This window comes from Pseudomonas sp. HTZ2 (genome assembly GCF_033173945.1).
GTDB classification, from domain to species: domain Bacteria; phylum Pseudomonadota; class Gammaproteobacteria; order Pseudomonadales; family Pseudomonadaceae; genus Aquipseudomonas; species Aquipseudomonas guariconensis.
The window spans coordinates 3,693,069-3,750,739 of sequence record NZ_CP137332.1; the positions used below are offsets into that span (position 1 = coordinate 3,693,069).

Genomic DNA, 57,671 nt, shown 5'->3' on the forward strand with positions numbered 1-57,671 from the left:
GTGCATCTTAGAAACGTTCCAGTGACGCCTTTATTAAGGGACGAAGAACCTGACTGGAACAGGGCAGCCAGAGGAGGCGCAAGCAAATGTGGGCGCTGGGCTGACTGGTAGGTACATCAGAAGGCGGGCAAGGCACGCCAGGGCCAAGGTTCGAGGCCTCTGGGTGAAAAATCCCGATCAATCTGTTACGTGATTCGTGATGGAGCAGCGGGGCTGTCTGGGAATCATCGAAAGGGCCGGTCCTGGTTTCAGCAATGGCTACTCGTTGGGTCGAGCGAGGCACTGCAAGGACACTGTTGGCCAGAATTGACTTTCAGCTGGGTACTAACGGTGAGCACCCTACCCTAAACATCTGTACCTGGCAAGCGATTTCGTGTTTTACCAGGCGAGCCGAGCAGTATGGCGTTTAATTGACTGACTGTGAAGTGGGGCGCAGACCGGCCGTGGGGACGATGCCTACACCGGTGGCATCCAAATGGCTGTAAATCGCTCACTTGTGCACATGCTGACAACGACTTGTAACAACTTGGCAACAGCCTACGGGAGCCTCGCCAATGACTTGACTGTGCGCTTAAGTCAATGAAAAAAAACACTAATTTTTGCTGGTGAAAAAATCGACAGTTTGACCAAAAGCCCCATTTCATGGGGCTTTGCGGCCACGTCGGGGGGGTTGTCCACCGAGTTATCCACAGCTTCTGTGGATTGTCCCGAGCGCTTGCTCTAGGACGGGCGTGCCAGCTGTTTTTCGAATTGTCCGACAATCATGAGGCAGCCCAGAGGCGATACCATGGCTTCAAAAAACGTCAAGAAAAGATCGTAGAAATTTTTTTTACTTCGCCCCAAAAGCACCGGGTCATCCGAATAAAAAAAGAGTACAGTGGCGCGCCTCTCGAGTTGCCTTCGCTGTTGGTCATGAAGTTTCGCGGTAAACACCTCGCCAGTCCCCCTGTCTCTTCGTCAGAGCCTTATTCCAAGCGCTTTTCCTTGAAAGTCGCCCTGTGGCTGCTCGACAGTCCACGCCTGGGGGACAAGACGCACGTCAAGCACCTGGCCGGCCGCCTGTTAAAGCAACCCGCGCGCCAGGGCGTGGTAGTGGCCCAGAGCCGCCTGGGGCAGATGCTTTGCCGGGAGTGCGGCAATGCCCGCGACCGGCGCATCGGTCATGACCTGTTGCGCCAGGCTGCGCGCGCGGGCGATCGTCGTGCGCAACTCGAATATGGTCGCCTGTGTCAGGCCAGCGAGCCGGAGCAGGCCCGTTATTGGTTGGAGTTGGCGGCAGGGCAGGGGTCGCAAGAGGCGCGGCGGTTGCTCCGACAGCTGCTTCCGGTTTGAATGCCTATCGCAGGAGAGTCCTGCTACGCCCGCGATGGAGCAGGCTTTACCCTGGAGCGGTAAAGCCACCCAAAGCATCAACTGGTAAGCTCACGGCATTGTCGAACATCGATTGGAGTCGCTATGGCAGTGGATCTTGCCAGTATCCTGCTGGGCCTCGTCGCCGCAGCCGTCCCTTGCCTGGGTTGGGCATTGCAGTTGCAGCGACAACTGTCGGCCAGGCAATCGGAGCTGGCGTTGGTGCAAGAGCGCCTATCCAGCGCCCAACTTGCCCACGAAGGTCTGCAAGCGCAACTGGAGGCTTGCCGTGATGAGATCAGCGACCTGAGCGAGGCGAACGTGGTCAAGCAGACCACTTTGGCGGCCCAGGCCCGAGAACTCGAGTTATTGCAGATCGATCGCGACAACGCCCGTGATGCCGCCCACGCCTGGCAGCTCGAGCGGGCCAATCGTGAAGCCGAGCAGCGTCGCCTGGAGGCCCAGGCCGCACGCCTGGAGGCAGAGCTGCGGGAACAGCAGGAAAGCCACCAACAGCGTCTCGAAGACCTGCAGGAGGCGCGCGATACCTTGCGTGCCCAGTTCGCCGAGATGGCTACCAAGATCTTCGATGAGCGTGAACAACGTTTCACCCAGACCAGCCAGCAGCACCTGGGCCAGTTGCTCGACCCACTCAAGGAACGCATCCAGGCGTTTGAGAAGCGCGTTGAGGAAAGCTACCAGCAAGAGGCGCGCGAGCGCTTTTCCCTGGGCAAGGAGCTCGAGCGCCTACAGCAGCTCAACTTGCGCCTGTCGGATGAAGCCACGAACCTGACTCAAGCCTTGAAGGGCCAGAAGACCCAGGGCAACTGGGGGGAGCTGATTCTCGAGCGGGTGCTGGAGCATGCGGGGCTGGAGAAGGGGCGGGAGTACCAAACCCAGGTCAGCCTCAAGAGTGCCGACGGGGAGCGTTACCAGCCCGATGTGCTGATCATGCTGCCAGGCAACAAACAGGTCGTGGTCGATGCCAAGGTCAGCCTCACGGCCTACCAACAGTTTGTGGCTGACACCGATGCCGAACGCGCCCAGGCTGCCCTCAAGCAGCACGTTCAATCCCTGCGCAGTCATGTCAAAGGGCTATCGAGCAAGGATTACAATCGTTTGGACGGTTTGCACAGCCTGGATTTCGTCCTGCTGTTCGTGCCCATAGAAGCGGCGTTCTCGGCAGCCTTGCAGGCCGAGCCCAACCTGTTCCAGGAAGCCTTCGATCGGCAGATCGTGATTGTCAGCCCGACGACCTTGCTGGCGACTTTGCGGGTCATAGACAGCCTGTGGAAGCAGGAGCGCCAGAGCCAGAATGCGCGGGAAATCGCCGAGCGAGCCGGGTGGCTGTACGACAAGTTCGTCTTGTTCATCCAGGACCTGGACGAGCTGGGCAGTCGCTTGCAGCAGGTGGACAAGGCCTATGCCGCTGCGCGCAACAAACTGTGCGAAGGTCGCGGCAACCTGGTCAGCCGCAGCGAGCAACTCAAGCTGCTTGGCGCCCGGGCCAGCAAAAGTCTGCCGGGCGAATTGCTCGAGCGGGCGCTTGCCGAGGGTGTGCCGGCTGGCGAAGCGCTTACTGAACCAGGCTCAGATGGCGATTGAGCAAGGCGCGCAAGGCCGCCGGCTTGACTGGTTTGGCCAGGTAATCGAGGCCGGCGGCGTGCACCATGGCGATGGTTTCGTTGCGCCCGTCCGCGCTGATCACCACGCCAGGCACCGGCTCGCCCAGGCGGGTGCGTAGCCAGGCCATCAGCTCGGTACCGGTCTCGCCATCGTCCAAGTGGAAATCCACCAGCGCCAGGTGCGGGCGCATGCCTTGGGCCAGCAACGCTTCGCATTCCTCGCGGTTGCGCGCTGTCCAGACCTGGCAGCCCCAGCGGCTGAGCAGGCTGTTCATGCCCAGGAGAATGCTGTCTTCGTTGTCCACGCACAGCACCTGCAAGCCGGCCAGGGGCTGGCTGACCTGTTCCACGGGCGCGCGGGTCTCGGGCGCCGGGGCCCGGGCGATCGGCACGCTGACCCTGAAGACACTGCCCTTGCCTGGCCAGGAGCGCACTTGCAGTGGATGCCCCAGCACCCGGCACAGGCCATCGGCGATTGCCAGGCCCAGGCCCAGGCCTTTTTCAGCGCGGGTCTGGTGGCTGTCCAGGCGCTTGAATTCTTGAAAGATCACCTGCAACTTGTCGTCGGCAATACCTGGGCCTCGATCCCAGACCTCCAGCCACAGGCGCTCGCCCTGGCGGCGCACGCCGAGCAGCAGCGGACTCTTGCCGTATCGTAGGGCGTTGGTCAGGAAGTTCTGCAAGACCCGTCGCAGTAGTTTCATGTCGCTCTCGACCCGCAGCCGGCTGCCCCGCAGGCGGAACTCCAACCCCTTCTCCGCCGCCAGCACCTTGAATTCGGTACCCAGGGTATCGAACAGTTCGTTGAGGGCGAACGGCTTGGGATCGGGCGTGATCTTGCCGTTTTCCAGCCGTGAGATGTCCAGCAGGTCGCTGATCAGTTCCTCCGCCGAGCGCAGAGAGCTGTCCATGTGCTGCACCAGTTGCCGGGCCTCTTCGTTCATGCCTTCAGCCTGTTGCGACAGGGCGGCGGAGAACAGCCGCGCAGCATTGAGCGGCTGCATCAGGTCATGGCTGACCGCGGCCAGGAAGCGGGTCTTGGACTGACTGACCGCTTCGGCACGGCTCTTGGCTTCCGTTAACGCCTGGTTGAGCTGGGAGAGTTCTTGGGTCCGTTCGGCTACCCGTTGCTCCAGGCTTTCGTTGGCATCCTTGAGCGCCTGTTCGGCTTCGCGGAAGGGCGTGATGTCGGTGAAGCTCATAACAAAGCCCCCGCCTGGCATGGGGTTGCCGATCAACTCGATGACCCGGCCATTGGGGAACAACCGCTCGGAGGTGTGTGCTCGGCCCTGGCGCATCCAGTGCAGACGGCGTGCGACATGCACCTGCGCCTCGCCAGGGCCGCACAGGCCGCGTTCGGCGTTGTAGCGGATGATGTCGGCGATCGGCCGTCCCACGCTGATCAGCCCGTCGGGGTAGTTGAACAACTCCAGGTAGCGGCGGTTCCAGGCCACCAAGTGCAGGTTCTGGTCCACCACGCTGATGCCCTGGTTGATGTTCTCGATGGCGCCTTGCAGCAGGGCGCGGTTGAACTGCAGCACCTCGCTGGCTTCGTCGGCGATGCGCACCACGTCTTCAAGCTGCATCTCGCGGCCTTCGATGGCCGCCTTGACCACTGCGCGGGTCGAAGAGGTGCCAAGCACACCCGCCAACAGCCGCTCGGTGTGCTCGATCCAGTCGCCGTCGGCGTTCTGGTTGGGGTTGAAGCCCTTGCCCTGGCGATAGGCGAAACGAATGAAGCTCTGTCGCGCCCGCTCTTCGCCCACAAAGCGTGCAGCCAGCTTGAGCAGATCGTCGATCTGTACCGCCAGCAGCGACCGGTTGCTGGGCCTGGCGCTGCTCTGTTGACCGATGAAGCGGCCTGCCTGCCAGTGCTCCGAGACGCGTGTGCGCGACAGGATCGAGACCCAGGCGAACAGGATGAAATTACCCGCCAGGGACAGCACCACACCCTGGGTCAGTGGGGTGATCGGCAGGTTCAGCGGGTTGCCGTGCAGCCAGGCAAGGCCGGGGAACAGTTGCAGCGACCATCCCAGGCTGTGGGCGGCGATCGGCAGCACCAGGGTGTAGAACCATAGGAATATCCCGGCCGCGAGGCCTGCGAATACGCCGCGGCGGTTGGCCTGCTTCCAATACAGCGCCCCCAGCATGGCTGGCGTCAATTGGGTTACGGCGGCGAAGGCGATCTGGCCGATGGTCGCCAGGCTCGCGGTGGAACCCAGCAGACGGTAGCTGACATAGGCCAGCAGGAGAATGGCGACGATGGTCACTCGGCGCACCGAGAGCATCCAGTGGCGGAACGCCTCGAACGGCCGTTCGGCGTTCTTGCGACGCAGCAGCCACGGCAACAGCATGTCGTTGGATACCATGGTCGACAAGGCCACCGCCTCGACGATGACCATGCCGGTGGCGGCCGATGCACCGCCGATGAACGCCAGCAATGCCAGGCTCGGGTGGGCCTCGGCCAAGGGCAGGCTGATGACGAAGGAGTCGGAGATCACCGTGCCTGGCAGCAACATCTGCCCGGCCAGGGCGATCGGTACCACGAACAGCGCGGCCAGGGCCAGGTACAGGGGGAACACCCAGCGGGCCATGCGCATGTCCTGGGGCTCGATGTTTTCCACCACAGTGACATGGAACTGGCGGGGTAGGCAGATGATGGCCATCATCGCCACGGCAGTCTGCACCACCATCGAAGGCCAGTTGACGGTTTCCTGCCAGTAGGTTTCCAGATGCACCGACTGTCGCGCCTGAGTGAACAGATCATCGAAGCCGTCGTACAGATTGAACACGACGAACGCGCCAACGGCGAGGAAGGCCAGCAGCTTGACCAGAGATTCGAAGGCAATCGCCAGGACCATCCCCCGGTGGTGTTCGGTGACGTCAAGGCTGCGCGTGCCGAAGACGATGGCGAACAATGCCAGCACCAGCGAAATCACCAGTGCGGTGTCCTGCACTCGGGGGCCAGTGGCGTCGGCGTTGGCACCGATCAGCAGATTGACACCGAGCACGATGCCCTTGAGCTGCAAGGCGATGTAAGGCAGCACGCCGACCAGGCAGATCAGCGCCACCACCACCGCCAGCGACTGTGACTTGCCGTAACGTGCAGCGATGAAGTCGGCAATCGAGGTGATGTTCTCTTGCTTGCTGATCAGCACCATCTTCTGCACCACCCAGGGCGCGAAGACCAGCAGCAGCACAGGCCCCAGATAGATGGGCAGGAACGCCCAGAGCTGTTCGGCAGCCTGGCCGACCGCGCCGAAGAAGGTCCAGCTTGTGCAGTACACCGCCAGCGACAGGCTGTACACCCAGGCGCGCAGGCGTGGCGGCAATGGCGTGCTGCGACGGTCGCCATAGAAGGCGATGGCGAACATGATGGCCATATAGGCCAGGGCGACCACGGCGATCAGCCCACTGGACAACGACATGCAAACTCCGGAGCAAAAAAGGAAACGCGGTCCCGATCAATCAGTCTGGCACGCAGTCTGGGGTTCGTCAGCGCAGACGATGGTCGCAGTGGCAGGACGCCGCAGGCCTGGGCTTTGTCACGACCCTGTCGGCGCCGGCTTGGCGCAGCAGGGGGCGTATTAAGGCGTCATGGCCGCTCCATCGCACCCCTTGTCCCCAGGTAATAGAACCCTGCCGCCAGTATCACCGACAACACCAGCAGGTAGAAGATCGCCACCGGCACCATCAGCCCCAGGGCGAATCCGACGAGCACAGGTCCCAGGGCCGCGCCGAGGTTGGAGAGGTTCTGCGCGCCATAATAGACCCCGCGCAGGTGCTCCGGCGCGATCAGGTCGATGAACATGTATTCGGCCGGAATCACGATGATCTCGCCCAAGGTGAACACCAGCATCGCCAGGCACCAGGCCATGACCGAGCCTGCCAGGGAAAAGCCCAGCAGACCGAGAACGAACAGTGTCATGCCGGCCATCAGCCAAGGCATCAGGCGCTGGCGGTCGATGCGGCGGCCCACCAGGTACTGCAGTGCGATCACCGTGGTGGCGTTGGTGGTCACAAGGTACCCCACCAACCTCGCTGCCTCGCTGGCGCTGGCGGTGACCACCAGGTATTGGGAGAGGTAGGCGGTGAACTGCCCGAACACCACGGCACTGAGCACGCCGCCTAGGGTGAAACACACCAGCCGACGGTCCCGCGCCAGTTGCAGACCGACCTGGGCAAAGCCGGCGCCGGGCTGGCGTGGCTCGCTTATCTTCAGTTGTCGCTCGCCCAGGCGCTGGTACAAAAGGGCCATGCCCAAGCCGATCGCTGCGGACATTACAAAAGGCAGGTGATCATTCAGCTCGAGCAGGGCCACCCCGAGCAGAGGGCCTGCTGCATAGGCGATGTTGCTCAAGGTGTACTTTATGGCGAATACCTCGGCCCGCTCGGACACTGGCAGTAATGTGCAAAAGCCTGCCTTGGCGGCGATGTCGACCACCGCCAGGGCCAGGTTGATCAGCACCAGGCACAGGAAGAACAATGCTGCCCAGCGGCTGGCGATGGCGCCGACGAAGGCCAGGGCGAACGTCAGCATGGCGCCGATCAGCAGGGCATAGTTGCTCAGGGTGTCGACCAGATGTCCGCCATACAGGCTCAGCAATGACGCCAGGATCAGCGCGCCGCCGATCAGCAGCCCGATGTGGCTGACCGGCAACTGGAAGTTGTCCGCCAGGTAAACCACCAGGTAAGGCAGGGTGATCGCCCGGGCCAAGGTCAGTGCGAACGTGATCGCAAGCAGCAGGCGCACAGGGGGGGGGTAGCGATGGAGGGCGGCGAGCATCGGACATCCTTGTTGTCGAGTAGTGCCAGTGGCCAAGCATAAGGACAGGCACACGGTTTGTCGTGTGTCCGGTGGAGGAGGGCGTGGCGGTCGCAAATAGCCGCACGCATTCTTCCGGTTGCCAGCGAGCCCCATTCCCATGCAGATTTGTGGCTTCTCGCGCTGTGCGTGCCTCCAATGAAAAAGCCCAATCAGGTACACGGACGATGAGTCACCCCTCGCAATTCACCCTGCTCGGCAGGCGGCGTTTTCTGCCGTTCTTCATTACCCAGTCGTTGGGTGCCTTCAACGACAATCTGTTCAAACAGTCGCTGATCCTGGCGATCTTGTACAAGCTCAGCCTGGAGGGCGATCGCTCGATTTGGGTCAATCTCTGCGCGCTGCTGTTCATCCTGCCGTTCTTTCTGTTCTCGGCACTGGCCGGGCAGTTCGGCGAGAAGTTCGCCAAGGATGCGTTGATCCGCGCGATCAAGTTGGCAGAGATCGTCATCATGGCCATTGGCGCGACCGGATTTGTCACCGGACACCTGCACCTGATGTTGCTGGCGTTGTTCGCGATGGGCACCCATTCGGCGCTGTTCGGCCCGGTGAAGTACTCGATCCTGCCCCAGGCTTTGCGTGAAGAGGAACTGGTCGGCGGAAATGGCCTGGTGGAAATGGGCACCTTCCTGGCGATCCTGGCCGGAACCATCGGGGCTGGGGTGATGATGTCCTCTGGCAGTTATGCTGCGGTGGTCGCAGGGGGAGTGGTCGGCACCGCGGTGCTCGGCTACCTGGCCAGCCGCTGGATCCCTCGGGCGGCCGCCGCTGCCCCGCAGATGAAGCTGGACTGGAACATCTTCAAGCAATCCTGGGCCACCTTGCGCCTGGGGCTGGGGCAAACGCCAGCGGTGTCGCGCTCGATCGTCGGCAACTCCTGGTTCTGGTTCGTCGGTGCCATTTACCTGACCCAGATCCCGGCCTATGCGAAGGACTGGTTGCACGGCGATGAGACCGTGGTGACGCTGGTGCTGACGTTGTTCTCGGTGGGTATCGCCTTGGGGTCGCTGCTCTGTGAGCGTTTGAGCGGGCGCAAGGTGGAGATCGGCCTGGTGCCGTTCGGCTCCTTCGGCCTGACCCTGTTCGGCCTGCTGTGGTGGTGGCACTCGGGCGATGTGCCGGCAGGGGAGGTGCCCCATGACTGGCTGGCGCTGCTTGGCATGGGCCAGGCTTGGTGGATCCTGCTTTCGATCGTGGGCCTGGGGGTGTTCGGTGGCTTCTATATCGTGCCGCTGTACGCCTTGATCCAGGCGCGTACGCCCGAAGACCAGCGGGCCCGGGTGATCGCTGCCAACAACATCCTAAATGCGCTGTTCATGGTGGTCTCGGCGATCATCACCATCGTGCTGTTGAGCGTGGCAAAACTGAGTATCCCTCAGCTGTTTCTGGTGGTGTCGTTGCTCAACGTCGCGGTCAACGCCTATATCTTCCGCATCGTGCCCGAATTCACCATGCGTTTCCTGATCTGGCTGCTCAGCCACTCCATGTACCGCGTCGAACATCGGGACCTGCAGTGCATCCCCGATGAAGGCCCGGCGTTGCTGGTGTGCAACCATGTGTCTTTTGTCGATGCACTGCTCATCGGCGGCGCCATTCGCAGGCCGATACGCTTTGTCATGTACTACAAGATCTATAACCTCCCGGTGCTCAATTTCGTGTTCCGCACCGCCGGGGCCATCCCCATCGCCGGACGCAGCGAAGACGAGGCCACCTATGAGCGCGCCTTTGCGCGAATTGCCGAGTACCTGGCCGATGGCGAACTGGTCTGCATCTTCCCTGAAGGAAAGCTGAGCGCCGATGGCGAGATAGATGTATTCAAGGGAGGGGTGAGCCGCATCCTGCAGGAAACACCCGTGCCGGTGATTCCGCTGGCCTTGCAAGGGCTCTGGGGCAGCTTCTTCAGCCGCGATCCGAACAAGGGCTTTTTCAAGCGTCTTTGGTCGAGGGTGACGTTGGTGGCTGGCGCCGCTATCCCGGTGGAGGCGGCGCAGCCCAATGCACTACGCGAGAAGGTCAGTGCCCTGCGTGGCGATGTGCGTTGAGTGATGAGGGCGCAAGGTCAGCTAGTGCTGACCTTCAGGCCGATCAGGCCAGCGATGATCAGTGCAACACTGATTAGGCGCATGATCGCCATGGATTCGCCGAACAGGATGATGCCAGCGATGACGGTGCCGACGGCGCCGACGCCGGTCCATACGGCATACGCCGTGCCCAGCGGCAGCTCCTTCATGGCCAGACCCAGCAGGCCCAAGCTCACGGCCATGGCGGCAACAGTTAGTGCGGTGGGGAGTGGACGGGTGAAACCGTCGGTGTACTTCAGGCCTACGGCCCAGCCGACTTCGAACAGGCCAGCGAAGAACAGGATGATCCAGGACATGGTGGGTCTCCATCGTTGTTAAGGATGGGGCCGTCCCCCTGAATGATCACGCAGAGCGTCGTGAGGTCGTCCTCACAGTGCGCACTATACTGCCCATTTCCAGAAAACAGGGCAAGTCCGACGGACTCACGGTGTCGCAGCTTCAAGCTCCAAGCCTTAAGTGAAGCAGCACGGTGCTGGCCGCACCGCGCTGTCGCTTTTGACTTTCTTCTTGCAGCTTGTGACCGCTCTTAGACCCCCTGCGGGATCTCCTCGCCACCCAGGGCTTCGAACAGCGCCGGCAGGAACTCGGTGAAGGTCATCATCATCAGGGTGAAGCTGGCATCGAACTGTTGCTGAGCTTCTTCCCCGCCATCCTGCTCGGCTTGCTCTTGCAGCAACTCCTCGAATTTCAGGCGCTTGATCACGGTCTTGTCGTCGAGCACGAACGACAGCTTGTCCTGCCAGGCCAAGGCCAACTGGGTGACTACCTTGCCGGTGCCCAGATGGAGCTGGATCTCTTCGCTGGCCAGATCCTGACGCTTGCAACGAACGATGCCGCCGTCCTCGTGGGTATCGCGCAGCTCGCACTCGTCCAGGACGAAGAAGTCTGGTGCAGGTGCTTGAGACTTGACCCAGTCGGTCATGGTCGCGCTCGGGGCGATCTTCACGGTGACCGGACGCACCGGCAGCGAACCCATGACTTCACGCAGGGTCGACAGCAGGTCTTCAGCGCGCTTGGCGCTGGCCGAATTGACCAGGATCAGGCCTAGGCGCGGGGCGATGGCGGCGAAGATCATCGAACGGCGGATGAAGGCACGGGGCAGGAACGATTGGATGATGTCGTCCTTGATCTGGTCGCGCTCCTTCTTGTAGACCTTGCGCATCTGTTCGGTCTCGATCTCCTCGATCTTTTCCTTGACCGCATCGTTGACCACGCTGCTTGGCAGGATGCGCTCTTCCTTGCGCGCGGCGATCAGCAGGAAGTCACCGCTGACGTGCACCAGAGGAGCATCCTCGCCCTTGCCGAATGGGGCGACGAAACCGTAGGTGGTCAGCTCCTGGCTGGCACAAGGGCGGGCCGGCTTGCTGGCCAAGGCGGCTTCCAGCGCCTCGGGTTCGAACGGGATGTCCTGGGTCAGGCGGTAGGTCAGCAGGCTCTTGAACCACATGAGGGGGAATCTCTCCTTAATGCATAAGGCGGGCATTATTCTCCGAGGGGCGGTCACAGGCCAACCCTGTCAGAGGGCCACCAGACACTTATTCATAAGGAAAAGCCTGGTTGTGCTAGGTCTTTGAAAGATCTGAAAAATTTTTTTAAAAAAGTGCTTGCCAGGGTGGCAGGTCCTCCGTAGAATGCGCGCCACACCGAGACGTTGGGTGATTAGCTCAGCCGGGAGAGCATCTGCCTTACAAGCAGAGGGTCGGCGGTTCGATCCCGTCATCACCCACCACTTCTCGATGTTTAGCGCAGCGGTAGTTCAGTCGGTTAGAATACCGGCCTGTCACGCCGGGGGTCGCGGGTTCGAGTCCCGTCCGCTGCGCCATATTCCAGCTTCCAGGGCCCACTGAACACCCGGAAGCCACAAAAAAAGCGACCTTAGGGTCGCTTTTTTTGTTTCTGCTCTTCTCATCCAGGCTTCGCGAGCGTTGGCGCTCGGCATCGTGATTGGGGGCGCCCCTTACGCCCCTTCCCGGTCAAGCCATCGCGGTTGCCCAGGCCTTTTCTTCCTCGCGCAGCGTCAGCACTTCCACGCCAGTCTCTGTCACGGCCACGGTATGTTCCCACTGGGCCGACAGCGAATGATCGCGGGTAATCACGGTCCAGCCATCGCGCAATGTACGCGTACCACGCCCACCCTGGTTGATCATCGGTTCGATGGTAAAGACCATGCCAGGCTTGAGTTTCATGCCCATGCCCGGCTGGCCGAAGTGCAGCACTTCAGGGCCTTCGTGCATTTGCTGGCCGATACCATGGCCGCAGTACTCCCGGACCACGCTGTAGCCTGCCGCCTCGGCATGAACCTGGATGGCATGGCCGATATCGCCGAGGGTTGCGCCGGGGCGTACCTGGGCGATGCCTTTCCAGAGCGCCGCATAGGTGGTATCCACCAGGCGCCGGGCGTCATCGCTGATCTGGCCGAGACAGTACATTTTCGATGAGTCGGCAATATAGCCGCCCTGTTCCAGTGTGATGTCGACGTTGATGATCGACCCCACCCTAAGCACTTCATCGGCCTTTGGCATGCCATGGCACACCACATGGTCCACGGAGGTGTTCAGCGCATAGGGAAAGCCGTACTGCCCCTTGCTCGCCGGCCGCGCTTTGAGCGTCTGGACGATGAAGGCCTCGGCGCGGTCGTTGATCTGCAGGGTGGTCACGCCAGGGCGAATGAAGCTGTCCAGGTCAGCGAACACCTGGGCCAGCAGTTGACCTGCCCGGCGCATGAGGTCGAGTTGGGCCGGGGTCTTGAAGATCACTTGGGACATGGGCAAGGCTAGGATCACAATGGCAAAGAGTCGCCAGAATAGCCCTACGGACGATACATGCGCCACCGCTTGCTAGGGAGGGCGAACAGGTGCTTGAAGCGCGAGGCCCGAAGCTGCAAGCTGCCGGGCATGAACCTCGATACCCGCATCAAGTACCGCCATCTGTTGTGTTTTCTGGAGATTGCCCGCCAGGGTAGCCTGGCCAGGGCTGCCGATGTATTGGCGATCAGCCAGCCGGCGATATCCAAGACGTTGCGCGAGCTCGAAGAGCTGCTCGAAACCCGCCTGTTCGAGCGCACCCGGCAAGGCGTCGAACTGACCGCAGCTGGCACCTTGTTCATGCGTTACGCAGGGCCCAGCGTCCACGCTCTACGCGAAGGCGTGGGAAGTGTGCGCGGCGAGGCGCGGGCGCCGTCGCAGGTGCGCATCGGTGTGTTATCGACGGTCGAGAGCCTGCTCATGCCGGAGGTGCTTTGCCGGCTACACCAGCGGCATTCGGCATTGGTGATCGAAGTGGTGACTGGTGCCAGTGCTCAGCTGCTTGGGCAGTTGCGTCTGGGTGAGCTGGAGCTGGTCGTAGGGCGTATGACCGACAGCCCCCAGATTCAGGGGTTGTCCTTCGAACATTTATACAGCGAGTCGATGAGTTTGGTGGTACGGCCCGGCCATCCTTTGCTGGCGCGCCACCCCGTCGAACGCGCGCGGGTTGGCGACTACCCGCTGGTCCTGCCGCCCCAGGGCACGACCATCCGCCAGCACGCCGACAGCTTGTTCGTGCAGTGCGCGATCCAGATGCCAGCCCAGCGCCTGGAGACCTTGTCCTTGGCCTTGAGCCGTCGTTACCTGCTCGGCAGCGATGCGGTCTGGGTGGCGCCGCGTGACGCGGTCTTGATCGACCTGGGGCGTGGCGAGCTGGTCGAGCTCGATCTCGGTGTACGCGAGCCTGGTGGTTCGGTGGGTATCTGTCGTAATGCCGCGTTGCCCCAGGGTGTGCCTGGACAATGGGTATGCGAGGTGATGCGTGAAGTCGCAGGGCAGTACCGGGATGGCCTGTATCCGTGAGCGTGCAGGCCTTTGGCCATGCCGGAGGTGCACGGGCAGCTCGAATCTGACGTACGTAGGGACAATGACACCTTCAATTGATCGGAAATATCCGTGAACTTATCGGACATTCCCTGCTCTCATGCCGGTAGCCATTGGTCACGGCCGCCTGCTAAGCTCGCGGCTTTACCTGATTGCCCTTATGGCGCATGAACAAGGAACTAGCATGAAACAGCATCGTTTGGCGGCTGCGGTTGCCCTGGTTGGCCTGGTCCTGGCGGGCTGCGACGCTCAGACCAGCAGCGTCGAGCTGAAGACTCCGGCACAGAAAGCCTCCTACGGTATCGGCCTGAACATGGGCAAGAGTCTGGCTCAGGAAGGCATGGAAGACCTTGATTCCAAAGCAGTAGCTCTCGGTATCGAGGATGCGGTTGCCAAGAAAGAGCAACGCATCAAGGACGAAGAGTTGGTCGAGGCGTTCACCGCGCTGCAGAAGCGCGCCGAAGAACGCCTGGCCAAGGCCAGCGAGGAAGCGGCTAGCGCCGGCAAGAAATTCCTCGAAGAAAACGCCAAGAAGCCAGGCGTGGTCACCACTGCGTCGGGCCTGCAGTATGAAGTGGTCAAGAAAGCCGACGGCCCGCAGCCCAAGCCTACCGACGTGGTGACTGTCCACTATGAAGGCAAGCTGATCGATGGCAAGGTCTTCGACAGCTCCGTCGAGCGCGGCAGCCCGATCGACCTGCCTGTCAGCGGTGTGATCCCAGGCTGGGTAGAAGGCCTGCAACTGATGCACGTCGGCGAGAAGTACAAGTTGTACATCCCGGCTGACCTGGCTTACGGCGCCCAGAGCCCGAGCCCGCTGATCCCGGCCAACTCGGTCCTGGTGTTCGACCTGGAACTGATCGGTATCAAGGATCCGTCCAAGGCAGAAGGCGAGGCCGAGGCTCCGGAAGCTGAAGCACCTGCCAAGTAATCGCGCTGTTCACAACGCCCCGTCTCGACGGGGCGTTGTCGTTTCTGGGGTTTGACGAAGGCGAACCTCGGCGCGGCTGTACGGTCGTAGCAGGAGTAGGGCAGCCCCGTAGCAAAACGTTTGCGGTTATGAAACGACTGTGTAAAAAACGCCCGATCTGAGCGAGACCCTTGCCCAGTGGGCGCCTCGCGTCGGAAACTGCACCCTGTTCACAAGGTTATCCACAATAAATGTGGATAACCTTCCCTGCCGATATGGAGGCCTCATGAGCGCACCCTGGAATTTTGCCCGCTTCCTGCCCTTGGCGGAGCGTCTGCTCAGCCGTGGCCGTCTGCCAGCCTTGTTGTTCGCCGTCGCGCGCAAGGGGCCGAAGCTGGGCCAATTGCGTGAGGATGTGCGTCTGCTGCAGGCCCTGTGCCTGGCGTGGTGGCGTGGTGAGTACCGGGCCATCAGCCCCAAGGCGCTGGTCACGGTGGTGGCTGGCCTGCTGTATTTCGTAAGCCCGCTGGACGCCATTCCCGATTGGCTGGTGGGCGTTGGTTTTCTTGATGACATCGCCGTGCTCGGCTGGGTGCTCAAGACCGTGGCCGATGAGTTGAACCGCTTCAAGGCCTGGCGCGACAGCCAGGCGCCCGAGCGGCTGAGGGTGGTGGAACGGCTGCCGGATTCCCCTGAAAGCCTGCGCCTGGAGCGTCGCGCCCCCTGAGGATGGCACCGGATTCCTTGCCTGAACCTATTTCGTCATGCAAAACGCTGATCTGCCCGACCTGCACAGACGCCCGCGCTTGGACATATAATTGGCATAAGGATTATGCCTACGGATTACATGCTGTAATCCTACGTAAAGGGGGTTGTAATGGGTATTCAGGTCATCAGCCGGGACGGTCAACCCGAGTACGCCGTAGTTCCCTGGGAGCAATATCAGGCGTTGCTCAAGGCGGCCGGGCAGGCGCCTGCCAGCGTTGAACCAAAAGCCACTGTGGCTGCCCAGGCGCCGAGCCTGGCATCGTTGAGCGATTTGACGCGATTGCGTGAGGCCAAGGGGCTGGCGCCGGAACAACTGGCACGCAATGTCGGTATCAGCCCGGCCTATCTGGGCATGATCGAGTCCGGCGAGCGCCAACCAGACGCTGCGATCCTGCGCAGCCTGGCCTGGCATCTGGGTATCGCGGGCTGGAGCGAGCCATCATGAGCCAGGTCAGGATCAGCCGACAGCATTGGGAGAGCCTGCTGGGCGAACTGGATGTGGCCCGGCGTCAACGTCACCTGCTCACGTACCGTGCCTTGATCGAACGCCTGCAGCTTCCCAGCCCGGCCATGCAGACCTTGACCGCTGCTCTGGAGTACCTCGCTGTCCTCGATGCCCGTGCCGATCAGCCATTGCGCAGCTCGTTGGTGATCAGCCAAGGTGCTAGCCGCCTACCGCGTACCGGCTTTTTCGAGTGTGTCGAGCGCCTGGGGCGTTTCTCCGGGCCAGTCGATGGTCTGGAAGCGGCGTCTTGGCATGCCTCCGAAGTGGTACGGGTGTTCGAGTACAGCTATCCGGAACACGCCTGACGCAGCAGCACGTTCAGGCTGCGGTCTGTTCGGTGATCAACCTCAGCAGGTCCAGTACGCGTCCTATGCCCTGATAACGGCCGTTGTGGGTGATGACGAAGTCCTCATCGAGGCGTTGGCGAACCCGGCTGGTGATCAGGCGGCTGGCCTGGCGTAGTGAGTGCAGACGCTCCATGGCCAGAAACTCTACGCTCATCAGTTGCGCAACCGCCTTGCCCGGAGTGATCAACAAGTCCTGGCGATGGATAAGGCCGCAGGGTCTGCCATGATCATCCAGCACAGCCAGGGAATTGACCCCGGCGCAGGCCTTGAAGGCATCGAGCACCTCTTCAATCTCGCTATCAACCCTCACTGCCCGCTGCTCGATCAGCAACGCGCGCAAATCGTCAGGCCTGGCCCTGGCGGCAGGCGCCTCGCTGTCCTTCTGCAACAGCGGCTGGAAGTCTTCGCGTAGCGGATACTCCTGTGGGCGGCCGAGCAGATAGCCCTGAACCAGATCCACGCCCATTTCCCCAAGTACCGTCAGTTCTTCGGCCAGCTCGATGCCTTCGGCGATCACTTGGGCCTTTGAGGCGCGGGCGATCTGCAAGATGGAACCAACGAATTCGCGCTTGAGCGAGTCCAGGTGGATACCGTCGATGAAATGCCGATCGATCTTCACGTAGTCCGGTCGCAGCTCCGACCACAGCCGCAGGCTCGAATAGCCTGCGCCCAAATCGTCCAAGGCGATGGAGAAGCCCATGTCGCGGTAGTGGTGCAAAGCGTTGGACAACAACTGGAAATCGTCGGTCGGGGTGTGTTCGGTCAGCTCGATGACCACTCGGCTCGGCGGCAACCCGACTTGCTCCAATAGCTTGAGGGTGCGACCGGAGGGGTAGTTGGGTTCGAGCAGCGACTCGGGTGAGACGTTGAGAAACAGCTTGCCCTCCAGTGCCTGGTCGCAGAACTGCCGGCAGGCACTGTCGCGGCAGGCTTCTTCCAGTTCAGTGAGGCGACCGGCCTGATGGGCGATGGCGAACAGGTTCAGGGGCGCGTGCAACGGGCTGTTGGAGGGGCCGCGACTGAGTGCCTCGTAACCAAGGACGCGGCGTTCGGAAAGACAGATGATCGGCTGGAACAGGCTGTGGATGCTGCGTTGAGCCAGGATGGCGCTCAATGCGCTGAGCTGTTCGGCGACGGTCATGGACTGCTTCCTGAAAGAAAAAGGGCCGGGCGCTTGCGCGTCCGGCCCTTCTATTTCACGACAGCCGAATGACTATTTGATGACAGGTCGCATTATTCTGCCATCACGCTCTCAGTGCTTGGCCACCTGCGAATTGAGGCTCAGGTAGTCGAGCAGGATGCGCCCTGTCTCGGACAGGTAGGCATCGTCCTCCGGCTTGGTGTCCTCGTCCTCGGTGGGCAAGGCGTCCTCGTCTTCCTTCTTGAGCTCTTTGAGTGGCTCTTCGCCCTTGGCTTTGCGACGGATGTTCTCCAGTGCCAGTTGCTTGGCTTCGATCTCGTCGTGGCGGGCGCGGCGCTCCTGCTCGTTGAGGCTGACGGTCTTTTCGTTCATCAGCTTCTGGGTCAGGGCCAGGCGATCGCGGATATAGGCGAACTCTGGATCCTTGGCGCTACGCGCATCGTGACGTGCCTTGAGCTCGGCCAGGAACGGCTTGAACGGGTCCACGGCCGGGCGCACGACAGGGCGGATGGTATCCCACGGCATGGCTTCGGGCAGGGCGCTTTCGCCGATTTCCTTGGTGTCGATGATCGACGGGTAGTCGATGTCCGGCAGCACTCCTTGGTGTTGAGTGCTCTGCCCGGAAACCCGGTAGAACTTGGCCAAGGTCAGTTTCAGCTCGCCATGATTGAGCGGCTGGATGGTCTGTACGGTGCCTTTGCCGAAGGTCTGGCCGCCGATGATCAAGGCGCGATGGTAGTCTTGCATGGCACCGGCGAAGATTTCCGAGGCCGACGCCGAGAGACGGTTGACCAGCAGGGCCAGCGGGCCTTTGTAGAAGGCGCCGGGATTTTCGTCCTCGAGCACGTCGACACGGCCGTCGCTGTTGCGCACCAGCACCGTCGGGCCTTTCTCGATGAACAGGCTGGTCAGCTCGGTGGCTTCCTGCAGGGAGCCGCCACCGTTGTTGCGAAGGTCGATGACCACACCGTCGACTTTTTCTTTCTGCAGCTCAGTGAGCAGCTTCTTCACGTCGCGGGTCGTGCTCTTGTAGTCCGGATCGCCTGCGCGATAGGCCTTGAAGTCCAGATAGAAGGCCGGAATCTCGATGATGCCCAGCTTGTACTCGCGCCCATCCTGCTTGAGTTTGAGCACCGACTTCTTGGCGGCCTGCTCCTCGAGCTTCACCGCCTCGCGGGTGATCGACACGATCTTGCTGGTCTGGTCGTTGGGCGCGTTGCTGGCCGGGATGATCTCCAGGCGCACCACCGAGCCTTTCGGGCCGCGGATCAGCTTGACCACTTCGTCAAGGCGCCAGCCGACCACGTCGACCATTTCCTTGTTGCCTTGGGCCACGCCGATGATCTTGTCGGCAGGTGCCACCTGCTTGGTCTTGGCTGCCGGGCCTGCTGGTACCAGGCGCACGATCTTGACCTGGTCGTTGTCGCTTTGCAGCACGGCGCCGATGCCTTCGAGCGACAGGCTCATGTTGATATCGAAGTTTTCGGCGTTATCTGGCGACAGGTAGTTGGTGTGCGGATCGTACGACTGGGCGAAGGTATTGATGTAGGCCTGGAAGATATCCTCGGCACGGGTCTGGTCCAGGCGCGAAAGTTGGTTCTTGTAGCGCTTGGTCAGGGTTTCCTGGATCTGCTTGGGATCTTTGCCTGCGATCTTCTGACGCAAGACTTCATCTTTGACGCGCTTGCGCCACAGGTCGTCGAGCTCGGCCTCGTTCTTCATCCACGGGGCATCCTTGCGGTCGACCAGCAAGGTTTCGCGGGTGGTGAAGTCCATTTTGTCGACGCCCTTGTCCAGCTCCGCGAGCGCGAAGTCCAGGCGCGATTTCACGCGGTCCAGGTAGCGCTTGTAGATGGTGAAGCCAGGCTCCAGGTTGCCGCTTTTGAGGAAGTCGTCGAACTGGGTCTTCCACTTGTCGAACTGGGCGATGTCGGCGGCGGTGAAGTAGCTGCGCGAAGGATCGAGCAGCTTGATGTAGCTGTCGTAGATGATGATCGAACGGGCGTCGTCCAGTGGCGGCTTGCTGTAGTGGTGGCGCTTGAGCAGTTCCACTACGTTGAGACTGGCGACGATCTCGTCGCGGTCAGGTTGCAGGCTGTCCCACTTGTTGGCGGCCGATGCATTGCCGCCGAGCGTGAGACTGCCGAGGCCGATCATGAGGGCGAGGGCTGTGCTGGGCAGGAAATGCTTCATGCTGATTCGACGTAAAGGCAATTGATCACGCATAGTAGGCCGTCTTTTCCGTTCGCCGGCTCCAGGAGAGCCGGACGCATACTGCAAAAAGCCCGGGACATGGCGATCCCGGGCTCAGTCATGACTCAACTATGGAGGCACTGTGAAGGCATTGCAAGGCGTTGACGGACATGTGGCCTGGGTAGAAGCCGAGCGCCCGGCCTGTGATGCGGGTCAGGTCCGGATCCGTGTGGCTGCAGCGGGACTCAACCGTGCTGACCTGCTCCAGCGCGCAGGCTTGTACCCGCCGCCCCCCGGTGCCAGCCCGTACCTTGGCCTGGAATGCGCGGGAGTGATCGCGGAGGTCGGCCCGGGCGCCGACTGGCGTGTTGGCGACCGGGTTTGCGCATTGCTCGCAGGTGGCGGCATGGCCGAAGAAGTGGTGGTCGATGCCCGCCATGTCCTGCCGGTCCCCGAAGGCCTGAGCCTGCACGAGGCGGCGGCGATCCCCGAGGTGTATGCCACGGCATGGCTGAACCTGTTCCAGCTGGCGGGCCTGCGGGCCGGTGAAAAGGTCTTGGTGCATGCCGGGGCCAGCGGAGTGGGCTCGGCGGCGATCCAGCTGTGCAAGGCGTTCGGCAACCCCGTGTGGGTCAGTGTCGGCTCGCAGGATCGTCTGGCCTACTGCCAGGCGCTGGGGGCGGCCGGTGGCGTGGTGCGCAACGAGAATCTGGAAACACTGGAAGGTTTCGGCCCGTTCGATGCGATCCTCGATCCGGTGGGGGCCAGCTACGGGCCGCTCAACCTCAAGCTGCTGGCCCGGGACGGGCGTTGGGTGATCATCGGCCTGATGGGTGGGCGCAAGGCCGAGCTGGACCTGGCGCAACTGCTGGCCAAACGGGTGCAAGTCACAGGCTCCACGCTGCGCAACCGTGACGATACCTTCAAGGCTGAACTGCTGCGAGACCTGGGCCAGCAGGTGTGGCCGCTGTTCAGCGAAGGTCGGCTTTCACCGCAACTGGTGGACACCTACCCGGTGGCCTTTGCCGAGGCGGCGTTTGCGGAGCTGGCGAGCAACCAGGTGTCGGGCAAGCTGGTGCTGGTGATCGATCCTGCCTTGGTGTAAGCCGGGCTGGCCTGTTCGCAGGTAAGCCGCTCCCACTGGTGTTGTGGGAGCGTTTTTACCCGCGAACAGGCTGAAAATCAGCTCCAGCTGAGGATCGGCCACCCATTGATCTGCGCATGCTCACGCAACACCGGGTCCGGGTTGACCACATGCGGGTAGTCGACTTTCAGCAGCAGCGGCAGGTCATTGCGCGAGTCCGAATAGAAGCTGGCGCCTTCGAGGTTCTCCTGCTCTTGGTCCAGCCACTCCAGCAGGCGGGTGATCTTGCCTTCACGGTAGGTCAGCACGCCGTGGGTCTTGCCGGTGTACACGCCATTCACCGCTTCCAGCTCGATGGCCAGGTATTCGTCCACGCCCAGACGCGCCGCGATCGGTCCCACCAGGTGAGTTCCCGAGGCGGAGATGATCAAGATGCGGTCGCCACGCTTGCGGTGTTCGGCGATGCAGCGGCAGGCGTCGCCAAAGATGATCGGTTCGATCACGTCTTCGACCCAGGGCTCGATCAGGTGTTCGACCTCCTCGAGGGTACGTCCTGCTATCGGCTCCAGGCTGAAGGCCATGTACTCCTCCATCTGCAGGTGGCCTTTGCCATAGGCTTCCATCAATTCCTGGTCGCGTCGCAGGAATTTCTTGCCGTCGACCCAGCCCAACTGAGCCATCTGCTTGCTCCACAGCGAGGCGCAGTCACCGTGGATCAGGGTTTCGTCCAGATCGAATATTGCCAATGCCATTGTTGTTCTCCTTAGGCCACTTCTCGAAGCGCCGTGGGGTCGATCGACAGGGACACCCGCTGGCCATCGGCATGCAGGTCGGCCGATGAGCGGTTGAGTACGTCCACCACCAGTTCCACGCCACGCACCTGCACCCGGTAGCGGATGACGTTGCCCAGCAGGCTGTGGCTGCGAACCTGGCCTTCGAGCTCGCCGTCCAGGTGCAGGCTGATGGCTTCCGGGCGGATCGCCAGGCGGGCGGCCACCGGGCGTTGCAACAGGCGGCTGGCGGCGTCCGGGTCGAGCAGGTTGTAGTTGCCGATGAAACCTGCGGCGAACAGGTCCACGGGTGCTGTATAGAGGGTTTCGGCATCGCCGCTCTGGACAATGCGTCCTTGGTTCATCAGAAAGATTCGATCGGACATCGTCAGCGCTTCTTCCTGGTCGTGGGTGACGAAAATGGTGGTCAGCCCCAGCTCGCGCTGGATCGCGCGGATCTGCTCGCGCAGGTGCTTGCGGATACGCGCGTCCAGGGCCGACAGTGGTTCGTCGAGCAACAGCAGACGAGGGCGGGTCACCAGCGATCGGGCCAGGGCCACGCGCTGGCATTGACCACCGGAGAGCTGGTGCGGATAGCGCCTGGCAAAACTGCCCAGCTCCACCAGCTCCAAAGCCTCGAGAACCCGGGCCTTGCTCTCGTCGGCCTTGGTCTTCTGCATGCGCAGGCCGAAGGCGACATTCTGCTCCACGGTCATGTTGGGGAACAGCGCGTAGCTCTGGAAGACCATGCCGATGCCGCGCTTCTGCGGGCTGACGGGCACCAGGTCTTGGCCATCGAGCAGGATCCGGCCACTGTCCACGGGGGTGAGGCCGGCGATGCAACGCAGCAGGGTCGACTTGCCGCAGCCGGATGGACCCAGCAGTGTGACGAACTCGCCGCGTTCGATCTGACAGTCGATGTCTTGGAACACCGGGCTGCCGGCATAACTTTTGTGCAGTTTCTGTACGCTGACGAAGCTCATGTCAGGATTTGTCCTTGTTCAGGCGATTGGCGACCCAGGTCAGCACCAGCACGAAGGCGAAGTAGGAGATTACCAGTGCACTGTTGAAATGGCCGCTGCTGTTGCGCATGTTGTTCAGGTACACCTGCAAGGTCTCGTAGCGTGTACCCACCAGCAGGTTGGCGAAGACGAACTCGCCGAACAGGAAGGAGAACGACAGCAGCAGTGCCACCATCAGGCCCTTGCGCAAGTTCGGCAGCACCACCAGGAACGCTGCCTGCCAGGTGCTGGCACCGAGCAGTTGGGCGGCGTCCATCAGGTCGCGCAGGTTGATCGCCTGCAAGTTGTTGGTGATCGCCCGGTACATGAAGGGCAGGGCGATGGTGAAATAGCAGCCGATCAGGATCCAAGGCGTACCGACCATGGCCATCGGGCCGCTGCCATACAGCTGCAGCAGGCCCACCGAAGACACCACCGGTGGCACGGCGAACGGCAGGAGGATGAGGATATTCATCAGCGCGTCCAGCCGCGGAAAGTGGTAATGCACCACGAACAGCAAAGGCAGGATCAGCACCACCGATAGCACCAGCGCACCTACGCACACCAGCAGCGACTGGCCGAAGGCCGCGAGAAAGCGCGGCTCGCTCCACAACGCCAGGTACCACTTGAAGGTCAGGCCGCTGGGCAGCAGGCTCGCCGACCAACTGGTGGCCAAGGAGTAGAGCAGGGTGCCGGCCAGCGGCAACAGCAGGATGATGAACAACAGGTACACCACGACCCGGTGATAGAGGCTGGTTCGAGGTTCAGCGCGCATGGTAGCTCCTCTTGAGCAGCCATTGATGGACCACGGTGACCAGTGTCATCAGCCCCACCAGCACCATGGCCAGGGCGCTGGCCAGGTTCGGATCCAGGGTGATGTCACCGGCCACCAGGGCGGCGATGCGGATCGGCAGTACGTTGAAGTTGCCGGTGGTCAGGGCGTAGACGGTGGCGTAGGCGCCCAGAGCGTTGGCCAGCAGAATCACGAACGTGCCCAGCAACGCCGGAGCCAGCACCGGCAGGCCGATGTGCCGCCAGAACTGCCAATGACTGGCACCCAGCAGGGCTGCCGACTCGCGCCAGTCTTCCCGCAGGGCGTCGAAAGCCGGGTAGAGCAGCAGCACGCCGAGGGGAATCTGGAAGTAGGTGTACACCAGGATCAGGCCGCTCTTGGAATAGATACTGAAATCCTCGAGCAGGCCCACCTGCTTGAGCAGCAGGGTCAGGGCGCCGTTGAAGCCGAGCAGGATGATGAAGGCGAAGGCCAGCGGTACGCCAGCGAAGTTACTGGTCATGTTGGCGAAGGCACTGACGAAATCACGCAAGCGTGAATCCACCTGGCGCAGGGAGTAGGCGCCGAGGGTCGCGATGACGATGCCGAACAGGCTCGACCAGAAGCTGATTTCCAGACTGCGTTGCAGCGCCTGCAAGTAGAACTTCGAGGCGAAGACCTTGCTGAAATTGGCAAGTCCCCAGCCGCTTTCACTCTGCAGGCTGTTGATGGCCACCCAGGCCAAGGGCGCGATCTGGAAAACAATGAAGAACACGGCAAACGGGAGCAGGCAGAGCAGGGCCAGGTAGCGGCCACGTTGGCTGGCATTCACTTGAGCAGCTCCCGGCAGACTGGCTTGTCATGCGGCGCGCCGAGCAGCTCGCAGATCGTGCCGCACAATTCGGTCTGCAGGGGCGTGGCCGCAGGGTCCAGGCTGAATGCCTCGCCGAACACGAACAACGGCACTTCGCGCTCCTCGGCCAGCAAACCATTGTGCGAGCGGTCGTTGTTCATGCCATGGTCGGCGGTCACCAGCACCTGATAGCCCTCCTGCAGCCACAGCGGTAGGTAGTCGGCCAGCAGGATGTCGGCGCTGCGAGCGGCATTGCGGTACTGGCTGCTGTCCAGGCCATGGCGGTGCCCGGCGTCATCGATGTTCATCGGATGGACCAGCAGGAAGTTCGGCGCATGGCGCCGACGCAGGTATTCGGCATCGGCCAGCAAATGCGAGTCAGGGTAGTGGTCGGCGTAGTAGAACAGGCCGTGTTGGATCGGCAGCTTCGGCGCGTGGGTGTGACGGTCGCGCAACGGGTCGAAGGGCGAGCGGTTGTACAGCTCGCTAAACCAGTGATATGCCGCCGCCGCGGTCCCTAGGCCCGCTTCTCGGGCATAGTGGAAGACACTGCGCTGGGTGGACAGACGATTGATGTTGTTGTGCACGATGCCGCTGTCGATGGGCGGGACACCGGTGAGAATGCATTCGTACAGCGGGCGTGACAGCGATGGCAGCTCGCACTCTACGCGGTACAGGGCGGCACGGTCGGCCTCGACATAGGCATGCAGATGACCCATGGCGTGGTGGGCCACCTGATGGTTGAGGCCGTCGAGCAGGACCAGGATGACGTTGTGTTGCATGGTGGCTCCCAGTGGAGCTGCAAGCTGCAAGCTACAAGCGACAAGAAGAAGCAGGCATGTCGATCACCTGCTTTGACTTGAAGCTTGCAGCTTGGCACTTGAAGCTTTTTATTCCATCTCGATGATCACTTGCTCTTGCCACATCTGCGGCAGCTTCTTGGAAGTGGCCTCCCAGGCCTCGGCATTCTTGATCGGTTGGGCGGCGCTGTACTGCTCGTTCGGCAGCAGCTTGGCCTGCACCTCGGCCGGCAGCTTCAGGTGCTCGGCGCGAATCGGACGGGCGTGCCCGATGGCCAGGTTGGTCTGGCCGGCGTCACTGAAAATGTACTCACGCGTCAACTTGGCCGCGTTGGGGTGCTTGGCGTACTTGTTGATGATAGTGGTGTAGCCGGAGATCACTGAGCCATCGGACGGGATCAGCACCTCGAAACGCTTGGGATCGATCTGCTCCCGGTAGCTCAGACCGTTGAAGTCCCATACCACGCCGACTTCCACTTCACCTTTTTCCAGAGTCTGGATGGTCGGGTTGGCCAGCGACAGGCGCTTTTGCTGGGCGAGTTTGGTGAACAGTTGCAGGCCGGGTTGCAGGTTGCTCTCGTCGCCCTTGTAGGCGATGGCTGCGGCGAGCACGCCATTGGCGGCCTGGGCGGCGGTGCCTACGTCGCCGATGGCGACCTTGTACTTGCCTTTTTCCAGGTCGTGCCAGGTTTTCGGGCGTTCACTTTCCTTGACCAGGTCCTTGTTGATGATGAACGCGATGGTACCGGTATAGGCCAAGGCCCAGTGGCCATCCTTGTCTTTGGCCCATTCTGGAACTTGATCCCACGTACTGGGTTTGTACGGTTGGGTCACACCTTTGGTGGCGGCGATGGGGCCGAAGGCGGCGCCCACGTCACCGATGTCGGCACTGGCATTGTCCTTCTCGGCATCGAACTTGGCGATCTCCTGGGCCGAGCTCATGTCCGTGTCGCTGTGCTTGAGCCCGTATTTGCTGGCAAGGTCCGCCCAGGTGCCTTTCCAGTTAGCCCAGGCATCGGGCATGCCCACGCTATTGACGGTGCCTTCCTTGCGAGCGGCCTCTTCCAGGGCCTTGAGATCGGTATCGGCGGCCATGGCCGAGGTGCACAGGGCGATGGCCGAGCCCAGCAGTGACGCCATGAAGAACTTTTTCATCCGAAGCTCCTTTGGTGGGGCCTTGCAGTGTTGTTGTAGGAAAACCGTTCGTTTGCGAACCTTTGGTCTAGGTCAGCAATCCTCGAGCCAAGGTAGGCCGGTTGCGTGACAGTTTGATGTACGAGCAGGCCCGCAACCCTGCGATGCAGGCCCTGGCACTACAGCGTAGACCAGATCGCAGGCCTTTATTCGCAAGGCCTTGCTCGTTTCCCAGGCCAGCACTGGTAGTCTTTGTCACAGGATGTTCATCAGCCCTCCCTAGGCTTGCACTATTCTCCAATTGCCCAACATTGGGGCTGGACTAGTCCATACAGGTAACCTTGATGCACTCGACGCCACCGCGCGCGGTAACAGCCATCTGCCATGCCCTGCAGGAGCAGATCGAACACGGTCTGCTGGCGCCGGGCGGCAAGCTGCCGGCCGAACGCAAGCTCAGTGAGGTGTTCGACACCACACGTATCACCCTGCGCGAGGCCTTGGTGCAGCTGGAGGCACAGGGGCTGATTTATCGCGAGGAGCGGCGGGGTTGGTTCGTGGCGCCGGAGCGGCTGACTTATGACCTGATCGAGCGCAGCCACTTCCATGCCATGGTCCGAGAGCAGGGGAGGGTGCCCAGTACCGAGCTGCTGTCTGCTCGGTTGCAACCGGCCTCGGCGGCGATCTGTGCGCGGTTGCGCTTGCCGGCGTTGTCCAGCGTGGTGCAGATCTGCCGCTTGCGGCGTATCGACGGGCGCGCGGTGCTGTATGCCGAGCATTACCTGAACCCTAGGTATTTTCCTGGGATCCTGGAGTTGGATCTTGGTCAGTCGCTGACCGAGATCTATGCCAGAGCCTATGGGATCGCTTATGGCCGGGTATGCTTCGAGATCCTGCCGACCGCGTTGCCGGCTCCGGCTGCCGCAGCCCTCAAGGTCTCGGCGGGTAGTCCGGGGTTACATGTCACCCGGGTCAACAGTGACCAGCATGGGCATCTGATCGACTGTGACCTGGAATATTGGCGTCATGATGCGATACGGATTCGGGCTGAGGCGGGGTGAGTTCAGGCATTGGGGTACCGCCGGTCTTGCATGCAGCAGACCGGCGGGGCCGGTTGTTGAGATCGCTTAAGTACGAAATTTTTTTTCGTACTTAACGTACAGTTCGTTAAGTTTATCCAGTTCGGCCAAGGCTGCCTGGTAAGGCTTCTCGACCTCCGATCTTCCCACCCATGCATCAGGGTTGAACGGGTCATTATTCAATGTAATGGAAAGCTCTCGTGGGCCATCGGGTATGAAAGGCCTCAACAGGCTTTTACGGCTGCGCATGCTGCTGAGCTTACCGAATTGCGCGTCTATCTTTGAGTAAATGGCATGAAGGGCACCTTTTGCATTCTCTACTTGAGCAGGTATTGCCCCGGCTACTGCATGTTTTGTGGTAACGGTTATTGATTTTTCCACTTCTGTGGCGACTTTTATCGCTTTTGATACGGGAAGGGTAAGAGGGTATTGTGGTAAACCCACGCCTGTCGCCACTTTGTTTGCATCGTTGGTCATTTGATCATCGGTTATTTTTTCACGGAGCTTTTCCATGGTTATTTCTTTTTCTAGGAAATGTTTGATTTTATGCCTAAGGCCGCCTTCGGCCGTTTCGTTTATTTTTTTTGTCATGTCGAGGTCTGGCGTCAACTCAGCCTGCGGGAGTATTTTCTCTGCCGCTTTCTTTACAACGGTTTTCCCGACGAGCCCTCCTACGCTAGCCCCCCAGGTTGCGCCTACAGCGGCTCCTGGAACGTTGGCGATAACCCCTCCTACAGCGCCTCCTATAGCCCCTCCCGCCGCACCGCCCAGGAGGCCGCCGGCCATGCCAATGGTCGTAGCGAGCGCTTCCAAAACGATCGACATCAACACGTAAATAATCCGGCTTTCGGTTTGGCTTCGCATATAATCTTGAATTTGAAGCCTGGTATTACGGATCATACTGGGTGCGCTCTTCAGCGCTTGGAACTCATGGTAATACCCTTCGGCATTCAATCCGTTGTTGTCTTTTAAGGCAATGGGGTTGTTTCGTACCATTCGGTAGAGATTGAGTCCATCGACCGTACCGGCAGGGTCTGCACTGAGCCAGAGCCCGACCCAGGGTTGGTAATACCGGTGACCGTAATAATAAAGCCCCGTGCCATCGCGTTCTTTCCCTGAATAACGCACGGTCTTGTAATCGGCTTCTGTCTGGCTGCGAGCGGCCCATATCGCAGAGCCGCCGTAGGGGTAGTACTCTTCATAGCTGATGATTTGACCGTCGCTATCGAGTTCGAGCCCGACGCTGTCTATGAGATTGGAATAGCCGTAGCGCAGCGAGTCATTGCTGACACCTGGCGGTGTGCCGGTTTCCCAGTGCAGTAATCGCACTTGAGCATTACCGGCTTCGCCGATGGTGATCACGTGAAGTAGTTCTTTTATCGCATCGTCCCTGAAACGGGCGCGCACCTCCAACCCTGGCAAATAAAGTACGTATCCCGTTTGGGCGCCTGCCTGTTGGGAGTTGTATTTGGCGATCCGTTGGCCGTCTGCACCGTAGCGGTAGCTTTCCTGGTCGACGGCGCTTTCATCACCGGCCTGTGGCACGACCTTGTCGAGCTGCCCGCGCGGTGTCCAATGAAGGGATTGGCCAGGTTGCAGTTGTAACTGATTGCCCGCTGCATCGAAGAGGGCATCGACCTTGGCAGGATCGTCGGCGAGAGTATGCAATACCGCCCGATTGCTGCGGTTGGACACTGTCATGTCCAGGGTATAGCTGTTGTTGGAGGCGGGTGCGCTGTGTGAGATACGCGTCAGGTTGCCAGCGCGATCGTATTGGTAACGACGTGTGTAGTTGGTGTAGGCCCCGTCGTTGGTCGGGAGTGGAATGGTGGGGGAGGGAGGCTTAGGGCCTTGGCGGGGCATATCGGCCATTTCACGGCCGCTGGCTGAGATCAGTTGATAGAGGCTGTCATATTCATAGTGATTGACCGGTACGATCTTCTGATTACGCCAGAACCGCGTCGCCTCCGCATCATTGTGCACACTCAGGATATTACCGACGGGGTCATACTCGTAGCGTAGGTCTTGCAGGACTTTCGCCTCGCTGCGCCCGGCACGTCGTTCGATCTTGCTGCCTAGGAGGCGCTGAGTCCGCTGTTCGTAGGTGTAGGTGGTAATGACGCCGTTGCCCTGTTCTTCCCGCAGCTTTTGTCCGAACGCGGAGTATTCCACAGCCTTCAAGATAACCCGCGTCGTTCCACCTTTCATGATCAGCCGAGTGCTACGCAGCATGCCCGCTATGTCATAGGCCTGGCATTGGGTATGGCCGAGCGCATCGCGTTGCTCGATGGAAGCTCCCGTCGCGTCGATACGATGTGAGGTCGTGAACGCATCCGGTGCTAGTAGCTTGTCCCAGACTGCCGCGTCCTCTCCCTGCCAATCGGCTTCGGTGCCTTCCGCCAGCAACTTTTGGGTGGCGGAAAGTACGCTTGCGGACAAGCCGGCGCTGTCCATCTGCCAACAACCTGCCGTGTCATAGTGGCGCACGCATCGGCCTGCAAGATTCTGATCCTTCGCAGTCTGGGTGTTGTCGCCCCAGACCAAGCGTTCTGTGATGCGCGGATTTGCTTCGGCGATATGCTCACTCACGTGTAGCAATCGCCCTGCAAGCGGTGGGGTTTCATAGTGCCAGCGATGGAGCGCGCCTGTGGCGCCAATGCTCAGGCACGGGCGGCCGTGAACATCGTTGAGCGAGAGCGTGACGCCCGCGTCGGCACTGTCGCTACGCAGGACATCGCCCGTCAGCGAATTATGAAATTTGTAATTGGGTTGGGTCGTCGCGTCCACGGCTTGGCGTTCATGGAGGCGAGGATCGATGCTTTGCTCAAGCTGCGCAAGGGCGTTAAACCGGTGGCGGGTGATGCGTTCGTCGAGTTGTTCGGGTGTATCGGGATGGCGATGATAAGCGATATCGCGGATGCCTAATCCTCGGTTGTCTCGGACGGTGACCGTAGGCGTTCCGTTATGAAGTGAAAAGTCTATGTGTCCCAACTTGCAGTTACCTTGATCATGTTGATTTTTCGCCACCCCCAGAGGGGAGTGAAGAATCAGCTTGATTTGGCTGTATGGCTGACTGCTAGTCGGAAAGCGCTGTTTGACGTATCGGAAAAGCCGCCAGGCATGGCGGCATCCCTGTCGTACTCAGATGAGTATCAATCGGCGGTCGTGCCTCCACCCGCCGTCACCACCTGCACCGACAACCGTGGCGTCGCCAGATCCAGCCCGGCTTCATCGAGCTGGCGCTTCAAGGCCAGATTGAATGCCCGCGACACCTCCCATTGCTTGATGGGCGCCGTCTTGAACCGCGCCCGCAAGATAGCCGACCCTGATTCGAAGCTCTCTACCCCCTGCAGCTCCAGAGGGGACCAGATGTTGCGCCGCATCAGCGGGTCGTTGCGCAGCTTCTGCCCGACCTCGCGAATCAAGGTGATCGCTTGGTCGATCGCCATGCTGTGGGGAATGGCCACCCTGAAGATCGCATAGCCGAATTCGCGCGAGTAGTTCTTGATGCTCTTGATCTCGCTGAACGGAATCGTATGCACGATGCCGTCAATGTCTCGCAGCCGCACGGTGCGTATGGTCAGGCCTTCGACCGTGCCCAGGTGACCACCGACATCCACATAGTCATTGATGGCCAAGGAGTCCTCGATGATGATGAACAGGCCGGTGATCAGATCGGCTACCAGCGACTGGGCGCCGAAACCGATCGCCAGGCCGATGACACCGGCACCGGCGAGCAGCGGAGTGACATTCATGCCCATGTTCGCCAGGGCGACGATCACTGCGATGATGAAGATCGCCACGAACATCACGTTGCGGATCAGCGGCATCATGGTTTGTGCGCGAGCGTTGGCCAGGCCCCGGCGTGAGCGCACCAGAGCGTGGTGTACCGCCGTGTCGGCCAGGATCCACACCAGCCAGGCTGCGATCATGGTTCCTGCCAGACCCACCAGGCGCATGCTCACTTCATGGCCATCGCCCTCGGCGAAATTGATCATCGACAGCCCCCAGACCCGCAGGCCCAGTTCGATGAACACCAACCAGATGAACAGGTGCACCAGAGCGTAGCCGAAGTTGCGCAGGCGCTCGGCGTATACCTCCTGGCGTCGGTTGGCGCGCTTGGGGTTGGCCGCGTGACGACGCACCAGGCCGTTGAGCACCATGCACACCACCACCAGCACGGTGCACATCAGCGACTGGCGCAGGGCCGTGCTGGTGTCACCGGCCGAGACGAACGTGGCGAACAACGAGACAGCTACCAAGAGCAGCGCCGGTACGAACCAGAAGCTGCCGAGGATCTCGATGGTGTCGCTCAGGGTTCGCCGGGTCAGGCGTCGGGACAACGGCTGGTTGCGAATCAAGTGAGCGATGGGGCGGCGAAAGCGCAGGATGAACAGGCCGGTGCACATCGCCGCCACCACATTGGCCAGTGTCGCCAGGGCATGGGCCAAGTGGCTGCCCAGGGCGGTCGTCATGCGCGGGTCGCTCATCGCCTCGCCGAACGCAGCGAAGCTGCCGATCAGCCACAGCGGGCGGAACGCCTGATGGCGCAGGATGTACAGGGCGCGATGACGGTGTGGGCCGTCGAGCAGTGAGAAGGCGATCACGCAGATCGCCGAGAACAGGGTGCCGACCACCAAGGCGTAGGCCAGGACCATGGCCAGTGATTTGCCTAGGGAAGAGGGCAGGGCGAAGCTCAGGTAGACCGTGAACACCAGTGCAACCATCCAAGGCCCCAGCTTGCGCAAGGCAAAGCGGACCAAGTCCCAGGTGCGCGGGTGTTGGGGCAGTTCTTCGGTCAGGCCGAAGCGCAGGCGCACGCGATGGCCGATCCAGTTGAAGGCATACGCCAGCAGGCTCCAGACCGCGATGATCGCCGCGAAGCCGAACAGGATCGCCGGCCATTGATGCACGGGAACGATCAGGGCCGCCAGCTCCTGCTGGGCCTGGTCGATTTCCAGGGACCAGCGCCGGAATGGGCTGGCGTCGCCGCTGAATTGCTTTTCCAGGTCGTGCAACGCGCCGCCGATCAGCCCGAGCACGCCCTGTTCGACGGTCGGTTGCGACTGTTTGGTGGCATCGCGCAGTTTTTTCAGGTCGGCCAGCAGCTTGGTGCGTTGCTGGTCGTTTTCCAGGTTCTTGATCACCTCATCGAGCGATTTGCCCAAAGGCTCGGTCGCCTCCGGCTGCGCTGGCGCGCTCGATCCGAGCAGACTTGGCAGGCCCGCGGCCTGGACCGGGGTGATGAACAGGAACAACAGCAGGAACAGGCAACGCAGGAGTGCAGGCACCGGGAAATCTACCTCAGGTCAAACGATTGACCGAGTGTAGAGGTTTATGAGGGCAGTTGCTCCAGGATCTTCCAGCAAGTGAGGCCGAAGATACCCAGGGTTCCGATCCACATCATCAGCACGCCGATATTGCGTTCGCGCAGGCTGAAACCAATGGTTAGCAGCAGCAGGAACAGGAAGACCGGCAGGAACAGCGACAGGAACGTCATGGACAGGAATCCTTCTGAAAGATAGGGCCATGCTTTAAGCATAGCGGCTCGGGACGCAGGCGAGATTGATCAAGGACAGGCATCGAGCATGCCGACAGGGCATCGGTGGGTGCTGGCGATGCCGGGAAAAGGGCCGCAAAGCGGCCCTTGGGCCACTCAGGGCAGTTCGCGGCTACGGTAGAACGCGGTGAGCACCTTCACCAGGTGCGCCAGGTCATGGCTGCCGCATAGCTCGCGGATCGAGTGCATGGCGAAGGTCGGCAGGCCGATGTCCACCGTGCGCACGCCCAGATGGCTGGCGGCGATCGGGCCGATGGTCGAGCCACACCCCATGTCGCTGCGTACCACGAAGCTCTGCACCGGCACTTCCTCGGCCATGCACAGGTGGCGGAAGAAGCCTGCGGTTTCGCTGTTGGTGGCGTAGCGCTGGTTGTTGTTGACCTTGATGACGGGGCCCGCGTTGAGCTTCGGCCCATGGTTGCCGTCGTGCTTGTCGGCATAGTTGGGGTGCACGCCGTGGGCGTTGTCGGCCGAGACCATCAGCGAGCGCTGGATGGTTCGCACATAGTCGTCGCCATCGGGTAGCAGGCGCTGCAGGGTCTGTTCGAGCATTGGACCGTCGGCGCCGCAGGCTGAGCAGGAACCGACTTCCTCGTGGTCGTTGCATACCAGCACGCAGGTTTCGTCGCTGTCCGCCGCCAACAGGGCCTGCAGACCGGCATAGCAGGAAAGCAGGTTGTCCAGGCGGGCAGCAGCGATGAAGTCGCCATTGAGGCCGATCAGCGCAGCATCCTGTGTGTCGTAGAAGCTCAGCTCGTAATCCAGCACCACGTCGGCATTGAGGTCGTGCTCGCGGGCCAATTGCTCGGTGAGCAGGGCCCGGAAGTCCACGCGCTCGTCACCGGCCACCTGGGCCAGGATGGGGGGCAGTTCGAGCTGAGGGTTGATCGCCCAGCCTTCGTTGGCGGTGCGGTTGAGGTGGATAGCCAGGTTCGGGATCACCGCGATCGGCAGCTTGAAGTCCACCAGTTGGCTCTCGACCTTGCCGTCGCGACGGAAGGTGACCCGGCCGGCCAACGACAGGTCGCGGTCGAACCAAGGCGCGAGCAGCGCGCCGCCGTAGACCTCGACGCCCAGTTGCAGAAAACCGTGGCGCTGCAGTTCAGGCTGCGGCTTGACGCGCAGGCACGGGCTGTCGGTATGGGCGCCGACCATGCGGATACCGCCGAGCAATGGCGATTGCTTGCCCAGCTTGATAGCGATGATCGAGGAGTCGTTGCGGGTCACGTAATAGCGGCCACCCGGCACCGTCGCCCAGCTGTCGCGCTCGTCCAGGCGCTGATAGCCGGCGGCCTCCAGGCGTTGGGCGAGGCTCGCGGTCGCATGAAAAGGCGTTGGGGAGGCCTTGAGGAAATCGATCAGGCCAGCATTCAGGGAATCGCGCATAACTCACTCCGGTTCGAGCTTCAAGCTTTAAGCTGCAAGCTTCAAGCAAGAGCGGCAGCTTGGGCAAGTTCCACGCCATCCGCTTTGGCTATTTCTTGCAACTTGTCGCTTGAAGCTTGTAGCTCAAAAAGGTGCCGGGCACTCGAACTTCAACCGCTCGCCCGTCACCGGGTGGGTGAAGCTCAGCATGCTCGCATGCAGGCACAGTCGATCGTGGGCGGCCAGGGCTTGGGGGTTGGCGTACAGGCGGTCGCCCAGCAGTGGGTGGCCGATCGAGAGCATGTGCACGCGCAATTGGTGCGAGCGCCCGGTGATTGGGGTCAGCTCCACCCGGCAGTGATCGCCGCAACGCTCGAGGATGCGCCAGAAGGTCAGGGCATGCTTGCCCTGTTCGTGGTCCACCACATGACGGGGTTTGGTCGGTGGGTCGTAGCGCAGGGGAAGATCGATGCTGCCGCTGTCCAGCGCCGGTTGACCCCAGCACAACGCGGTGTAGGCCTTTTCGGTCTCGCGGTCATGGAACTGTCGCGAAAGCTCGCGGTGGCTGTCGGCATCGCGGGCCAGCAGGATGATCCCGGAAGTTTCCCAGTCCAGTCGATGAACGATCAGCGCATCAGGATAGCCGTTGTGCTGCAGGCGGGTGATCAGGCAGTCCTTGTTGTCCTCGGCGCGACCTGGCACCGACAGCAACAGTGTCGGCTTGTTGACCACCAGGATGGCAGCGTCTTCATGGAGGATCTGGACGTTCGACAGCGGCATTGCAAAGTCTCTTTGGAAAGCACTGTGGGAGCGGCTTGTCCAATGGTTGCGTCAGCCTGGGCTGGCACGATCATCGGACAAGCCGCTCCCACAGGGGCGACCCGAAATAGCTGGATCAGCGATCGGGCAGGGTGATGTTCAGCTCCAGGATCGAGCAGCTACCCTGGTTCTCAAGCTCGATATGCACGTCGTCGCTGCCGATGTTCACGTACTTGCGGATCACTTCCAGCAGTTCTTTCTGCAGGGCTGGGAGGTAGTCCGGCTCGCTACGCTGGCCGCGTTCGTGCGCCACGATGATCTGTAGACGCTCTTTCGCTACCGACGCGCTGCTTTGTTTCTGTCTGCCACGAAAGAAGTCAAAAAGGTTCATGGTTTACTTGCCTCCAAACAGGCGCGCGAAGAATCCTTGCTTCTGCACATCGATGAACCGCAGTGGCTTCTCTTTGCCCAGCAGGCGGTCGACAGTGTCGCTGTATGCCTGACCGGCATCGCTCTGGTCGTCCAGGATCACTGGAATACCTTGGTTGGAGGCCTTGAGCACGGCTTGGGATTCAGGGATCACACCCTTGAGCTTGATCGCCAGGATCTCTTCGACGTCGGCGATGCTGAGCATTTCGCCCTTTTCGACGCGCTCAGGATGGTAACGGGTGATCAGCAGGTGTTCCTTGATCGGCTCTTCGCCGTTCTCGGAGCGGCGCGACTTGCTCGACAGGATGCCCAGCATGCGGTCGGAGTCACGAACCGAGGAAACTTCCGGGTTGGTCACCACGATGGCTTCGTCGGCGAAGTACATCGCCAAGTGAGCGCCCTTCTCGATGCCGGCCGGGGAGTCGCAGATAACGAAGTCGAAGGACTCCTTGAGCTCCATCAGGACCTTCTCGACGCCTTCCTGGGTCAGGGCGTCCTTGTCGCGGGTCTGGCTGGCAGCCAGCACGAACAGGTTTTCCAGGCGCTTGTCCTTGATCAGGGCTTGCTGCAGGTTGGCTTCGCCGTTGACCACGTTGACGAAGTCATACACTACGCGGCGCTCGCAGCCCATGATCAGGTCGAGGTTACGCAGGCCCACGTCGAAGTCGACGATGACAGTCTTGTAGCCACGCAGTGCGAGGCCGGTACCGATAGCGGCGCTGGTGGTGGTCTTGCCCACACCCCCCTTGCCGGAAGTAACCACGAGAATCTTGGCCAAGGTGTTTCACCCCTAAATAAACGGGACGCGTGTCCCTGCAAATACAAAAAACGGCAACGGGAAAAAAGTTGCGCTAAAAATGCCGGCAAGTATCCGTTAAAGACGGGTGATGTTCAACACATCGCCGGACAGGCTGATCTGCACGCCAGCCCCCCACAGCGGGTCGCGACGCAGGTCTTCGCACACCTTGTACTGACCGGCGATGGAGACCATCTCCGCCGTCATCTGCTGGCAGAAGATACGGGCCCGGGTGTTGCCCTTGATGCCAGCAAGCGCGCGACCGCGCATGGCGCCGTACACATGGATGTTGCCATCGGCGAGAAGTTCCGCGCCGGGGCTGACCGAGGCAGTGACGATCAGGTCGCCGCCTTGGGCGTAGATCTGCTGGCCGCCGCGTACCGGCGTCGTGATGATGCGGGTGGGGCGCACTTCCGGTTCGGCCGGTGGTGGTGGCGGAGCTGGTGCGGGTTCGGGTTTCTTCACCTCGGGCTCCGGCTCCAATGGCCGCTCACGCGCACCGGAGGGCGGCAACACGGGCAGATCGATGGCGATCGCCGCGGCGATGTCCTCGATCCGGCTGGCGCGCACGGCCAGGGTACGCAGGCCATGGTGGCGACAGACGCGCATCAAGCCGGGCAGGTCGATCGTCCCACAGTCGGCCGGCAGCTTGTCCAGGGCCAGTACCAAGGGGGTATTGCTGAAGAAATTGGGGGCCTGGGCCACTTTCGCCGCCAGTTGCCGGTCGAGGGCTTCGAGGTCGTTGCGCGCCAGTTCCAGCACAGTGATGGCAAGCATGCTGCCTTTGAGCTGGAAGACGGGTGCGGTATCGGAGGTCGGGTTGAGGCTCATGGTCTGCATAGACGGCTTGTTGCGAAAAAAGTGCCCTGACTTATAACGATAAGACCCGTTGGCCGCAACCGCAGCCGAACCGATGTAGAATGGCCACCTTTGTCTTGCCGGAAGCTTCAATGGAACGCCCGCGTTTTCGTCCGTATTTTCTTCACCCACGATTTTGGGGCCTTTGGTTGGGCCTTGGCCTGCTGTGGCTGGTCGCCCAGTTGCCATACCGTGCCCTGTTGGCCTTGGGCCGTGCCTTGGGCGCGCTGATGTACCGGGTCGCCGGTGAGCGCCGGCGTATTGCCGCGCGCAACCTGGAGCTGTGTTTTCCGGAGCTGTCGCGCGACGAACGGCAACATCTGCTCAAGGAAAACTTCGCTTCGACCGGCATCGCCTTCTTCGAGATGGCCATGAGCTGGTGGTGGCCCAAGCCGCGTTTGGCACGCCTGGCCCATATCGAGGGCCTTGAGCACCTGCAGGCCGCCCAGCGGGAGGGGCAGGGTGCCATCCTGATGGCTGTGCATTTCACCACTTTGGAGATCGGCGCCGCCCTGCTGGGCCAGGCCCATACCATCGATGGCATGTACCGAGAGCACGGTAACCCGCTGTTCGACTACATCCAGCGCCGTGGTCGCGAGCGCCACAACCTCGATTCGCTGGCGGTGGAGCGCGACGATGTGCGCGGCATGCTCAAGCTGCTGCGCGGCGGCCGCGCCATCTGGTACGCGCCGGACCAGGACTACGGCGCCAAGCAGAGCATCTTCGTGCCGTTGTTCGGCATTCAGGCCGCAACCGTCACGGCGACCACCAAGTTCGCCCGCCTGGGCAAGGCCCGGGTGATCCCTTTCACCCAGAAGCGCCTGGAGGATGGCAGCGGCTATCGTTTGGTCGTTCACCCACCACTGGAGGACTTCCCCGGCGAGACCGAAGAGGCCGATTGCCTGCGTATCAACCAATGGGTCGAAGGTGTGCTGCGGGAGTGCCCGGAGCAGTACCTGTGGGCCCACCGGCGTTTCAAGTCGCGTCCGCCGGGAGAGCCGCGGCTTTATGACAAGAAAAAGCGCTGATCGCGAGTGACAACGATGGCGCCACTCCCCACCACAGGCCTGATTCTCTCCGGCGGCGGCGCCCGTGCTGCCTACCAGGTGGGGGTGCTGGCTGGTATCGCCGAGTTGCTGCCGCCGGGCGCGGCCAACCCGTTCCCCGTGATCGTCGGTACCTCGGCTGGCGCCATCAACGCCGTCACCCTGGCCAGCGGGGCTACGCGCTTCACCGAGGCGGTACAGCGGCTGACGACCTTCTGGCAGAACTTTCGCAGCCACCTTGTGCTGCGCAGCGACTGGCCCGGTGTCATCCGCCAGGCCAGCCGCTTCGTCAGCCACAATTTGTTGGGGGTCGGCGGTCAGGTCCCGGTGGCGCTGCTCGACAGCAGCCCCTTGCGGGGCCTGCTGCAATCACATCTGGATCTTGATGGAATCGGCCATTCCCTGGCTGCCGAGCAACTCAGGGCAGTGGCCATCACTGCCTTCGGCTATGAGTCCGGCCAGGCGGTGACGTTCTATCAGGGGCGCGGCACCATCGAGCCCTGGTTGCGCCATCGGCGCATTGGCGTCCCGACTTCCCTGACCATCGAGCACCTGTTGGCGAGCTCGGCGATTCCGTTGCTGTTCGCCCCGGTCAAGCTCGACGAGGAGTACTTCGGCGATGGCGCGGTGCGCCAGTCGGCGCCGATCAGCCCAGCGCTGCATCTTGGCGCCAGCCGGGTGCTGGTGGTAGGGGTCAGTGGCAACCCGCAGCGGCCTTCGGCACCGATGCCAAACCAGCGGGTATTCAGTGGCCAGCAGCCCAGCCTTGCGCAAATCGGCGCGCACATGCTCAACAGCACGTTCATCGACAGCCTCGAGGATGACATCGAGCTGCTCCAACGCCTGAACCACCTCAGCCACCTGCTGCCGGCACACCTCAATGCCCGGCGCCTGGGTCTGGCACCGATCGATGTGTTGGTGGTAGCGCCCAGTCAGCCGCTGGACGAAATCGCAGCGCGCCATCGCCGCGAACTGCCGGCGGCGCTGCGTCTGTTCCTGCGTGGGCCGGGGGCGACCCGTACCAGTGGCGCGGGGGTGTTGAGCTACTTGTTGTTCGAGGCCAGCTATTGCAGTGAACTGATCGAGCTTGGGCGTAAGGATGCTTTGGCCAAGCGGCGGGAACTGTGTCAATTCCTGGGGTTGAATCCGCCTTGATGCCGACGAGGGCCGCGCCCACCAGTTTCCTACGTGTGGGCGCGGGTTTGCCCGCGAAGGGGTGAAGGATCTACTCGGCGATCTGCAGCTTGCGTGCCTGGGTGTATACGTAGCGCACCTTCTCGTACTCGAAAGGTGAGTTCAGCTGCCCGTAGCGGAAGTTGGTGGTGTAGCGCTTGTCCACTGCCCGCAGCACAGTGATTTCCGGGTGATCGCTGCTGGCATCGGCAACATTGAGGAAGTTCGCCTCCCGTTCACCCACATAGTCCACCGCCAGCCCGGCAGTGTCGCGCAGGTTCGACGGCCCCAGGATCGGCAGCATGATGTAAGGCCCGTCAGGCACCCCATAGAACCCAAGGGTCTGGCCGAAGTCTTCGCTCTGGCGCGGCAGGCCCATCTTGGTCGCCGGATCCCACAATCCACCTACGCCTATGAGGGTGTTGAACATCAGACGTGCGGTGATCTCGGCCGAGCGCTTGGCCTTGAGTTGCAACAGACTGTTGAACAGGTTGGGCACATCGCCCAGGTTGTTGAAGAAGTTGCTTACCCCGGTGCGTACGAAGCGTGGAGTGACGTAGCGATAGCCGTCGACCACCGGCAGCATCACCCACTGGTCGAAGCGGTAGTTGAAGTGATACACGCGCCGGTTCATCGACTCCAGCGGGTCATAGACATTCAGCGCGGTCAGGGTGGAGCGTTCGAACTCGCGCTGGTCGAGCCCTGGGTTGAATTTCAGTTCGCGCAGCGGGTCGAGGAAGCCGTCGGGCTCGACGGTCGGGGAGTCGGCCTTGTCGGCTTCCACCACGCTGGTGCGGGGCGCTGTCTCGGCTGCCAGGGCGTTGCCGGCGACGAGCAGGGCGGTGACGAGCAGCAATTTGTTAACCACGGAAGAACTCCAGCATCGCATCGCTGTTGACGCGGTAGTTGAGGTTGCCGCAATGGCCGCCATGAGGGTAGAGCGTCAGGCGATCACCGAACACCTTGCGCAGGAAGCCGATATCGCCAGGGCCGAGGATGACGTCGTCGGCGTTGTGCATCACGGCGATCTTGGGGCTCTCCCGCAGGTAGTCGGCCAGTGCGTAGAGGCTCACCTGGTCGATCAGTTGCAGCACGCTGCCGCCATCGGTGCGGGCTCGCCACATCGGGATCACCTGCTCGGTGATGTAGCACTCGAAATCGCACTGCAGCGCACGCTTGAAGAACGGCGTGAGGCTGCTGCCTTCGGTGATCGGGAATTTCGGCGGAGTGATCAGACCACGGCGGTTGACCAAGTCGGAGGTGAAGGCGATGTCGGCCGCCGAGAAGCGGAACGAGGTGCCGATCAGCATGGCCATCTGCTCGTTGGACAAGTGTTGGCGCGACTTCTGGAAGTCGTAGAGTAGCGCCTCGTTGAGGTCGATGTAGCCCTTCTGCTGGAAGTACAGGGTGAGCTTTTCGAGCATCAGCTCATAGAACGTGGTGCTGCGATCGATGCCTTTGACCCGGGTTTGCACCAGCTTGTCCAGGTTGCTGACCGAGGTGTAGAGGTTGACCGGGGGGTTGAGCAGCAGCACCCGCTTGAAGTTGAAGCTGCGCCGGGTCTCGTCCAGGTGGCTGACGAAGGCTGCGTCGAGGGCTCCGAGGCTGTACCCGGTGAGGTAGAACTCGCTCACCGGCAGGCGCGGGTGTTGGGCACGCACGGCCTGCATGACGCGATACAGATCCTCGGCATCGTCCTTGCTCACGCCCGGCGTGGCAAAGCGCGAGGCAGCGCTCATGAAGTCCCAACTGGTGGGCGAGGACAGTTGCACCACATGGAAGCCCGCCTGGTAGAAGAGCTTTTTGAGGTATTCGTTGATGCTGCTGGAATAGGGCGCGCCGGTGCCGGCGATGAGGAAGATCAGCGGTGCTTCGTGATCCTGGCGGGCCAGACGGTACTTGAGCTTGCGCACGGGCCAGAAGTTGTCCGGCAGCGTGAAGGCTCGCTCCGGTCGCAGGTTGAGGCTGTAGTCGGATTGGCTGATGTCCTCGTCGTTGGGCAGCGTCGGGCGCTGCTCTGGCGGCGTGGTGGCGATGGTGGCCTCGAACGGATTGGTCAGCGGATAGCCATAGCTCGCGGCGTCGATATCCCGCGCCGAGGCGGCTGTGGCCAGGAGCAGGCCGCAGAGCGAGGCGACGAGCCACAAGGGTCGAAGCATGGGATCCCCCAAGAAAGTACGTAAGGCAAATCGCTACCTAGGACCATGATAGGCAGGGCAAAGTTGCCTGCCGCAGTGTTCTTTGTCGTGCCAGATGTTGCCGCGACAGTCTACGGCGCGGCAAACGGTCATCCTTGGAACATAGCCGTCATGCGCGGATTTTGCCTTGCAAGGTAGGCACGGGCGTTTATGCTGGCGTTTGTTTTCAACCCGTTGGAGTTCCCATGGCCCGCTCGTTGCCCATCGCCCTGTTCCTGCTGTTGCTGTCGGCGTGGCTGGCGGCCAGCTATGGAGTGCGTTACGGGCTGATGGAGGATGCCCGCTGGGTCGGGCTGTGCAGCGCGGCGCAGGGGTACTGGCAATGCCAGGCCCGCTCGTTGCTGGGATTGGGCATCCATCATCAGGTACTGGCCTGGGGCGCGCTGGGTATTTCGCTGCTGGCGCAGTGGGTGCCGGGGCGGGGCGGGTGGGGGCTGGCGGTGCTGGGGCTGTTGTTCGGGATTCCTGCTTTGGTGTTGTATACCGCGAGCATTGCAGTATTCGCGGTGGTGCTGGCGGGGTTGCGGTTGGTTCGGCAGCCTGCGAACTAGACCCGGGATTTTGTTCGTGGGTAAACCCGCTCCCGTACGAATCACCGCGGGCGTTGCGGGAGCGGGTTTACCGTGAAGGCACCTCTTGGTTTTTGCGCAGACTGCGCCACAACGCTGCGACCATCGCCGCGCTGACAACCGCCCAGCCCCACGCCTGGACATTGTTCACTCCTTCGATGAACAACTGCGGTGCGATCCCGGCCCCTACAATGAGCGCCAGCAACGCGATCTCAGCCCTGGGCGCCGCCACGGGGCGCGCCAGGTAGACCACTGCCGGCAGCACCAGTGCCGCCGTTGGGAAGCTGCGATAACGCGGGTCGAACACCATCGCCAGCATGCTCACCGCCGCCGCGAAACCCGCCGCCAGCAGCCACCATCGGGCGTGACGTTCCAGCCAGGCGAACAGACGCTCGCGCCAGCCGCCGCGAGCGGCCAGTGCCAGCGCGCCATGGGCCAGCACTACCAGGTTGAGCCCGGCCAGCCATCCTGCCCACACCCACTCGCCGGTGAAGCGTGCGTTCGTGCGCACCAGCTCGCCCCACAACCCCAGGCTTGCCGCGCCCAGCGCGGCCAGCAGCGGCAGCAGCGTGGCCGCGTGCCGATTGCCAGGTCGTCCAGCCAGCAGCAAGGTGGCCGCAAACAGCAGCACACCTGCCAGCCACCACTGCGGCCAGTACGGCAGGTTGCTCACCGGTCCTTCGAGCACGCCCTTATCCTGACGGTCGGCGTCGTACAGCCCCCAGTAACCGCCAACTGCTCCCTCGCTGGCGCGCTTCCAGGGCTGGTCAAAGGCTTCGATCAGGTTGTAGCGCCAACCGTGGGCTTCGGCCAATGCAACGAAACCACGGATGAAGCGTGCTTCGTTGGCTCGGCTTGGTATGGCGGTTTCACGCTGGCGCCCTTCGCTGGGCCAGCCGGTCTCGCCGATGAGAATGTCCTTGGGGGCAAAGCGTGCGCCGAACTGTCGGCGCACATCGGCCACATGGGCCAAGGCATCGTCGATGCCGCGGGGGTCGTCCTCCCAGTAGGGCAGCAGGTGGATGGTGAGAAAATCCACCTCCGGTGCAATCTGCGGATGCTGCAGCCAGAATTCCCAGACGTCGGCATAGGTCACCGGTACCTTCACCTGGCTTTTGACCCGAGCGATCAAGCCAGCCAGGCGGTCGCCGGTCACTTCCTTGCGCAGTAATGCCTCGTTACCAACGATCACGGCGCTGACCACATCCGGATTGGCGTTGGCCGAGGCAATCAGCGCGTCGACTTCCTTATCGGTGTCCACCGGGTTGGCATTGACCCAGGCGCCAAGCATCACCTTCAGCCCATGTTTGCGCGCCAGGCCCGGAATGGCCTCGAGACCGGTCATCGAGTAGGTGCGGATGCACTCAAATCGCTCGGCCAGCAGCGCAAGGTCCGCGTCCATGCGGGCCGGACGCAAGCGGAAGGGTTGGTCGAACGGCGACTGGTCCTTGTCGAACGGCGTATAGGAGGCGCACTGCAATTTGTGCGTAGGGCTGGCCGCATCGGGCAGGTGCACAGGCTTGCCAAGCCCGTACCAGAGCGACCCGAGCCCGATCAGGGCGAACAAGCAGGCGATCAGGTAGAGGGGCAGAAGGCGTGTGCTGCTGGGCATCGGGCGGTCCGTCGTCAGGTGCAAAGGGCTAGATGATAGCCGCAAACGCTCTAGATCAAGCATTCACCATGCAAGGATCACGCAGGGCGCATGATGGCTCAGTGATTGATGGCGATTTGCTGTCGTTTATCGGTCGGTAAAGGTCGTGCTCAGAGCAGGTCGGCTATGGTGTGAGGATGATGATGCAACTTCCGAGACCTGACGAGGGGATGCTTTGATGGCTACGTTTACAAAAATGCGACGTTTCCTGGGTGTGGGGACAGCCCTGGTTTTGGCCGTGAGCGCTGCACAGGCAATGGCCAAAGAAGTAAGCATAGGTTACGTGGATGGTTGGTCCGACAGTGTGGCAACCACCTATGTGGCCGCCGAAGTGATCAAGCAGAAACTCGGTTATGACGTGGACCTCAAACCCGTCGCCACCGGCATCATGTGGCAGGGTGTGGCCACCGGTAAGCTCGACGCCATGCTGTCGGCCTGGCTGCCGGTCACCCATGGGGAATACTGGGGCAAGAACAAGGACAAGGTGGTCGACTACGGCCCTAATTTCAAGGATGCCAAGATCGGCCTGATCGTGCCGGAGTACGTCAAGGCTGCCAGCATTGCCGACCTCAAGACCGATGAAAGCTTCAAGCACAAGATCGTTGGCATCGACGCCGGTTCCGGCGTGATGCTCAAGACCGACCAGGCCATCAAGGACTACGCCCTGGACGGTTACAAACTGCAGGCCAGCTCCGGCGCGGCGATGACTGCCGAACTGGGCCGCGCCTACGCCAAGCAGCAATCCATTGCCGTGACCGGCTGGGTGCCGCACTGGATGTTCGCCAAATGGAAACTCAAGTTCCTTGAAGATCCGAAAGGTGTGTACGGTGCCGCCGAAACCGTCAACAGCATCGGCAGCAAGGAACTGGCGACCAAGGCGCCAGAAGTGGCCGAGTTCCTGAAGAACTTCCACTGGCAGTCCAAGGATGAGATCGGCGAGGTCATGCTGGCCATCCAGGAAGGTGCCAAGCCCGATGCCGCGGCCAAGGATTGGGTTGCCAAGCACCCAGAGCGCGTGAAGGAGTGGACCGGCAAGTAATCAGACTCTGTAGTCGACTCTGCTGTTTTCGCGGGTAAACCCGCTCCTACAGGTATTGCACAGGCCTGTATGAGCGGGTTTACCCGCGAATTTGTTACGCAATCTGTAAAACACCGTTGCATCTAAGACTAAGGTCGTCTGGTTGGTGTCCATCGGCAGAATAAAGTAAGGGCGGGTTCTCCCTTATTTGCGTTGCTGCTAGGACAAAAACAATGAACGACAGCATCTACCAATCGATACAGAACAGTCCGCGCTTCAAGGAACTGGTCACCAAGCGCGAGCGTTTCGCCTGGATTCTTTCGGCGATCATGCTCGGTCTCTACTGCGGCTTCATCCTCCTCATCGCCTATGGCCCGCAGATCCTGGGCTCCAAACTCAGCCCTGACTCGTCGATCACCTGGGGCATTCCCTTGGGCGTCGGCCTGATCGTTGCGGCATTTGTCCTGACCGCTATCTACGTGCGCCGCGCCAATGGCGAATTCGATGAGCTGAACAAAGAGATCCTCAAGGAGGCGCAACAATGATCCGCCAAGCCAAAGCCCTGGCCGTCCTGGCCTGCGGCGCTTTCGCACCCGCCGTGTGGGCCGCCGATGCCCTGACCGGCGAGGTGCACAAGCAGCCGCTCAACGTCTCGGCGATCGCGATGTTCGTCGCCTTCGTCGCCTTTACCCTGGGTATTACCTACTGGGCCTCCAAGCGCAACAAGTCGGCCTCGGACTACTATGCCGCGGGCGGTCGCATCACGGGCTTCCAGAACGGCCTGGCGATTGCCGGTGACTACATGTCGGCAGCCTCCTTCCTGGGGATTTCCGCGCTGGTGTTCACCTCCGGCTATGACGGCCTGATCTACTCGATCGGCTTTTTGGTCGGCTGGCCGATCATCCTGTTCCTGATTGCCGAACGCCTGCGCAACCTGGGCAAGTACACCTTCGCCGACGTGGCTTCCTATCGCCTCGGGCAGAAGGAAATCCGCACGCTGTCGGCTTCCGGTTCTCTGGTGGTCGTGGCGTTCTACCTGATCGCCCAGATGGTCGGTGCCGGTAAGCTGATCCAGCTACTGTTCGGCCTGGACTACCACGTCGCGGTGATTCTGGTGGGTATCCTGATGTGCCTGTATGTGCTGTTCGGCGGCATGCTGGCCACTACCTGGGTACAGATCATCAAGGCCGTGCTGCTGCTCTCCGGCGCAAGCTTCATGGCGCTGATGGTGATGAAGCACGTAGGCTTTGACTTCAATACCCTGTTCTCCGAGGCGATCAAGGTCCACGCCAAGGGTGAGGCGATCATGAGCCCGGGCGGCCTGGTCAAGGACCCGATCTCGGCGTTCTCCCTGGGTCTGGCGCTGATGTTCGGCACTGCCGGCCTGCCGCACATCCTGATGCGCTTCTTCACCGTCAGCGACGCCAAGGAAGCGCGCAAGAGCGTGCTCTACGCCACCGGTTTCATCGGTTACTTCTACATCCTGACCTTCATCATCGGCTTCGGCGCGATCCTGCTGGTGAGCACCAACCCGGACTTCAAGGACGCTGCTGGCGCCCTGATCGGCGGCAACAACATGGCGGCGGTGCACCTGGCCAATGCCGTAGGCGGCAGCGTGTTCCTGGGCTTCATCTCCGCAGTGGCCTTCGCCACCATCCTGGCGGTAGTGGCGGGTCTGACCTTGGCCGGCGCCTCGGCGGTGTCCCATGACCTGTACGCCAGCGTATGGCGCAAGGGCAAGGCCAACGACAAGGACGAGATCCGTGTGTCGAAGATCACCACCATCGCCCTGGGCGTACTGGCGATCGGCCTGGGCATCCTGTTCGAGAACCAGAACATCGCCTTCATGGTGGGCCTGGCCTTCTCCATCGCCGCCAGCTGCAACTTCCCTGTGTTGCTGCTCTCGATGTACTGGAAGAAGCTGACCACCCGCGGCGCCATGATCGGTGGTTGGATGGGCCTGGTCAGCGCGGTCGGCTTGATGATCCTTGGCCCAACCATCTGGGTGCAAATCCTCGGCCATGAAAAAGCCATCTACCCGTACGAGTACCCGGCGCTGTTCTCCATGCTCATCGCCTTTGCCGGTATCTGGTTCTTCTCGGTGACCGACAAGTCCAAGGCTGCCGAAGACGAGCGCGCGCTGTTCTTCCCGCAGTTCGTCCGTTCGCAGACCGGTCTGGGGGCCAGTGGCGCGGTTTCCCACTAAGGTCTTGCTTCTGCCAATGACGCCCCGCCAGTCGGGGCGTTTTTATTGGCTATGAGAAATTTCACAATCCCATAGGACGTTTCGCAGTTTCATTGGGACCAGTCTCGTTAAAAAGGTAAGCCAGATTGCCCACACTTCCCGCTTCGACCCCGTACTTCCGGCAAGGCCGATTGACGACCTCATGGGGCGCTTTTACACGTTGAAGCCCGTTGCATGACTGATGCTTGGATGTAGGTTTCGTCTGACACGCCAAGCGGATGTTTCCTATTACGTTTGGGAGGTGTCCGACTATTCATATGCGTCAATCAGCGAACAATAGATCCAGTGATAGTCAATTGGCCACTATCGGACTTCTGCAAAGGCCAACTGCTGATTTGTAAAGGATGACACTCCATGAAAGTTGTGATCGTGGACGACCACCCCTTCATCCGTTCCAGTGTGAGCATGCAGCTTCGCCAGGATAGGCTCGAGGTGGTCGGCCAGGCAGACAACGGCGTCGATGCCGTGCGCCTGGTGCGCGAGCATATGCCGGATCTGGTGGTGCTGGATCTTGTGCTGCCCGACATGGACGGCCTGCAGGTTCTGCTCCGGATTCGGGACATGCCACAGCCACCGAAGGTCTTGGTGCTGACTTCGCACCTGGCCGACTATTTTTCCTTGCGATGTATGCGGGCAGGGGCGTCGGGATTTTTGTCCAAGAGCGACAATCTCGATGAGCTGAGCAAGGCCGTGCTGGCCTTGCGCTCTGGGTACAGTTATTTCCCGGATGTGTCGTACAGCTCCGTCAACCACAAGGACATGATCACCACCGAAGCTCAACGCATCGCTGCGCTCAGCGACCGTGAAGTGATCATTTTCCAGTACTTGGCGCGTGGCATGAGCAACAAGGTCATTGGTGAATTGATGCTGATCAGCAACAAAACGGTCAGTACCTACAAGACACGTTTGCTGGAAAAACTCAGGGTGAGCTCGTTGATCGAGCTGGCCGACCTCGCTCGCCGCAATCAGCTCATCTAGAACATTTCTCCGTGCCCTTACGTCTTTTACTGACGGCGTTGCTGTATTGCATCGCCGTCTCCGTCGCCCATGGTGCTCCACAACTCAACACGCATCCCTTTTCCGAAGGTGCGCGGCCGGACCTGGACAATCGACAGCTTCGTTGGTTGTGGGAGCGCCGCACCTTGCGCCTTGGGGTGATCGATCGAGAGAACCCGCCGTTCGAAATTCTGGGCACAGGCTTGTCTTTCGAAGGTATCACCGCCGACTACGCCAGCCTGTTGGCTGCACAGTTGCGGCTACAGGTGAAGGTCAAGGTGTACACGTCCTTGGACGGTGCAATCAAAGGCTTGCGCGAGGGGGATATCGACCTGCTTGGCTCGATGACACTGGAACAGGCCAAGGCCCAGGGCTTGCGGCTGTCCCGCCCTTATGTCAGCGATGCGCCCACCTTGTTGGCGCCGAGCGTGCGTGCGCCCCTGGACACCACACAGGCTGTGCGGCTGGCAATGGTCGACGGCTACCGTGCACCGGATCAGGTGGAGGCGGCCTTTCCCCAGGCCCAACTGCAAACCTTTCCTTCGCCGGCGAGCGCCTTGGCCGCGCTGTCGCTTGGCCAGGCGGACCTTTACCTGGGCAGCGCGCTGGGTGTGCGCTATGTGCTGGGGCGCAATGAGTCTGGTGGCTTCGAGGAGGTTGGGCGTGCCAGTCTGCCTGAGCAGATGCTCGGCTTTGCCATGGCCGAGGGCGCCAGTCCGTTGGCGGATCTGATCGATATCGCTCTGGACAGCCTCTCGGTGTCCCAGCGCCTTGAGGTGAGCAAGCGCTGGCGGCCCACGTTGATCGACAGTCACCATCCCGAGCCTCTGCAATTGAGTGTCGCCGAGCAACTCTGGCTGCGCGACAACCCGCGCGTGACGGTATTGGCCGATGAGCATCTGGTGCCGTTGAGCTATCACGACGCCAACGGCAACTGGCGAGGCATGAGCCTGGACATCCTGCAGTTGATCGAGCGTCGTACCGGTTTGCAGTTCGATGTTCGGCCTGGCGGTACCATCGAGCGAATGATCGATCAACTGCGCCAGGGGCAGGCGCAGTTGATCGCCGGCTTGCCCGATAGCCCCGGACGGCGCCGATATTTGAGCTTCAGTCGTGCCTACCTGAGTGCACCGCGGGTATTGGTGACGCGCGATGAACCCCAGGCGCCGACAGCGCTTGCGCAGTTGCAGGGGCAGCGGTTGGCGCTGGTCCAGGGCAGCGCTGTGCAGGACGAACTGCGACAGCACCATCCGAAGCTTCGTCAGTTGAACGTCGCAACCCCTTTGGACGCGCTGCACGCCGTGGCCAAAGGCAAGGCCGCCGCTGCCGTGCTGTCACTTGACGACGCCCGGCCGCTGATCATCCGCTGGTACCCGGGACGCTTGAAGATCGGCGCTAGCCTGGCACTGCCGCCTGTGCATTTCGCCTTGGCGAGCCTTCGCGGCGCGACAGAGCTGCAAGGCATCATCAACAAGGCCATGTTCAGCCTGGCACCACAGGAAATCGACGCGCTGGTGCGCCGCTGGCGCAACCCCATGATCGTCGCCGACGGCAACTGGCCGCGTTACCGGGCCAAGGTGATGGCAGGCTTTGCCGTGATCGTCGTATTGCTGGCCATGGCATTGCTGTGGGTGCGTTATCTGCGGCGCCTGCACCTGCAACTACGGGGTGCCAAGCAGGACGCCGAGCAAGCCAACCAGGCCAAGACCCACTTCCTGGCCACCATGAGCCATGAAATCCGCACGCCCTTGCATGCGGTGCAGGGCATGCTCGAACTGGCCCAGCGCAAGGCGGCCCAAGGGGTACTCGATCGGCTGGCCATCGAGGTTGCCAGCGATGCGGCACGCGGCCTGCTGGAGCTGATCGGCGACATACTCGATATCACGCGTATCGAGTCCGGGCACCTGCAACTGGTGCTTGAGCGGGTTCGATTGGATGAGCAGGTTGCCCGGGTCGTGCAGCTTTTTGCCCAACAGGCCAAGGGTAAAGGGCTGGAGTTGCTCCTGGACACGCAAGGTCCGGTCGATACGCAGGTGATGCTCGATCCGCTGCGGTTCAAGCAAGTGCTGGCGAATCTGTTGAGCAATGCGGTCAAGTTCACGGCCCAAGGGCATGTGCGGGTGTGGGTGCGGGCCTTGCAGGATGAAACGAGGCTGCTGGTCGAGGTGCATGTCGAGGACACCGGTATCGGCATCGATGCAGCAGAGCTGGATGCGCTCGGCCAGCCTTTCCGCCAGGCCAGCAATCAGCGTCAATCGGCCCGCTGTAGCGCCGGCCTTGGCCTGGGTATCAGCCGCAGCCTCTGCCAGATGATGGGCGGCGACCTCAAGTTGCATAGCGTCCTGGGGCAGGGAACGCGCGTGGAACTGAACCTTGACCTGGCGCTGGCACCTGAGCGTGAGCAGGCCCTGCCCGCCAATGCGCCTCCGGACCTGGCGGGGGAACTGCGCTTGCGGGTACTGGTGGTCGATGATTATCCGGCCAATCGCCTGCTGTTGGCCCAGCAACTGGACTTTCTCGGTCACCATGCCCGGGTGGCCGAGGATGGCTCGCAAGCACTGCGTTTGTGGCTCAAGGAGCACTTCGATGTGGTGATCAGCGACTGCAACATGCCGCAGCTCAACGGCTATGCCTTGGCCCGAGCCATTCGCGAACATGAGCGTCGCAGCGGCAGGTCGCGCTGTCGCTTGATCGGCCTGACGGCCAGCGCCATGACGCGCGAGCGCCGGCGGTGTCGTGCCGTGGGCATGGATGATTGCCTGTTCAAGCCCCTCGGCCTGGATAGCCTGCAACGGGCACTGGCCGATGGCATGCGCCAGCAAAACGCAGAGCAGCCCATGCTCGACCTCGAACACCTGCAGCGTCTGGTCAACCGGGACCAGGCTGCGCTCAAGGCCTTGCTGGGTGACCTGCGCAGCAGTAACCGAGAAGACCTGCAGCGCCTGGAGGCTGTGGGCAACGATGCGTCGGCGTTGGCGGAGCTGGCCCATCGCGTGAAGGGCGGGGCGAGAATCGCCCGGGCTGATCGACTGTACGACCGCTGCGAACAGCTCGAGCGCAGTTGTGCGGCGCAACCGCTGGATGTCGAGCGCCTGCGCAGCGATGTCCAGGCGCTACGCCGAATGATGATGCAACTGGAGCATCAATTGGCAAGGATGCCAACCCACGGTTTTCCAGGCTGAGTGCCGTCTGAAATTTCCACAGTACGCTCGGAGCGGTCCTGCATATACACGTACAGCGCATGTCGATAATTCACTCCGTCAGCGGCGAATTGCCGAGATGACATTTGAGATTTTTCAAGGAGATGAATGGAATGAAAGCGCGTTTTCTGGCTATCCCTTTTCTGGCGCTGGCGGCAGGTTCGGTGACAGCCGCCGAGACGATCGAGAAGCAGGTCCAGGTCGTTGCCCAGGTACCGACCGAGAAGTTCTATGTCGAGCCAGTCGGCAACTGGATGGACGATCCGCAAGCGCTTACCTGGAACCCGCAGCGTGAGGACTTCAGCGAAATTCGTCGTCAGTTCCAGGCCAAGAGCACCATCGGTCCAGTGACCGCCTTCCTGCTCAACCAGCCAGAGGTCGTCAGCGGTATCGACAAATTCGGCCTGAACGTCACCCTGGCTGGCAAGGCGCTGGGTCTTACGCCTGTTCCGCTGTTGACCAAGGAGCAGGCCGCTGCCGGCACCACCATGGATTTCGTGGTCAGCGCGGTGAAACCAGCCGGTGGATACAAGGCAGGCTCCTACCAGGGCATGGTCAACATGATGTTCGAAAGCGAAGCTCCAGGCGGCGCCTGATCCCTCTCTGCGGCACACCGCACTCCCTCTTCATTGCCTCCCTCCGCTGCTCGATGCTCTTCGAGTGGCAGGGGTAGGCTTTGCCTGCGGAAAGAGTCATGTTCCATTTCATTGCACTTCACCGTTGTCTGCGCGGTTGGTTGGTCTGTAGCACCTGCCTGATGCCCTTGCAGACCTGGGCCGAATCTCAGGTCCCACCTTCGGTGGTTCGCCAGTTCGATGGGTTGCCGCGCGAGTTCGAGGCGCATTTTTTCGACGTGCCGCTGGCGGTTCGCGTCGAGCTCGATGGGCGCTACCTGGGCGACGCCATGGTGATCCTGACCCGCGACGAACGCGTGCAACTGCTCGAGTTCACCGATACCCAGGAAAGCCGGGAGTCGCCTGTGGTCCGGCGTCAATGGCAGGAGCGTCTGCAGGCCGGGCGCCTGCTCGGAGACTGCACCCGCAACTGCCCAGATGGATTGCAGGCCATCCATTACAGCCTGGCCAACTCCCAGCTCTCGCTGGTCACGGCCAATGCCGAAAACAATGCGCAACAGTTGCGCTATCACAAGATGCCCGAAGGCGGCAGCATGGGCTTGCTGGTGCGTAACCAGCTCAACCTTGTCCATGATGGTGACGACACCACCGGCCGCGTCGCCTTCCAGAGCCAAGGCAGTCTGGGCAACTGGACCGCGGTCGCCGATGCCCAGGCCGACCGTGTCAGCCAAAGCCAGGCGGGCACACGCTATCGCATGGACCAGCTCTATGCCGAGCGTCTGCTCGAACAGAATTTCTTCCGCCTGGGTTACTTCACCCCGGGCGCCCAGGGCCTGACGCGTCAGCCCACGTTACTGGGTAACGCGCCCGATACCACGCTCGGGGTGATGTTCGGCAGCAGTGACAGTCTGCTGATCGACAACGGCCAGCCCAGCTCCACGCCGATCTATGTCACGCCCAATCGCCAGGGGATCGTCGAGATTTACCGCAACGGCGTGCTGATCAACAGCCAGCCGGTACAGCCGGGTCTGCAAACCCTCGATACCCGCGTTTTGCCTGGTGGCATCTACGAGGTGGAAGTGCGTCTGCTCGAAGACGGTCAGGAGACCTCGCGTACCGAGGCGTTCATCTACAAGCCTTCCAATTGGCGCAACCCAGAAAGCCGCTGGCGCTACAACGCCTACCTGGGGCAGCAAACCAGCCTGTTGAACAACTGGGGCTATGAACGTCAGGACAGCTTCGGCGCCGGCGTCATGAGCAATTACCTGCTGCATCCGCGTGCGGTGCTTGGTCTGTCCGCTCAGCGAGTGGACGAGGCGCTGCAGTACGGCACCTCGCTGGACTGGGATGTCCTGGAACGGCTGAAACTCTATGGCAACGTCAATTACACCGAGGATCGTGGCACGGGCTACGACATGCAGCTCATCCAGTCCTACGCCCAAGGCTCTATGGTCCTCAGTCACAGTCAGTCGTGGGTCGAGACCGGCCGCACCCATCGAGGCGAGGCGTCCCGGCAGGAGCAACGCAGTCAGTCGAGCCTGTCGCTCAGCCACCGGGTCACCCAGCGCAGCAGTGCCACCTTGCGTCTGTCCCACAGCTCAGGTTCGGCCAGTGGTACGGGCATCGACTTGGGCTGGGCGTTCTTCGGGAAGATGTTGGGCTCGGAAACCAACTGGCGTCTTTCGGTGTTCGACCGCCCCGGTACCGCCAGCAGCGGCGATGCGCGCAGCCGTGGCGTCAACCTGACGCTGAGCATGAACCTGGGCGGGCCAGGCAAGCGTATCGCTGCCAGCCTGGGCAGCCGTACTTCCCGTGATGGACGCAGCGACCAGCACGCGTCGATCTCCTATCAGCAGGATGTGGACGCAGGCCCTGTGCAAAGCCTGGGCATCAGCACGACGGTCGACCGCTACGGCAGCGGTTTCGGCGGCAATGCCCAACTGCAAAGCGACAGCCTGTACGGGGATGCATATGCGCAAACCTCGACCCTCAACAATAAGCTCAGCGCCGGCCTGAACCTGCAGAGCATCACGGCCTTCGGTGGCGGCAAGATGGCCATGAGCGGCCAGTATCTGACACATGAGGCGGGTCTGATCGTGGATGTGGACTCCGATGTCGATGGCCTGAAACTGCGCGCCGATGACCAGCAGGGCAGCAGCGCCAATTTGCGTCCAGGTCGCAACATCATCCCAGTCACGGCGTTCAAGTCAGGTCATGTGCAGTTCGATTTCGACGGTGACGATGCTCCGGCTGCTGTCATTCAGCCGTCGAGCCTGGACTATCACCTCAACCGGGGGGGCGTGGAGTACCGCCAGTTGCATGTGATGCGAACGGTCACGGTGCTTGGCAGGCTGCTCGACGAGAAAGGCCAACCCATGCGTGGCGCGCATGTCATCAACCATGCCAGCCGCGGTGTCAGTGAAGTCGATGGGTTCTTCTCGGTGGAAATGAGCCATTCCACGCCGACTTTGGAAATTCGCCAGGCCGGTGCGGTGAGCTGCCTGCTCAGCTTGCCGGTGAGCAGCTTGAAGCGTGAAGGGGATGTGCTGCTGGCGGGCGACCAAGTGTGCCGCACCAGCAGTCTGGCCGATCGAGGCAACGCACCCAAAGGTGATTCATGAGATGCGGCCTGCGGTATCGAGGCCGCAGGCCAAGGATGTGCTTAGCAAATCGGAGGTTGAAAATGCACGGGTTCAAATCGCTGTGTCTGGCGCTGTTGTTGGTACCACTGGTGGCCAAGGCAGGCCCCGAGCTCAACGTCGGCGGTCTTTACGACTACCTGGACGATGGCAAGAGCACCCTGCTCAAACGTATCTACAACGGCGGGGACGCCACGGCCTTCGTAAAGGTCAGCGTCGCCGAGCTGGTCTACGGGGCAGACGGGGTGCCAAAGGAAGTGGACCTGGAGCAACTGCCTTTGGAGCAGCGCGGCGTGATCGCCAGCCCCGCACGACTGATCGTGCCGGCGCGCGGCATGCAGGCCGTGCGCCTGCTGTATCGCGGTGAGCGCGACAAGGAGCGCTACTTCCGCCTGCGCTTCGTGCCTGTGCTGCCGGAAAAGAACGATGGCTTCGCCATCAGCGAGGAAGAGGCCAAACAGTACAGCGATACCCTCAAGGCCGGCGTTCAATTGCTGGCAGGCTATGGCACTTTGCTGTTCGTTCGCCCACAAGGCGCGCACTTTCGCACGCCCAAGCATCGGGAGGGCGCGGACTTCGTGGTGGCCAACCAGGGCAACAGTACGGTGGTGCTGGACAACTTCCGACATTGCGTTAGAAACGGCACCGAATGCGTTGCAGGCACCAAGCATCACCTCTTGCCCGGTGTGACGCGCAAGTTCCCCGAGCAGCCAGGGCGTGAGTATCGCTTCGAGTTGCTCGAAGGAGGGCAGCGCCAGGAACTGGCGTTCAAAGACTGAAACGGCCCGTGCCCATGCATGATCACCAGGAGGGCATGTCGATGGGGTATTTCCCCGCGGGGTTGCGAGCGGCCGTGGTTCTGCTCGTTCTTTTGCTATCGTCGTGGGCCGAAGCGGCCAATGTCACGATTGGTGCGCGGTTTCGTACCGAGACGGGCAGCCAGTTCCTGCGCTATGGCTCGTCCAATGAGTGGATCTGCAAAACCTGGCGAGACCTGTGCAAAAGCGCGTCGGAAAATGCAGTGGACCTACCGATCAGTTATCGCAAAACGACCCTTAAGGACAGGCTGGCTCGGCAGCAGTATTACGTGAAGGTTCCGCAGCCTCGAAGCCTGCTGGTGCGTCGTGACGGTGGTAGCGAGACCTTGAATTTGAAGTTCGAGGTCACGCATATCAGCCAGTACGCGATCGTGACTGCCGAAAGTCCTGTAGCCAGCAACAGCCCGATTGCGACACGCGATGTGCAAGGCTCGTGCAGCGTGGTGCGTGCACCGTTGCCGCCGGAGGGGCTTGGGGGCACCTTTCAATGGGCGTTCTGGGAGCGTGATTCGAAGTGGTGTTACGCCAGCAGCCCGCGAGGAGAGTCTGGGGATCTGAAAGTCTCGCTCGTCAGCCGAACGGGAATCGGCTAAACACGTCATGCCGTCGGTTTCCAACTTTGAAATGCGTGGCGTCCTACCTGGCCCGCGGTACTCGACGAATCCAGCGACAGAGTCCAAGTTGGGTGAATGGGCGAATCTTTCTGCTAAGGGCCTTTGCCTGGTGCACGCGATCAGGACTGACCATGGCCTCTCGAGTGAATTGACGAGAAGGCCCGCTGAGGAGGTATTCCAGCGGTGGGACGTGTTCTCGACCTCCTTGATAGCCTGTCCGAGCGGTAAAGCTGGAAGGCAACAGGCGCCACTCGGAACGTTTGCCGCGATTGGACTGATATTGGAGGTCCCGCCTGAAAATATCTTGGGTACTTTCAGGGGGGATGTGTACTTTCCCACCCATGAAACGGGTGAGAAGAATAAGTTTGCCCGATCCGTATTGTCTGGGCGTTCGGCCTATAAAGACAAGCCGTTGGGGCGTCGCGTTTATATAAAAGGCGGCTACAATCGTATCGAGACGCCTGAGTGGGTGGCGTCGAAGATTTATATATACAGTGAAGTTCTCGTCGTGGGCAGGCCGGGATTCAAGTTGCACTACGCAATGACCAAGCCCATCAAGGTCGTCGGTATTCTCCACCATCAGAATTGCGAGTTGTCTTTGCGTGACCTGCCTTGGGAAAGGGTTGCGTTACTGCGAAGGTTGTGTGAGTTAAATCCGACGTTGCCGCTTAGTGTTGTTTAAGACTGTCGAGACGTGATCAATCGCCGATCAATCGAAGTGGCGAATGGTCGAATATTATCTGTTTGAACAAAATCTGAAAGTGAGAGACTCATGACTGATTTGAAGTCCAAGTTGGCAACTGCTACGTCGTCTTTGCTGCGGCGGCGACCCGCCAACACCAAGGTCAATATGCATGGCAAGGCATGCACGCCAAAATATTCCCTCGACCCCAAATTGGAACAGCGATTGACAACGTGGGAAGACCTGGATGATCGCGACCTTTTCTTGGCACATCCCGTGACGCTGGAGTGTTTCTTGAGCAGTGATCTGAGTCGGCGAACAGCGGAGGATGTTATCGAGGAGTGCGATGTGTTTTCCACCTCATTGGCTTCGTATGGCAACCCTGCCTCGGTACCGTGGACTCGCGGGGTTGGCCTGATTCTGGACATAAATCCTCAAAATATTCTCGGGACGTTTACTCGGCCTGTCGGGCTGCCGTTTCATGGACGGACCTCTAAGTATCAGTTGGCCCACAGCATAGAGGCGGGTATTAGCCAGAGCGGAAAGATAATCAAAGGCGGGTATCGCAAAATTATGACGCCGGAGGAGCTGCTCAAGTACAAAAATGTTGGCAATGAAGTACTGGTCATTGGTCGGCCCAACACGCATGTGCATTTTGCCCAGACGCGCAAAATCAACGTAAAGGGTGTGGTAATTGTCAATCGGAACAATAGTGAAAAACTGCGTGAAGATTTTAATTTGATTAGGCTGCTGCGAGTGCAGAATCCAGGCCTTGAAGTCTATTCCATGTAAGACCTTGTTGAGGAATTGTAGAGGTGCGGTGCGTTCATACATGCTGACGTGCCATCATATACGAACGGGCACTTGAACTATCGATGGGCAGGTTGAGCGACGCGGGGCGGCTGCACTCCAAATACTCTTATGATAAAAGTGTCGAGCACGCCCTGGGTCAATGGGAGCGACTGGCGGAGCAGAACAGATTTCTCGTGCATGCTTTCGACCTGGATAAGTTCGAAAGAGGCGACCTTTCAAAGAGACGGGCCGAAGACGTTTTCAAGTCGTGGGATGTCTTCTCCACCAGTCTGGTGGACTCCCTGCGGGTCTTCAGGTACAGACGCCGCTATAAAAATACAGGATCAGCCATTCCAACCCAGGTGTTCGGCGAGCTGGGTTTCATTCTGGAAGTGCCGCCGCAAAATATTCTGGGAACCTTCCCGGAAGATGTCATGTTTCCGACGCACCTTCCCAGTAAGGATTTTAAGTTTGCCGATGCAATACTCAACGGTGTCTCCAAGCTATTTTCGCAAAGGCTGGTGGAGAAATATAATAAGGTCGTTCCGCCAAGCGACATCATTGGGCGAACGGCGTTTCATAATGAAGTGCTGGTCGTCGGCAAA

At 61.2% G+C, this 57,671-nt stretch carries 47 protein-coding genes, 2 tRNA genes and 1 pseudogene (1 of these 50 only partly in view); 26 read left to right on the forward strand and 24 right to left on the reverse strand.

Annotated features, from left to right (window positions below; translation table 11 throughout):
• The first annotated feature begins 912 nt into the window (after nt 1-912).
• Both R6G97_RS17140 and rmuC read left to right on the forward strand, forming a co-directional pair.
• Entirely contained in the window at nt 913-1,332 is a 420-nt protein-coding gene (locus R6G97_RS17140) for a tetratricopeptide repeat protein (RefSeq protein WP_043215564.1), read from the forward strand.
• A 237-nt stretch (nt 1,333-1,569) separates the two neighbouring features.
• On the forward strand, nt 1,570-2,955 hold the full coding sequence (gene rmuC / locus R6G97_RS17145; protein ID WP_178113779.1) for a DNA recombination protein RmuC: 1,386 nt from the start codon (nt 1,570-1,572) through the stop codon (nt 2,953-2,955).
• On the opposite strand, the gene R6G97_RS17150 is transcribed toward rmuC, so the two are convergent.
• Both R6G97_RS17150 and R6G97_RS17155 read right to left on the reverse strand, forming a co-directional pair.
• The gene (locus R6G97_RS17150) at nt 2,927-6,403 is read right to left on the reverse strand and encodes a hybrid sensor histidine kinase/response regulator (RefSeq protein ID WP_182942482.1); all 3,477 of its coding nucleotides are present in this window, start codon (nt 6,401-6,403) and stop codon (nt 2,927-2,929) included. The genes rmuC and R6G97_RS17150 overlap by 29 nt on opposite strands.
• A gap of 167 nt (nt 6,404-6,570) precedes the next feature.
• A complete protein-coding gene (locus R6G97_RS17155; protein WP_102082285.1) occupies nt 6,571-7,761 on the reverse strand; it encodes an MFS transporter in 1,191 nt (396 codons plus the stop codon).
• A gap of 206 nt (nt 7,762-7,967) precedes the next feature.
• On the opposite strand from R6G97_RS17155, the gene R6G97_RS17160 reads away from it, so the two are divergent.
• Entirely contained in the window at nt 7,968-9,842 is a 1,875-nt protein-coding gene (locus R6G97_RS17160) for an MFS transporter (RefSeq protein ID WP_317847260.1), read from the forward strand.
• Between the two features lie 17 nt (nt 9,843-9,859).
• Here the strand turns inward: R6G97_RS17160 and sugE are convergent, their stop codons facing one another.
• Both sugE and rdgC read right to left on the reverse strand, forming a co-directional pair.
• Nucleotides 9,860-10,177, reverse strand: coding sequence for a quaternary ammonium compound efflux SMR transporter SugE (sugE, locus tag R6G97_RS17165; RefSeq protein ID WP_043215559.1), 318 nt, complete (start codon nt 10,175-10,177; stop codon nt 9,860-9,862).
• 230 nt (nt 10,178-10,407) lie between these two features.
• Complete coding sequence (rdgC, locus tag R6G97_RS17170; RefSeq protein ID WP_317847261.1) at nt 10,408-11,328, reverse strand: recombination-associated protein RdgC; 921 nt, start codon at nt 11,326-11,328, stop codon at nt 10,408-10,410.
• A gap of 206 nt (nt 11,329-11,534) precedes the next feature.
• Here rdgC and R6G97_RS17175 point away from each other — a divergent pair.
• Nucleotides 11,535-11,610, forward strand: a tRNA-Val gene (locus tag R6G97_RS17175).
• A gap of 16 nt (nt 11,611-11,626) precedes the next feature.
• A tRNA-Asp gene (locus tag R6G97_RS17180) sits at nt 11,627-11,703 on the forward strand.
• A 151-nt stretch (nt 11,704-11,854) separates the two neighbouring features.
• Here the strand turns inward: R6G97_RS17180 and map are convergent.
• Entirely contained in the window at nt 11,855-12,646 is a 792-nt protein-coding gene (gene map / locus R6G97_RS17185) for a type I methionyl aminopeptidase (RefSeq protein ID WP_090343625.1), read from the reverse strand.
• Between the two features lie 129 nt (nt 12,647-12,775).
• Here map and pcaQ point away from each other — a divergent pair, with 129 nt between their 5' ends.
• From pcaQ to R6G97_RS17210, 5 genes are all read left to right on the forward strand, one after another.
• The gene (pcaQ, locus tag R6G97_RS17190) at nt 12,776-13,708 is read left to right on the forward strand and encodes a pca operon transcription factor PcaQ (protein ID WP_090344020.1); all 933 of its coding nucleotides are present in this window, start codon (nt 12,776-12,778) and stop codon (nt 13,706-13,708) included.
• Nucleotides 13,709-13,913: 205 nt separating this feature from the next.
• Entirely contained in the window at nt 13,914-14,660 is a 747-nt protein-coding gene (locus R6G97_RS17195; protein WP_043206667.1) for an FKBP-type peptidyl-prolyl cis-trans isomerase, read from the forward strand.
• A gap of 265 nt (nt 14,661-14,925) precedes the next feature.
• The gene (locus R6G97_RS17200; RefSeq protein WP_043206666.1) at nt 14,926-15,366 is read left to right on the forward strand and encodes a YkvA family protein; all 441 of its coding nucleotides are present in this window, start codon (nt 14,926-14,928) and stop codon (nt 15,364-15,366) included.
• 150 nt (nt 15,367-15,516) lie between these two features.
• Nucleotides 15,517-15,852, forward strand: a complete 336-nt coding sequence (locus tag R6G97_RS17205; RefSeq protein ID WP_043206665.1) for a helix-turn-helix domain-containing protein — start codon at nt 15,517-15,519, stop codon at nt 15,850-15,852.
• Nucleotides 15,849-16,217, forward strand: a complete 369-nt coding sequence (locus R6G97_RS17210; protein ID WP_043206664.1) for a hypothetical protein — start codon at nt 15,849-15,851, stop codon at nt 16,215-16,217. Before R6G97_RS17205 ends, R6G97_RS17210 begins: the two co-directional genes overlap by 4 nt.
• Nucleotides 16,218-16,245: 28 nt before the next feature.
• Here the strand turns inward: R6G97_RS17210 and R6G97_RS17215 are convergent.
• Together R6G97_RS17215 and R6G97_RS17220 are read right to left on the reverse strand one after the other, a co-directional pair.
• Nucleotides 16,246-17,400: pseudogene (locus tag R6G97_RS17215) on the reverse strand (EAL domain-containing protein); the annotation flags it as partial.
• Nucleotides 17,401-17,511: 111 nt separating this feature from the next.
• Nucleotides 17,512-19,593, reverse strand: coding sequence for a carboxy terminal-processing peptidase (locus R6G97_RS17220; RefSeq protein ID WP_167358065.1), 2,082 nt, complete (start codon nt 19,591-19,593; stop codon nt 17,512-17,514).
• Between the two features lie 142 nt (nt 19,594-19,735).
• On the opposite strand from R6G97_RS17220, the gene R6G97_RS17225 reads away from it, so the two are divergent.
• The gene (locus R6G97_RS17225) at nt 19,736-20,698 is read left to right on the forward strand and encodes an NAD(P)H-quinone oxidoreductase (RefSeq protein WP_043206662.1); all 963 of its coding nucleotides are present in this window, start codon (nt 19,736-19,738) and stop codon (nt 20,696-20,698) included.
• A 77-nt stretch (nt 20,699-20,775) separates the two neighbouring features.
• On the opposite strand, the gene R6G97_RS17230 is transcribed toward R6G97_RS17225, so the two are convergent.
• The 6 genes from R6G97_RS17230 to R6G97_RS17255 all read right to left on the reverse strand — a co-directional run bounded on the left by R6G97_RS17230 (nt 20,776) and on the right by R6G97_RS17255 (nt 26,028).
• Nucleotides 20,776-21,429, reverse strand: coding sequence for an HAD family hydrolase (locus R6G97_RS17230; RefSeq protein ID WP_317847262.1), 654 nt, complete (start codon nt 21,427-21,429; stop codon nt 20,776-20,778).
• 11 nt (nt 21,430-21,440) lie between these two features.
• A complete protein-coding gene (locus tag R6G97_RS17235; protein ID WP_317847263.1) occupies nt 21,441-22,430 on the reverse strand; it encodes an ABC transporter ATP-binding protein in 990 nt (329 codons plus the stop codon).
• A gap of 1 nt (nt 22,431) precedes the next feature.
• A complete protein-coding gene (locus R6G97_RS17240; RefSeq protein WP_043206658.1) occupies nt 22,432-23,223 on the reverse strand; it encodes an ABC transporter permease in 792 nt (263 codons plus the stop codon).
• Complete coding sequence (locus tag R6G97_RS17245; RefSeq protein ID WP_043206657.1) at nt 23,213-24,052, reverse strand: ABC transporter permease; 840 nt, start codon at nt 24,050-24,052, stop codon at nt 23,213-23,215. Before R6G97_RS17245 ends, R6G97_RS17240 begins: the two co-directional genes overlap by 11 nt.
• The gene (locus R6G97_RS17250) at nt 24,049-24,855 is read right to left on the reverse strand and encodes an alkaline phosphatase family protein (protein ID WP_043206656.1); all 807 of its coding nucleotides are present in this window, start codon (nt 24,853-24,855) and stop codon (nt 24,049-24,051) included. Before R6G97_RS17250 ends, R6G97_RS17245 begins: the two co-directional genes overlap by 4 nt.
• A 108-nt stretch (nt 24,856-24,963) precedes the next feature.
• Entirely contained in the window at nt 24,964-26,028 is a 1,065-nt protein-coding gene (locus R6G97_RS17255) for an ABC transporter substrate-binding protein (RefSeq protein ID WP_090343631.1), read from the reverse strand.
• A 323-nt stretch (nt 26,029-26,351) separates the two neighbouring features.
• Here R6G97_RS17255 and phnR point away from each other — a divergent pair, with 323 nt between their 5' ends.
• Complete coding sequence (gene phnR, locus R6G97_RS17260; RefSeq protein ID WP_102082282.1) at nt 26,352-27,065, forward strand: phosphonate utilization transcriptional regulator PhnR; 714 nt, start codon at nt 26,352-26,354, stop codon at nt 27,063-27,065.
• A gap of 66 nt (nt 27,066-27,131) precedes the next feature.
• Here phnR and R6G97_RS17265 read toward each other — a convergent pair whose 3' ends face one another.
• The 8 genes from R6G97_RS17265 to minC form a co-directional block, all read right to left on the reverse strand.
• On the reverse strand, nt 27,132-30,074 hold the full coding sequence (locus R6G97_RS17265; RefSeq protein ID WP_317847264.1) for an RHS repeat domain-containing protein: 2,943 nt from the start codon (nt 30,072-30,074) through the stop codon (nt 27,132-27,134).
• A gap of 161 nt (nt 30,075-30,235) precedes the next feature.
• A complete protein-coding gene (locus R6G97_RS17270) occupies nt 30,236-32,374 on the reverse strand; it encodes a mechanosensitive ion channel family protein (protein WP_317847265.1) in 2,139 nt (712 codons plus the stop codon).
• Nucleotides 32,375-32,418: 44 nt separating this feature from the next.
• Nucleotides 32,419-32,583 (reverse strand): hypothetical protein, encoded by a 165-nt coding sequence (locus tag R6G97_RS17275; protein ID WP_167358066.1) that lies wholly within the window; start codon nt 32,581-32,583, stop codon nt 32,419-32,421.
• 156 nt (nt 32,584-32,739) lie between these two features.
• Nucleotides 32,740-34,029 (reverse strand): M18 family aminopeptidase, encoded by a 1,290-nt coding sequence (locus R6G97_RS17280; protein ID WP_043206652.1) that lies wholly within the window; start codon nt 34,027-34,029, stop codon nt 32,740-32,742.
• 123 nt (nt 34,030-34,152) lie between these two features.
• Nucleotides 34,153-34,788, reverse strand: a complete 636-nt coding sequence (locus R6G97_RS17285; RefSeq protein ID WP_043206651.1) for an RluA family pseudouridine synthase — start codon at nt 34,786-34,788, stop codon at nt 34,153-34,155.
• A gap of 115 nt (nt 34,789-34,903) precedes the next feature.
• Nucleotides 34,904-35,158: a cell division topological specificity factor MinE gene (gene minE, locus R6G97_RS17290; RefSeq protein WP_043206650.1), complete on the reverse strand. Its 255-nt coding sequence runs from the start codon at nt 35,156-35,158 to the stop codon at nt 34,904-34,906.
• Nucleotides 35,159-35,161: 3 nt separating this feature from the next.
• Nucleotides 35,162-35,974, reverse strand: coding sequence for a septum site-determining protein MinD (gene minD, locus R6G97_RS17295; protein ID WP_043206649.1), 813 nt, complete (start codon nt 35,972-35,974; stop codon nt 35,162-35,164).
• 96 nt (nt 35,975-36,070) lie between these two features.
• On the reverse strand, nt 36,071-36,832 hold the full coding sequence (gene minC / locus R6G97_RS17300) for a septum site-determining protein MinC (RefSeq protein ID WP_043206647.1): 762 nt from the start codon (nt 36,830-36,832) through the stop codon (nt 36,071-36,073).
• 110 nt (nt 36,833-36,942) lie between these two features.
• On the opposite strand from minC, the gene R6G97_RS17305 reads away from it, so the two are divergent.
• Together R6G97_RS17305 and R6G97_RS17310 are read left to right on the forward strand one after the other, a co-directional pair.
• Entirely contained in the window at nt 36,943-37,878 is a 936-nt protein-coding gene (locus R6G97_RS17305) for a lipid A biosynthesis lauroyl acyltransferase (RefSeq protein ID WP_043206646.1), read from the forward strand.
• A 15-nt stretch (nt 37,879-37,893) separates the two neighbouring features.
• Entirely contained in the window at nt 37,894-39,051 is a 1,158-nt protein-coding gene (locus R6G97_RS17310; RefSeq protein WP_043206644.1) for a patatin-like phospholipase family protein, read from the forward strand.
• A 70-nt stretch (nt 39,052-39,121) separates the two neighbouring features.
• Here the strand turns inward: R6G97_RS17310 and R6G97_RS17315 are convergent, their stop codons facing one another.
• Nucleotides 39,122-39,856: an MlaA family lipoprotein gene (locus R6G97_RS17315; protein WP_371906668.1), complete on the reverse strand. Its 735-nt coding sequence runs from the start codon at nt 39,854-39,856 to the stop codon at nt 39,122-39,124.
• Nucleotides 39,857-39,929: 73 nt separating this feature from the next.
• Entirely contained in the window at nt 39,930-41,228 is a 1,299-nt protein-coding gene (locus R6G97_RS17320; RefSeq protein ID WP_317847266.1) for a serine/threonine protein kinase, read from the reverse strand.
• A gap of 224 nt (nt 41,229-41,452) precedes the next feature.
• Between R6G97_RS17320 and R6G97_RS17325 the strand changes: the two genes are divergently transcribed.
• Entirely contained in the window at nt 41,453-41,818 is a 366-nt protein-coding gene (locus R6G97_RS17325) for a hypothetical protein (protein WP_043206640.1), read from the forward strand.
• 67 nt (nt 41,819-41,885) lie between these two features.
• On the opposite strand, the gene R6G97_RS17330 is transcribed toward R6G97_RS17325, so the two are convergent.
• Complete coding sequence (locus R6G97_RS17330) at nt 41,886-43,448, reverse strand: glycoside hydrolase family 17 protein (protein WP_182816182.1); 1,563 nt, start codon at nt 43,446-43,448, stop codon at nt 41,886-41,888.
• Nucleotides 43,449-43,665: 217 nt separating this feature from the next.
• On the opposite strand from R6G97_RS17330, the gene R6G97_RS17335 reads away from it, so the two are divergent.
• The 11 genes from R6G97_RS17335 to R6G97_RS17385 form a co-directional block, all read left to right on the forward strand.
• Complete coding sequence (locus tag R6G97_RS17335; RefSeq protein ID WP_043206638.1) at nt 43,666-44,526, forward strand: glycine betaine ABC transporter substrate-binding protein; 861 nt, start codon at nt 43,666-43,668, stop codon at nt 44,524-44,526.
• A gap of 212 nt (nt 44,527-44,738) precedes the next feature.
• The gene (locus tag R6G97_RS17340; protein ID WP_043206637.1) at nt 44,739-45,050 is read left to right on the forward strand and encodes a DUF485 domain-containing protein; all 312 of its coding nucleotides are present in this window, start codon (nt 44,739-44,741) and stop codon (nt 45,048-45,050) included.
• Nucleotides 45,047-46,711, forward strand: coding sequence for a cation acetate symporter (locus tag R6G97_RS17345; protein WP_043206636.1), 1,665 nt, complete (start codon nt 45,047-45,049; stop codon nt 46,709-46,711). Before R6G97_RS17340 ends, R6G97_RS17345 begins: the two co-directional genes overlap by 4 nt.
• A gap of 393 nt (nt 46,712-47,104) precedes the next feature.
• Nucleotides 47,105-47,728, forward strand: a complete 624-nt coding sequence (locus R6G97_RS17350) for a response regulator transcription factor (protein ID WP_043206634.1) — start codon at nt 47,105-47,107, stop codon at nt 47,726-47,728.
• Between the two features lie 11 nt (nt 47,729-47,739).
• Entirely contained in the window at nt 47,740-50,928 is a 3,189-nt protein-coding gene (locus R6G97_RS17355; protein ID WP_232092069.1) for a transporter substrate-binding domain-containing protein, read from the forward strand.
• Nucleotides 50,929-51,059: 131 nt separating this feature from the next.
• Nucleotides 51,060-51,542 carry a CS1 type fimbrial major subunit gene (locus R6G97_RS17360; protein ID WP_043206633.1) on the forward strand — a complete coding sequence of 161 codons (483 nt, stop codon included), beginning with the start codon at nt 51,060-51,062 and terminating at the stop codon, nt 51,540-51,542.
• 98 nt (nt 51,543-51,640) lie between these two features.
• Nucleotides 51,641-54,142 carry a TcfC E-set like domain-containing protein gene (locus tag R6G97_RS17365; protein ID WP_317847267.1) on the forward strand — a complete coding sequence of 834 codons (2,502 nt, stop codon included), beginning with the start codon at nt 51,641-51,643 and terminating at the stop codon, nt 54,140-54,142.
• Nucleotides 54,143-54,204: 62 nt separating this feature from the next.
• A complete protein-coding gene (locus R6G97_RS17370) occupies nt 54,205-54,939 on the forward strand; it encodes a molecular chaperone (RefSeq protein WP_317847268.1) in 735 nt (244 codons plus the stop codon).
• A 14-nt stretch (nt 54,940-54,953) separates the two neighbouring features.
• A complete protein-coding gene (locus R6G97_RS17375) occupies nt 54,954-55,571 on the forward strand; it encodes a hypothetical protein (RefSeq protein ID WP_317847269.1) in 618 nt (205 codons plus the stop codon).
• Between the two features lie 793 nt (nt 55,572-56,364).
• Entirely contained in the window at nt 56,365-57,066 is a 702-nt protein-coding gene (locus tag R6G97_RS17380; protein ID WP_317847270.1) for a hypothetical protein, read from the forward strand.
• An 83-nt stretch (nt 57,067-57,149) separates the two neighbouring features.
• On the forward strand, nt 57,150-57,671 hold the 5' portion of the coding sequence (locus R6G97_RS17385) for a hypothetical protein (RefSeq protein ID WP_317847271.1). The gene runs 174 nt beyond the window's last position; 522 of the gene's 696 nt are visible here — the first part of the coding sequence; the start codon lies at nt 57,150-57,152; its stop codon lies off the right edge, out of view.

Bases quoted from the DNA above. Each gene is read 5' to 3' on its own strand.
- R6G97_RS17140 (WP_043215564.1), top strand. From the start codon at position 913: ATGAAGTTTCGCGGTAAACACCTCGCCAGTCCCCCTGTCTCTTCGTCA.
- R6G97_RS17150 (WP_182942482.1), bottom strand. From the start codon at position 6,403: ATGTCGTTGTCCAGTGGGCTGATCGCCGTGGTCGCCCTGGCCTATATG.
- R6G97_RS17155 (WP_102082285.1), bottom strand. From the start codon at position 7,761: ATGCTCGCCGCCCTCCATCGCTACCCCCCCCCTGTGCGCCTGCTGCTT.
- R6G97_RS17160 (WP_317847260.1), top strand. From the start codon at position 7,968: ATGAGTCACCCCTCGCAATTCACCCTGCTCGGCAGGCGGCGTTTTCTG.
- sugE (WP_043215559.1), bottom strand. From the start codon at position 10,177: ATGTCCTGGATCATCCTGTTCTTCGCTGGCCTGTTCGAAGTCGGCTGG.
- rdgC (WP_317847261.1), bottom strand. From the start codon at position 11,328: ATGTGGTTCAAGAGCCTGCTGACCTACCGCCTGACCCAGGACATCCCG.
- map (WP_090343625.1), bottom strand. From the start codon at position 12,646: ATGTCCCAAGTGATCTTCAAGACCCCGGCCCAACTCGACCTCATGCGC.
- pcaQ (WP_090344020.1), top strand. From the start codon at position 12,776: ATGAACCTCGATACCCGCATCAAGTACCGCCATCTGTTGTGTTTTCTG.
- R6G97_RS17195 (WP_043206667.1), top strand. From the start codon at position 13,914: ATGAAACAGCATCGTTTGGCGGCTGCGGTTGCCCTGGTTGGCCTGGTC.
- R6G97_RS17200 (WP_043206666.1), top strand. From the start codon at position 14,926: ATGAGCGCACCCTGGAATTTTGCCCGCTTCCTGCCCTTGGCGGAGCGT.
- R6G97_RS17205 (WP_043206665.1), top strand. From the start codon at position 15,517: ATGGGTATTCAGGTCATCAGCCGGGACGGTCAACCCGAGTACGCCGTA.
- R6G97_RS17210 (WP_043206664.1), top strand. From the start codon at position 15,849: ATGAGCCAGGTCAGGATCAGCCGACAGCATTGGGAGAGCCTGCTGGGC.
- R6G97_RS17220 (WP_167358065.1), bottom strand. From the start codon at position 19,593: ATGAAGCATTTCCTGCCCAGCACAGCCCTCGCCCTCATGATCGGCCTC.
- R6G97_RS17230 (WP_317847262.1), bottom strand. From the start codon at position 21,429: ATGGCATTGGCAATATTCGATCTGGACGAAACCCTGATCCACGGTGAC.
- R6G97_RS17235 (WP_317847263.1), bottom strand. From the start codon at position 22,430: ATGAGCTTCGTCAGCGTACAGAAACTGCACAAAAGTTATGCCGGCAGC.
- R6G97_RS17240 (WP_043206658.1), bottom strand. From the start codon at position 23,223: ATGCGCGCTGAACCTCGAACCAGCCTCTATCACCGGGTCGTGGTGTAC.
- R6G97_RS17250 (WP_043206656.1), bottom strand. From the start codon at position 24,855: ATGCAACACAACGTCATCCTGGTCCTGCTCGACGGCCTCAACCATCAG.
- R6G97_RS17255 (WP_090343631.1), bottom strand. From the start codon at position 26,028: ATGAAAAAGTTCTTCATGGCGTCACTGCTGGGCTCGGCCATCGCCCTG.
- phnR (WP_102082282.1), top strand. From the start codon at position 26,352: ATGCACTCGACGCCACCGCGCGCGGTAACAGCCATCTGCCATGCCCTG.
- R6G97_RS17275 (WP_167358066.1), bottom strand. From the start codon at position 32,583: ATGACGTTCCTGTCGCTGTTCCTGCCGGTCTTCCTGTTCCTGCTGCTG.
- R6G97_RS17280 (WP_043206652.1), bottom strand. From the start codon at position 34,029: ATGCGCGATTCCCTGAATGCTGGCCTGATCGATTTCCTCAAGGCCTCC.
- R6G97_RS17285 (WP_043206651.1), bottom strand. From the start codon at position 34,788: ATGCCGCTGTCGAACGTCCAGATCCTCCATGAAGACGCTGCCATCCTG.
- minE (WP_043206650.1), bottom strand. From the start codon at position 35,158: ATGAACCTTTTTGACTTCTTTCGTGGCAGACAGAAACAAAGCAGCGCG.
- minC (WP_043206647.1), bottom strand. From the start codon at position 36,832: ATGCAGACCATGAGCCTCAACCCGACCTCCGATACCGCACCCGTCTTC.
- R6G97_RS17305 (WP_043206646.1), top strand. From the start codon at position 36,943: ATGGAACGCCCGCGTTTTCGTCCGTATTTTCTTCACCCACGATTTTGG.
- R6G97_RS17310 (WP_043206644.1), top strand. From the start codon at position 37,894: ATGGCGCCACTCCCCACCACAGGCCTGATTCTCTCCGGCGGCGGCGCC.
- R6G97_RS17320 (WP_317847266.1), bottom strand. From the start codon at position 41,228: ATGCTTCGACCCTTGTGGCTCGTCGCCTCGCTCTGCGGCCTGCTCCTG.
- R6G97_RS17325 (WP_043206640.1), top strand. From the start codon at position 41,453: ATGGCCCGCTCGTTGCCCATCGCCCTGTTCCTGCTGTTGCTGTCGGCG.
- R6G97_RS17330 (WP_182816182.1), bottom strand. From the start codon at position 43,448: ATGCCCAGCAGCACACGCCTTCTGCCCCTCTACCTGATCGCCTGCTTG.
- R6G97_RS17335 (WP_043206638.1), top strand. From the start codon at position 43,666: ATGGCTACGTTTACAAAAATGCGACGTTTCCTGGGTGTGGGGACAGCC.
- R6G97_RS17340 (WP_043206637.1), top strand. From the start codon at position 44,739: ATGAACGACAGCATCTACCAATCGATACAGAACAGTCCGCGCTTCAAG.
- R6G97_RS17345 (WP_043206636.1), top strand. From the start codon at position 45,047: ATGATCCGCCAAGCCAAAGCCCTGGCCGTCCTGGCCTGCGGCGCTTTC.
- R6G97_RS17350 (WP_043206634.1), top strand. From the start codon at position 47,105: ATGAAAGTTGTGATCGTGGACGACCACCCCTTCATCCGTTCCAGTGTG.
- R6G97_RS17360 (WP_043206633.1), top strand. From the start codon at position 51,060: ATGAAAGCGCGTTTTCTGGCTATCCCTTTTCTGGCGCTGGCGGCAGGT.
- R6G97_RS17365 (WP_317847267.1), top strand. From the start codon at position 51,641: ATGTTCCATTTCATTGCACTTCACCGTTGTCTGCGCGGTTGGTTGGTC.
- R6G97_RS17370 (WP_317847268.1), top strand. From the start codon at position 54,205: ATGCACGGGTTCAAATCGCTGTGTCTGGCGCTGTTGTTGGTACCACTG.
- R6G97_RS17375 (WP_317847269.1), top strand. From the start codon at position 54,954: ATGCATGATCACCAGGAGGGCATGTCGATGGGGTATTTCCCCGCGGGG.
- R6G97_RS17380 (WP_317847270.1), top strand. From the start codon at position 56,365: ATGACTGATTTGAAGTCCAAGTTGGCAACTGCTACGTCGTCTTTGCTG.